Origin of the sequence: Aquimarina mytili (assembly GCF_016735115.1) — a bacterium.
Classification (GTDB): Bacteria; Bacteroidota; Bacteroidia; order Flavobacteriales; family Flavobacteriaceae; genus Aquimarina; species Aquimarina mytili.
This window is the reverse complement of sequence record NZ_JAERQJ010000006.1, coordinates 115,343-173,013: the sequence shown is the minus strand read 5'-3', so window position 1 is coordinate 173,013 and position 57,671 is coordinate 115,343. Positions and strand designations below refer to the sequence as shown.

At 33.9% G+C, this 57,671-nt stretch carries 51 protein-coding genes and 1 other RNA gene (2 of these 52 running past the window's edge); 22 read left to right on the top strand and 30 right to left on the bottom strand.

Annotated elements, in window-relative coordinates; translation table 11 throughout:
• Nucleotides 1-429, top strand: partial view of a hypothetical protein gene (locus tag JJQ60_RS15305; RefSeq protein WP_201922089.1) — the 3' portion only. The gene continues 42 nt to the left of window position 1, outside the view; only the last 429 of its 471 coding nucleotides appear in the window; the start codon falls outside the window, past its left edge; the stop codon is at nucleotides 427-429.
• Nucleotides 430-504: 75 nt separating this feature from the next.
• Here JJQ60_RS15305 and JJQ60_RS15300 read toward each other — a convergent pair whose 3' ends face one another.
• On the bottom strand, nucleotides 505-2,550 hold the full coding sequence (locus JJQ60_RS15300; RefSeq protein WP_201922086.1) for a dipeptidyl-peptidase 3 family protein: 2,046 nt from the start codon (nucleotides 2,548-2,550) through the stop codon (nucleotides 505-507).
• A 92-nt stretch (nucleotides 2,551-2,642) separates the two neighbouring features.
• Here JJQ60_RS15300 and JJQ60_RS15295 point away from each other — a divergent pair, with 92 nt between their 5' ends.
• The 4 genes from JJQ60_RS15295 to JJQ60_RS15280 all read left to right on the top strand — a co-directional run bounded on the left by JJQ60_RS15295 (nucleotide 2,643) and on the right by JJQ60_RS15280 (nucleotide 5,935).
• Nucleotides 2,643-3,677 carry an SRPBCC family protein gene (locus tag JJQ60_RS15295; protein ID WP_201922082.1) on the top strand — a complete coding sequence of 345 codons (1,035 nt, stop codon included), beginning with the start codon at nucleotides 2,643-2,645 and terminating at the stop codon, nucleotides 3,675-3,677.
• A 68-nt stretch (nucleotides 3,678-3,745) separates the two neighbouring features.
• A complete protein-coding gene (crcB, locus tag JJQ60_RS15290; RefSeq protein ID WP_201922079.1) occupies nucleotides 3,746-4,111 on the top strand; it encodes a fluoride efflux transporter CrcB in 366 nt (121 codons plus the stop codon).
• A 47-nt stretch (nucleotides 4,112-4,158) separates the two neighbouring features.
• A complete protein-coding gene (locus JJQ60_RS15285; RefSeq protein ID WP_201922076.1) occupies nucleotides 4,159-4,497 on the top strand; it encodes a P-II family nitrogen regulator in 339 nt (112 codons plus the stop codon).
• Between the two features lie 292 nt (nucleotides 4,498-4,789).
• Nucleotides 4,790-5,935 carry a porin gene (locus tag JJQ60_RS15280; RefSeq protein WP_201922073.1) on the top strand — a complete coding sequence of 382 codons (1,146 nt, stop codon included), beginning with the start codon at nucleotides 4,790-4,792 and terminating at the stop codon, nucleotides 5,933-5,935.
• Between the two features lie 53 nt (nucleotides 5,936-5,988).
• Here JJQ60_RS15280 and JJQ60_RS15275 read toward each other — a convergent pair whose 3' ends face one another.
• Entirely contained in the window at nucleotides 5,989-6,603 is a 615-nt protein-coding gene (locus JJQ60_RS15275; protein WP_201922070.1) for a DUF1684 domain-containing protein, read from the bottom strand.
• Nucleotides 6,604-6,734: 131 nt separating this feature from the next.
• Here JJQ60_RS15275 and JJQ60_RS15270 point away from each other — a divergent pair, with 131 nt between their 5' ends.
• Both JJQ60_RS15270 and JJQ60_RS15265 read left to right on the top strand, forming a co-directional pair.
• A complete protein-coding gene (locus JJQ60_RS15270) occupies nucleotides 6,735-7,970 on the top strand; it encodes an MFS transporter (RefSeq protein ID WP_201922067.1) in 1,236 nt (411 codons plus the stop codon).
• Entirely contained in the window at nucleotides 7,970-8,731 is a 762-nt protein-coding gene (locus tag JJQ60_RS15265) for a DJ-1/PfpI family protein (RefSeq protein ID WP_201922064.1), read from the top strand. Before JJQ60_RS15270 ends, JJQ60_RS15265 begins: the two co-directional genes overlap by 1 nt.
• Nucleotides 8,732-9,463: 732 nt before the next feature.
• On the opposite strand, the gene JJQ60_RS15260 is transcribed toward JJQ60_RS15265, so the two are convergent.
• Nucleotides 9,464-10,894 carry a hypothetical protein gene (locus tag JJQ60_RS15260; RefSeq protein ID WP_201922061.1) on the bottom strand — a complete coding sequence of 477 codons (1,431 nt, stop codon included), beginning with the start codon at nucleotides 10,892-10,894 and terminating at the stop codon, nucleotides 9,464-9,466.
• Nucleotides 10,895-11,076: 182 nt separating this feature from the next.
• Between JJQ60_RS15260 and JJQ60_RS15255 the strand changes: the two genes are divergently transcribed.
• A complete protein-coding gene (locus JJQ60_RS15255; RefSeq protein WP_236669142.1) occupies nucleotides 11,077-11,352 on the top strand; it encodes a hypothetical protein in 276 nt (91 codons plus the stop codon).
• Nucleotides 11,353-11,527: 175 nt separating this feature from the next.
• Here JJQ60_RS15255 and JJQ60_RS15250 read toward each other — a convergent pair whose 3' ends face one another.
• Nucleotides 11,528-11,977: an Lrp/AsnC family transcriptional regulator gene (locus JJQ60_RS15250; RefSeq protein ID WP_201922058.1), complete on the bottom strand. Its 450-nt coding sequence runs from the start codon at nucleotides 11,975-11,977 to the stop codon at nucleotides 11,528-11,530.
• 112 nt (nucleotides 11,978-12,089) lie between these two features.
• On the opposite strand from JJQ60_RS15250, the gene JJQ60_RS15245 reads away from it, so the two are divergent.
• Nucleotides 12,090-12,473: a hypothetical protein gene (locus JJQ60_RS15245; protein WP_201922055.1), complete on the top strand. Its 384-nt coding sequence runs from the start codon at nucleotides 12,090-12,092 to the stop codon at nucleotides 12,471-12,473.
• A gap of 20 nt (nucleotides 12,474-12,493) precedes the next feature.
• Here the strand turns inward: JJQ60_RS15245 and JJQ60_RS15240 are convergent, their stop codons facing one another.
• Nucleotides 12,494-13,822 (bottom strand): amidohydrolase family protein, encoded by a 1,329-nt coding sequence (locus JJQ60_RS15240; RefSeq protein ID WP_201922052.1) that lies wholly within the window; start codon nucleotides 13,820-13,822, stop codon nucleotides 12,494-12,496.
• 95 nt (nucleotides 13,823-13,917) lie between these two features.
• Complete coding sequence (locus tag JJQ60_RS15235; protein ID WP_201922036.1) at nucleotides 13,918-17,346, bottom strand: methylmalonyl-CoA mutase family protein; 3,429 nt, start codon at nucleotides 17,344-17,346, stop codon at nucleotides 13,918-13,920.
• Between the two features lie 281 nt (nucleotides 17,347-17,627).
• Between JJQ60_RS15235 and purU the strand changes: the two genes are divergently transcribed.
• The 3 genes from purU to JJQ60_RS22395 all read left to right on the top strand — a co-directional run bounded on the left by purU (nucleotide 17,628) and on the right by JJQ60_RS22395 (nucleotide 19,585).
• The gene (gene purU, locus JJQ60_RS15230; protein WP_201922033.1) at nucleotides 17,628-18,482 is read left to right on the top strand and encodes a formyltetrahydrofolate deformylase; all 855 of its coding nucleotides are present in this window, start codon (nucleotides 17,628-17,630) and stop codon (nucleotides 18,480-18,482) included.
• A 57-nt stretch (nucleotides 18,483-18,539) separates the two neighbouring features.
• Nucleotides 18,540-19,256, top strand: coding sequence for a DUF4197 domain-containing protein (locus JJQ60_RS15225; protein WP_201922030.1), 717 nt, complete (start codon nucleotides 18,540-18,542; stop codon nucleotides 19,254-19,256).
• A 146-nt stretch (nucleotides 19,257-19,402) separates the two neighbouring features.
• Complete coding sequence (locus tag JJQ60_RS22395) at nucleotides 19,403-19,585, top strand: Lacal_2735 family protein (RefSeq protein WP_201922028.1); 183 nt, start codon at nucleotides 19,403-19,405, stop codon at nucleotides 19,583-19,585.
• 14 nt (nucleotides 19,586-19,599) lie between these two features.
• Here the strand turns inward: JJQ60_RS22395 and JJQ60_RS15215 are convergent, their stop codons facing one another.
• From JJQ60_RS15215 to JJQ60_RS15200, 4 genes are all read right to left on the bottom strand, one after another.
• On the bottom strand, nucleotides 19,600-20,382 hold the full coding sequence (locus JJQ60_RS15215) for an alpha/beta fold hydrolase (RefSeq protein ID WP_201922025.1): 783 nt from the start codon (nucleotides 20,380-20,382) through the stop codon (nucleotides 19,600-19,602).
• Between the two features lie 67 nt (nucleotides 20,383-20,449).
• Nucleotides 20,450-21,247 carry an ABC transporter substrate-binding protein gene (locus JJQ60_RS15210; RefSeq protein ID WP_201922022.1) on the bottom strand — a complete coding sequence of 266 codons (798 nt, stop codon included), beginning with the start codon at nucleotides 21,245-21,247 and terminating at the stop codon, nucleotides 20,450-20,452.
• Nucleotides 21,248-21,565: 318 nt separating this feature from the next.
• Nucleotides 21,566-22,378, bottom strand: coding sequence for an orotidine-5'-phosphate decarboxylase (gene pyrF / locus JJQ60_RS15205; RefSeq protein ID WP_201922019.1), 813 nt, complete (start codon nucleotides 22,376-22,378; stop codon nucleotides 21,566-21,568).
• Nucleotides 22,379-22,398: 20 nt separating this feature from the next.
• Nucleotides 22,399-23,604 carry an NAD(P)-dependent oxidoreductase gene (locus JJQ60_RS15200; protein WP_201922585.1) on the bottom strand — a complete coding sequence of 402 codons (1,206 nt, stop codon included), beginning with the start codon at nucleotides 23,602-23,604 and terminating at the stop codon, nucleotides 22,399-22,401.
• Nucleotides 23,605-23,722: 118 nt separating this feature from the next.
• Here JJQ60_RS15200 and ssrA point away from each other — a divergent pair.
• Nucleotides 23,723-24,121: a transfer-messenger RNA gene (gene ssrA, locus JJQ60_RS15195) on the top strand.
• A 120-nt stretch (nucleotides 24,122-24,241) separates the two neighbouring features.
• On the opposite strand, the gene JJQ60_RS15190 is transcribed toward ssrA, so the two are convergent.
• The 17 genes from JJQ60_RS15190 to JJQ60_RS15110 all read right to left on the bottom strand — a co-directional run bounded on the left by JJQ60_RS15190 (nucleotide 24,242) and on the right by JJQ60_RS15110 (nucleotide 46,279).
• Nucleotides 24,242-24,418 carry a hypothetical protein gene (locus tag JJQ60_RS15190; RefSeq protein ID WP_201922015.1) on the bottom strand — a complete coding sequence of 59 codons (177 nt, stop codon included), beginning with the start codon at nucleotides 24,416-24,418 and terminating at the stop codon, nucleotides 24,242-24,244.
• Nucleotides 24,415-25,563 (bottom strand): protein kinase domain-containing protein, encoded by a 1,149-nt coding sequence (locus JJQ60_RS15185; RefSeq protein ID WP_201922012.1) that lies wholly within the window; start codon nucleotides 25,561-25,563, stop codon nucleotides 24,415-24,417. The genes JJQ60_RS15190 and JJQ60_RS15185 overlap by 4 nt, the downstream gene beginning before the upstream one ends.
• Nucleotides 25,560-26,069: a hypothetical protein gene (locus JJQ60_RS15180; protein WP_201922010.1), complete on the bottom strand. Its 510-nt coding sequence runs from the start codon at nucleotides 26,067-26,069 to the stop codon at nucleotides 25,560-25,562. Before JJQ60_RS15180 ends, JJQ60_RS15185 begins: the two co-directional genes overlap by 4 nt.
• Nucleotides 26,070-26,079: 10 nt before the next feature.
• Entirely contained in the window at nucleotides 26,080-27,675 is a 1,596-nt protein-coding gene (locus JJQ60_RS15175) for a hypothetical protein (protein ID WP_201922007.1), read from the bottom strand.
• A 336-nt stretch (nucleotides 27,676-28,011) separates the two neighbouring features.
• A complete protein-coding gene (locus tag JJQ60_RS15170; RefSeq protein ID WP_201922004.1) occupies nucleotides 28,012-30,027 on the bottom strand; it encodes an ATP-binding protein in 2,016 nt (671 codons plus the stop codon).
• 580 nt (nucleotides 30,028-30,607) lie between these two features.
• Nucleotides 30,608-31,315, bottom strand: a complete 708-nt coding sequence (locus JJQ60_RS15165) for a toxin-antitoxin system YwqK family antitoxin (RefSeq protein WP_201922001.1) — start codon at nucleotides 31,313-31,315, stop codon at nucleotides 30,608-30,610.
• Nucleotides 31,316-31,457: 142 nt separating this feature from the next.
• Nucleotides 31,458-31,805 carry a hypothetical protein gene (locus JJQ60_RS15160; RefSeq protein ID WP_201921998.1) on the bottom strand — a complete coding sequence of 116 codons (348 nt, stop codon included), beginning with the start codon at nucleotides 31,803-31,805 and terminating at the stop codon, nucleotides 31,458-31,460.
• A 28-nt stretch (nucleotides 31,806-31,833) separates the two neighbouring features.
• Complete coding sequence (locus JJQ60_RS15155) at nucleotides 31,834-35,952, bottom strand: DUF6443 domain-containing protein (RefSeq protein ID WP_201921995.1); 4,119 nt, start codon at nucleotides 35,950-35,952, stop codon at nucleotides 31,834-31,836.
• Between the two features lie 47 nt (nucleotides 35,953-35,999).
• Nucleotides 36,000-39,878, bottom strand: coding sequence for an RHS repeat domain-containing protein (locus JJQ60_RS15150; RefSeq protein ID WP_201921992.1), 3,879 nt, complete (start codon nucleotides 39,876-39,878; stop codon nucleotides 36,000-36,002).
• Nucleotides 39,879-40,164: 286 nt separating this feature from the next.
• Nucleotides 40,165-41,184, bottom strand: coding sequence for a protein rep (locus JJQ60_RS15145; RefSeq protein WP_201921989.1), 1,020 nt, complete (start codon nucleotides 41,182-41,184; stop codon nucleotides 40,165-40,167).
• A 43-nt stretch (nucleotides 41,185-41,227) separates the two neighbouring features.
• Nucleotides 41,228-41,503 carry a helix-turn-helix domain-containing protein gene (locus JJQ60_RS15140; protein WP_201921986.1) on the bottom strand — a complete coding sequence of 92 codons (276 nt, stop codon included), beginning with the start codon at nucleotides 41,501-41,503 and terminating at the stop codon, nucleotides 41,228-41,230.
• Nucleotides 41,504-41,591: 88 nt separating this feature from the next.
• Nucleotides 41,592-42,644, bottom strand: a complete 1,053-nt coding sequence (locus JJQ60_RS15135) for a hypothetical protein (RefSeq protein WP_201921984.1) — start codon at nucleotides 42,642-42,644, stop codon at nucleotides 41,592-41,594.
• A complete protein-coding gene (locus tag JJQ60_RS15130; RefSeq protein ID WP_201921982.1) occupies nucleotides 42,645-43,904 on the bottom strand; it encodes a tyrosine-type recombinase/integrase in 1,260 nt (419 codons plus the stop codon).
• Nucleotides 43,905-44,257: 353 nt separating this feature from the next.
• Nucleotides 44,258-44,653, bottom strand: coding sequence for a rhodanese-like domain-containing protein (locus JJQ60_RS15125; RefSeq protein WP_201921979.1), 396 nt, complete (start codon nucleotides 44,651-44,653; stop codon nucleotides 44,258-44,260).
• An 11-nt stretch (nucleotides 44,654-44,664) separates the two neighbouring features.
• Nucleotides 44,665-44,979, bottom strand: coding sequence for a rhodanese-like domain-containing protein (locus JJQ60_RS15120; RefSeq protein WP_201921976.1), 315 nt, complete (start codon nucleotides 44,977-44,979; stop codon nucleotides 44,665-44,667).
• Between the two features lie 120 nt (nucleotides 44,980-45,099).
• A complete protein-coding gene (locus tag JJQ60_RS15115; RefSeq protein WP_201921973.1) occupies nucleotides 45,100-45,726 on the bottom strand; it encodes a thioredoxin family protein in 627 nt (208 codons plus the stop codon).
• 31 nt (nucleotides 45,727-45,757) lie between these two features.
• Nucleotides 45,758-46,279 carry a TlpA family protein disulfide reductase gene (locus JJQ60_RS15110; RefSeq protein ID WP_201921971.1) on the bottom strand — a complete coding sequence of 174 codons (522 nt, stop codon included), beginning with the start codon at nucleotides 46,277-46,279 and terminating at the stop codon, nucleotides 45,758-45,760.
• A gap of 211 nt (nucleotides 46,280-46,490) precedes the next feature.
• Between JJQ60_RS15110 and JJQ60_RS15105 the strand changes: the two genes are divergently transcribed.
• From JJQ60_RS15105 to trpA, 9 genes are all read left to right on the top strand, one after another.
• Entirely contained in the window at nucleotides 46,491-46,970 is a 480-nt protein-coding gene (locus JJQ60_RS15105; protein WP_236669140.1) for a MarR family winged helix-turn-helix transcriptional regulator, read from the top strand.
• A gap of 26 nt (nucleotides 46,971-46,996) precedes the next feature.
• Complete coding sequence (locus JJQ60_RS15100; RefSeq protein WP_201921966.1) at nucleotides 46,997-47,557, top strand: YceI family protein; 561 nt, start codon at nucleotides 46,997-46,999, stop codon at nucleotides 47,555-47,557.
• A 227-nt stretch (nucleotides 47,558-47,784) separates the two neighbouring features.
• Nucleotides 47,785-49,182 (top strand): anthranilate synthase component I family protein, encoded by a 1,398-nt coding sequence (locus tag JJQ60_RS15095; RefSeq protein WP_201921963.1) that lies wholly within the window; start codon nucleotides 47,785-47,787, stop codon nucleotides 49,180-49,182.
• Nucleotides 49,183-49,193: 11 nt separating this feature from the next.
• Nucleotides 49,194-49,766 (top strand): anthranilate synthase component II, encoded by a 573-nt coding sequence (locus JJQ60_RS15090; RefSeq protein ID WP_201921959.1) that lies wholly within the window; start codon nucleotides 49,194-49,196, stop codon nucleotides 49,764-49,766.
• A 95-nt stretch (nucleotides 49,767-49,861) separates the two neighbouring features.
• Entirely contained in the window at nucleotides 49,862-50,860 is a 999-nt protein-coding gene (gene trpD / locus JJQ60_RS15085; RefSeq protein ID WP_201921956.1) for an anthranilate phosphoribosyltransferase, read from the top strand.
• A 60-nt stretch (nucleotides 50,861-50,920) separates the two neighbouring features.
• Nucleotides 50,921-51,706: an indole-3-glycerol phosphate synthase TrpC gene (trpC, locus tag JJQ60_RS15080; protein ID WP_201921953.1), complete on the top strand. Its 786-nt coding sequence runs from the start codon at nucleotides 50,921-50,923 to the stop codon at nucleotides 51,704-51,706.
• A 43-nt stretch (nucleotides 51,707-51,749) separates the two neighbouring features.
• Entirely contained in the window at nucleotides 51,750-52,388 is a 639-nt protein-coding gene (locus JJQ60_RS15075) for a phosphoribosylanthranilate isomerase (RefSeq protein ID WP_236669139.1), read from the top strand.
• Nucleotides 52,389-52,441: 53 nt separating this feature from the next.
• Nucleotides 52,442-53,623: a tryptophan synthase subunit beta gene (gene trpB, locus JJQ60_RS15070; protein ID WP_201921950.1), complete on the top strand. Its 1,182-nt coding sequence runs from the start codon at nucleotides 52,442-52,444 to the stop codon at nucleotides 53,621-53,623.
• A gap of 110 nt (nucleotides 53,624-53,733) precedes the next feature.
• The gene (trpA, locus tag JJQ60_RS15065; RefSeq protein WP_201921947.1) at nucleotides 53,734-54,495 is read left to right on the top strand and encodes a tryptophan synthase subunit alpha; all 762 of its coding nucleotides are present in this window, start codon (nucleotides 53,734-53,736) and stop codon (nucleotides 54,493-54,495) included.
• A 140-nt stretch (nucleotides 54,496-54,635) separates the two neighbouring features.
• On the opposite strand, the gene JJQ60_RS15060 is transcribed toward trpA, so the two are convergent.
• From JJQ60_RS15060 to JJQ60_RS15050, 3 genes are all read right to left on the bottom strand, one after another.
• Complete coding sequence (locus JJQ60_RS15060; protein WP_201921944.1) at nucleotides 54,636-54,899, bottom strand: hypothetical protein; 264 nt, start codon at nucleotides 54,897-54,899, stop codon at nucleotides 54,636-54,638.
• A 398-nt stretch (nucleotides 54,900-55,297) separates the two neighbouring features.
• A complete protein-coding gene (locus JJQ60_RS15055; RefSeq protein WP_201921941.1) occupies nucleotides 55,298-55,981 on the bottom strand; it encodes a uracil-DNA glycosylase family protein in 684 nt (227 codons plus the stop codon).
• A 639-nt stretch (nucleotides 55,982-56,620) separates the two neighbouring features.
• Nucleotides 56,621-57,671 carry the 3' portion of an MBOAT family O-acyltransferase gene (locus tag JJQ60_RS15050; RefSeq protein ID WP_201921938.1) on the bottom strand. 608 nt of this gene lie beyond the right edge of the window, so 1,051 of the gene's 1,659 nt are visible here — the last part of the coding sequence; the start codon falls outside the window, past its right edge; its stop codon occupies nucleotides 56,621-56,623.

Below are 57,671 nucleotides of genomic sequence, written 5' to 3'. Positions count from 1 at the left end.
TCTATTATTTCTTGTAGTAGTGATGATGACGATGGCAATACACCTGTACTTAGTGAAGAACAAGTTTCAGGATGTAATGATTCTAATGCATTAAACTTCAATTCAAACGCAGATGAGAATGATGGTTCTTGTACGTATTCTAAAATTACTTTTTATGCACGATTTAATTCCTTTAATGGAATCCCTATAACCAAAATTGAAATTCTGGTTAATGGTGAAATTATAGGTTCAATAAACAATGGCTTTATATGGACAAATGCACCAGGGAACTGTTCGGCTACAGGAACAGTTAGCTATAAATTTTCGGATGGCAATACTATAGACTGGAATACTAATATGTTTCTGGCAAATGGTCAATTGATTTCATCAAGCGGAACAAAATCACCAAACAAATCATCTGAGTGCATAAAAATAAATGTAACCCGTTAGTGTAATGAGAACTTCATAAAAAAACGTCCTTTCTTAATTAAAAAAGGACGTTTTTAAAATATAACTTTCGTCTGATTAATTCACCTCAGGTAAGAAATTATAGTTTTTACTATAGTCTAACATTTGAGTTGCAAAATCTTCTGGTTGTGTTACTTTTATTTTAGTAATCTCTCCATTTTCATCCATTTCCGGAACTAAAACCGGATTTACAAAACCACTATATGGTGCAGATGTAAATTGTTCATTACGTTTTAATACTTCAGCATGTATAGCTTGATCCACTTTTACACCATATCCTTCAACCAAAGCTTCGGCGGCTTTGTAGTCACCTTCAGATTTAATACGTTGTGTTTCGCGTAATAACTGGCCAAAAATATCACGTAGTTTTTTATAATCCTTAATATCATAATACGTTTTACCGTCTTTGGTTACTTTTTCGATCACACCATCTTTAGCTCCTTTTTCAAATGCCCAAGCGCTTACCCACTGTCTATTTCTCATATGAGCTTCTTCAACATCATCACCAAGGTTTAAACGAATTAATTGAGTCATTAACCCATTTCTAATATAGCCATCATATGCTGCTTTACCCGTTTTTTCCCAATCTTCAACCAAACCAAGTTCTTGTAATTTTGGATCCATTAAGTAGTATAATCCAACCAAATCGGCACGACCTTCTTCCATAGTAGAAGCATAGTTTTTAAGTGTTTCTTTGGTTTCACCAACTCCAGGATTTAATTGCCCTGATGCATGACCTACAACTTCATGCAAAGCAGTATGAAGCTTATCTGCTAACTGCCCGTATTTTTCTTCTAATTCAAATTCTTCATCATCATGAACAAATTCTTTTAAACGTCCAGAACCACCCGCATTATTGTATGCACTAATAATGTTACCAAGAGACACAGACTTAGACCCAACAGCTGCTCTAATCCAATTGGCATTAGGCAAGTTTACTCCAATAGGTGTACTTGGTGATGCATCTCCAGCTTCTCCAGCAACAGCTACTACTTTATATGTAACTCCGACTACGCTATCTTTTTTATGCTCTTCCATAAGAGGAGAGTTATCTTCAAACCATTGCGCATTTTCAGACAATACTTCCATTTTTTTAGACATGTCAAAATCTTTAATTTCAACAATGGTTTCATAAGAACCTCTATATCCTAATGGATCATTATACACTTCGATAAAACTATTGATATAATCTATATTTCCTTCTGTCGCAGCAGTCCAAGCTACATTATAATCATCCCAGGTCTGTAAGTTTCCTGTTTTATAGTATTCTATTAATAACCCTAAAGCATCACCTTGTGCTTCGTTTTCAGCTACTTCTTTAGCTTTTTCTAACCATTTGATAATTTCATCAATTGCAGAACCATATAATCCTCCTGATTTATAAACTCTTTCTTTTAGCGTTCCATTCTCTTTTACTAATTGAGAGTTTAAACCAAATGACAATGGTTTATCCGGATTAGGAGATTTCATTTTTCCGTAAAATGACTCTACATCTGCATTAGTAACCCCGGGCCCATAAAAATTAACAGCCGATAATGCTACATTATCCACTCCTTTTGCTTGATTTACTTTTTTAGCATCTTCGTCATTAAAAATAACTTCGTAAGCCTCTTTTGACACCTCTGTACTAGTTGCAGCAAGAAGGGAGCTAAAATAATCTCTACTAAACTCTGGCTTTATTTTGTCATTACTATAATGATGATGTATCCCATTTGAGAACCAAACACGTTTTACATAGGTCTCAAAAGCTTTCCAATCTTCAGAATTTTTATCTCCGTCATAAGAAGTGTAAATTCTTTCAAGAGCTTTTCTGATGGTTAGGTTATAACGATAATTCTGATCCCACATGATATCTCTTCCGCTCAAACCGGCTTGAATAAGATAATACACTAACTTTTGTTCTTTTAAAGTAAGATTATCCCATCCCGGGATTTGATATCTAAGGATTTTAAGGTCTGCAAACTGCTCTACAACATGATCAAATTTTTCTTCTACAGTTTCTTGTTCTTGTTGATCAATTTGATCCTGCACTTTAGGATCTTTTTTACACGCTATTAACAAACTAGTAATAGCAATAAAAAATAATATTCTATTGAGTTTCATTATTGAGTATTTATTGTTTTGACAAATGTAACAAAATAAAAGGATGCAAAAATTAGTTATATTAGCTAATCAAACAATCTAAACTAACTAACATGAAAATAATCAAGTATTTATTTTTTCTTTTATTATTAGTCATCATTGGTGGTGCCGTATATGTAGCTACTATTGATGGAGAATTTCAAGTTGAAGAAAGTCGAGTAATTGATGCACCTGATGAGCTATTATTTAATACCATAAACGAATATAAAACCTGGGAAAAATGGGGTCCTTGGATGGATGAATCTGATGATCTAATTATGGAATACCCAGAAAAAACTAGTGGCGAGGGAGCTTCTTATAGTTGGAAAAGCGAAACACAAGGAGACGGCAAAATGGAAACAATAAAGGCATCTCCTTTTACTAGTATTGATCAAAATATCACTTTCGTTACTCCAATGGGAGAAAGCAAAAGTGATGTGTATTGGAAATTTGAAAAAATTGAAGGTAATAAAACAAAAGTAACCTGGGGTATGAAAGGCACTCAATCCTTTATGGAAAAAGCTTTTTGGGCCACTCAAGACAGTACGGTTTCTCAAATGCTTAGACCCATGTACCAAAGAGGTTTAGAAAAACTAGACGCATATTCAAAAGAAATAATGAAAGAATATTCAATTAATGTTGATGGAGTAACAGAACATGAAGGTGGATTTTATATGTATATGGCTACAACGTCTTCTATTGCAGAAATGGCGGAAAAAATGGCACAAATGCTACCTGCGGTAAAGGCTTATATGACGCAAAACAATCTTCCACAAACGGGCATGCCGTTTACTTTATACAATGAGTTTAACCAAGAGCAAGGCACTACTATTTTTTCTTCAGCCATACCAACCAGAGATGAAGTAGTTACACCAAAAGAAAGTACTATCCTTTCTGATTTTCTACCCAAACAAAAAGTTGTAAAAACAACACTAAAAGGAGATTATGCTAACCTAAAAGAAGCTTGGGAAGCTACATACAAGTATATCACAGATAATAGCATAGAACCAAATGAAAACTCTCCCACTTTTGAAGTATATAAAACTGACCCAGGATTACAACCAAATCCTGCCGAATGGATTACAGAAATTTATGTTCCGATAAAATAGGAAATATTATAAAAAAACTGCATTTTATCCTTCGATGTTAAAATGCAGTTTTTTTTAATGATTAATTAATGAAACAACTACTTCTAGTATTTATTGGCGGAGGTTCAGGTAGCATAGCCAGATATCTTATTAGCAAATATCTTAATAGTGCAGAATCAGGTATACCATATGGTACTTTTACTGCTAACGTTTTAGGTAGCCTTTTAATCGGTATTATTTTAGGTCTTGCCCTTAAAAACAATATGTTGTCTCAAAATACTGTTACTTTTTTGGCAACAGGTTTTTGTGGTGGTTTTACTACGTTTTCTACATTTGCCTATGAAAATCACGTGCTCTTAAAATCAGGTGATTTTATAAACTTCTTTATCTATGCTATTGGATCATTTATAATCGGATTTCTTTTTGTATTTTTAGGAATGTACCTTGCTAAGTAATTAGCCATCCATTATTAATACACTAACTATAAATATCAATACTATCCATGAAAAAGATTGAAGCTATAATTCGTAAATCAAGATTCAATGATGTAAAGGATAATTTACATGATATTGAAGTTAATTTTTTTACGTATTGGGATGTTACCGGAGTTGGTAATGAAAAAAAAGGAAAGGTGTATCGAGGTATTAGTTACAGTACTTCAGATATACAGCGTAGATATATTTCTATAATTGTATCGGATGAATTTGAAGAGAAAACTATTAAAGCAATTATAGAAGCTGCAAAAACCGGAGAGGTTGGTGATGGGAAAATTTTTGTTTCAGATATTCAAAATACTTACCGAATCAGAACAGAAGAAAAAGGAGATCAAGCCTTAAATTAGTCAGGCACCATGTTCTCTTACATTTCTTTTGGGCTATAATCCCAACATACTATCAACGTTTTTTATTCTTCGTTTTCAGGAAAAAACGTTGAAAAAACTAAACTTGATTAAAAAACCTACTTTTAAATTCTTAAAATTTAATCAAATAAACATTAAACCTTAATTTTTTTAGGGTATAAAATCAAAAAAACATAAAAATGAACACATATACCCCTTTTTTTATTGGGGTAATATTCTTTTAACATAGTTTTACGGTTCCAATTAAAAATAATTACAATAATTAATGTTTATTATGAAAACAAAAACCGTAACAAATCTTTTTAAAAAAGTAAGTCTTGTCGCCTTAGCTTTTCTAAGCTTCACCACTATGGCACAAGAAGAAGTAAAAGAAGAAGAGAAAAAATGGTTCGACAACTTCTCTGTTAATGGATCTGTAGATGGATATTACAGATATAATATTGGGGCTCCTAATAAAGCTGAAGATTTTGATGCCGATCCTACAACAGACGACACATTTATAGCACCAGGAACATCTTTTGCAAATCAATCTGGTTTTTCATTAGGTATGGCTAATCTAATTTTAGGGTACGAAGGAGAAAAAGTAGGTTTTGTTGCTGATCTTGTATTTGGACCTAGAGGAGAAGACGCTGTATTCTTATCTGATGGTTCTGCACAAATTGTTAATCAGTTATATGCCTATTGGAATGTTTCTGAAAAAGTAAAATTAACATTAGGTAATTTTAATACTTTTCTTGGATATGAAGTAATTTCTCCTACTGGAAATTTTAATTACTCTACATCATATATGTTCTCGTATGGTCCTTTTTCTCATACGGGTTTAAAAGCAGATTTTGCACTTAACGACAAATGGTCTGCAATGTTAGCGGTAATGAATCCAACAGATTATACCGAAAGTAATCCTTTTGACACATACATCATTGGTGCTCAATTAGGATATGCTGCCGATAGCGGAAGTGCCTTTCTTAATTTTAGATATGGCAATGAAGGTGAACCAGGTGAAGTTGGACCTACATTTCAAGTAGATCTAACTACAGGTTGGGATGTTTCTGAAGAGTTCTATCTTGGAATAAACACTACATATTTATCTACAGAACCTCAAGAAGATGGAGATGCGTCAGGATTTTATGGAGTTGCTTTATATCCTCAATATAAAACATCAGAAAAATTTACTTTAGGATTAAGAGGAGAATATTTTTCAGTGTACAATGGTGGTTTAACGGGTGTTATTGGTCTTGATAACGAACTTGATGGTTCTGTTTTTGCAGCTACACTTACTGGTAGCTATGATATCGGTAACTTAACCCTTAAACCTGAGTTAAGACTAGACTCTGCATCAGAAGATTCATTCTTAGACAATGATCGTGAGCTTACAAAAAGCCTGTCTTCATTTGTACTAGGAGCTGTATATAAGTTCTAAACAAGGGACTACTATCCAATAAAAACGTGCTAGGATGATCTTAGCACGTTTTTTTATTCATTTTCGGGATGCTTTGCATATTTTTTAACCCCAGCCAAAATCTTTATCTCTAAATTATTCTCTTCTGGAGGAACCGGGCAAGAATACCGATCATTATAAGCACAGTACGGGTTATATGCAGTATTGAAATCAATCAAAATGGTATCTCCACCGGGTATTTTAAGATCTATAAAGCGCCCTCCATCATAAGTTGTCTGTCCATTGGTTACATCTGTAAAAGGAAGAAACAGGTAATCCTCATATTCTAATTGCGTAGTTAGACCCTGATTTTGATATATATTTAATACCCATTTTCTTTCCTGAAGAACAAAGTGGGCCTCTCCATATTTAACATACAATGGCTCACTTCCATTTGTAGTTTTCATAATAAAAGGAGTCTCATGCGGAGTTTGTATAAATTTTGCCTTAACACAAAATGTAGTATCAATTTTAAAGAAATCAAGGGATTTAAATTCTTTTAAATCTTTAGGGGTTAATGGCGATGTTTCTTCAGTAGCAAACTCTTTATTAAGCTGGTTCTGAAAAAATAGTATTCTCTTGATGTCCGAAGAATCCTGAGCTAAGACATTTCCGAAGAAAAATAATGATAAAATAAACAATCTGTACACTTCCCCTTTTTTTGCAAAAGTACAATTTACAATTAGTTAACTCATTAATTTGATCAAAATTGTACACAAATAGTAGATAAAAAACTACTTTTACCAACTATTTGATAAAATCAACACAAATCACCTCTCTTTTGAAAAGAATTTTACTTCGTTATATTGACTCTTTTTCTGGGCTATCCAAAGAAGTTTGGTGGTTAGCACTCATAACACTCATCAATAGAGCTGGAGCAATGGTAATCCCGTTTTTATCATTGTATCTAACCGATAACTTAGATTTTTCTTTGCAACAAGTTGGATGGGTAATGACCAGCTATGGATTGGGTTCTTTTTTTGGGGCATGGTTAGGCGGTAAATTAAGTGATAAAATAGGGTATTATAAAGTGATATTAGGTTCTTTATTTTTAACTGGAGTATCATTTATAATGATTCAATTTTTCACAAGTTTTTGGAGTATTTGTATAAGTTTCTTTATCCTTATAGCTATTGCAGATACCGCTCGTCCTGCTTTTTTTGTTGCCTTAAGTGCATATAGCAAACCAGAAAACAAAACCAGATCTCTTACTTTTATACGACTCGCCATTAATTTGGGGTTTTCCGCAGGACCAGCCTTAGGAGGATTAATCATTGCTTCAATAGGATATTATGGTTTATTCTGGGTAGATGGCATCACTTGTATTATTGCCGGAATCGTAATGATACAGACATTAAATCCGAAAAAAACCAAAGAGCTCGATAAAGAAGTGATCATTGACAACCCTATTCCTGCATATCGCGATAGTACTTATGTTATATTTCTAATTTCATTAGCATTATTTGGATTCATATTTGTGCAATATTTTTCGACAATACCACTGTATTATAAAGAAATCCATCAACTAACAGAAGAAAAAATAGGTTTGCTATTAGCACTTAATGGAGCGCTTATATTTCTTTTTGAAATGCCCTTAATAGCCTATTTGGAAAAAACCAGTATTTCGAAAACCGGAAATGTAATTAATGGTTTGATCCTTACGGGTATCAGTTTTTTACTTTTACTAGCAACACCATGGGCAGGTATTCTTGTTATAGGAATGATCATGGCTACTTTAGGCGAAATGATTGCATTTCCGTTTGGTAATGCATTTGCCTTAGATAGAGCAAAAAATGGAAGACAAGGTGCATATATGGGATTGTATAGCATGTCTTTTTCTGCCGCCCATATATTTGGACACAACTCTGGAATGCAGTTTATTGCCAACTTTGGGTATGATAATAGTTGGCTTATGATGGCATTAATAGCCGTTTTAGGAATATTTTTATTATATCTGGTAAAACACAGACTAATCAACGAAAAAAGAAGTATTAATAATCAACAAAGCCCGGCATAATGAAAAATTTGCTTTTTATTCTTATAATACTATTGGTATCTAGTTGTACTGAAACCAAAAAAGAAGAATCACAAGATCATAAGACGGAAGAAATCGTAATAAAGAAAAAAACGTTTCCAAAGTTAGAACCAAATCGTTATAATGTCGCTTTTCTTATCATGGATGGCACCTATAATACAGAATTTACAGCGCCTTACGACATTTTTCAACATACGCAGTATCGTAAAAACATTAGGCAAATGAATGTTTTTACAGTAGCGAATACAGATAACCCTATAACAACTTTTGAAGGTTTAAAAATCATTCCTGATTATAATTATATGCAGGATTCAATTCCCAAAATTGATATACTCGTGGTACCCAGCGCAGAACATCATCTAGATACCGATTTGAATGATAAAGCGATGATCGGTTTTATTCAAAAAGTAGATAAAACAGCAACATTTATGACTTCTCATTGTGATGGTGCCTTTGTATTAGCTAAAGCTGGCATACTGGATAATGTGGTTTCTACAACTTTTCCAAGTGATATCGATAAGATGCGCGCCATGTTTCCTAATTTAGATATTAGAAAAGAAGTACTGTTTGTTCATGATGGAAAATATATTACCTCTGCAGGTGGCGCAAAAAGCTTTGAAGCTGCATTATATTTATGTCAACATTTATATGGAGTTGAAATCGCTAAATCTTTGGCTGGAGGACTTGTTATCGACTGGAAACTTGAAGATGTTCCACATTTGATCGTAAATGATACTCCATAAAAAACGTCCCGAGAATTTTTTGGGACGTTTTTTTATTATTTCATTCGGGGCGGGAGAAATTAAGTACTATCTTCAGTTGTTAGATTTAGGGTCTTATAACCAATGTCCTCACACAAAATTTTTCCTCAATGCTTCAAAAACTCTCACTCTTCTAATTATCGTCATAATCGTCTGAACAATAATTTTAAAAGAAGCATCAGTATTTTTTAGTAACAGTACTAATATAAGAAATAAAAAAGATTAAATGCAAATAAAATCGATGAAATACACTATTTTTAACAAAAAAGCACTATTTGACTCAAAATCAGCGCTTTGGTTTCCTGAAAGAATACACTCCTATCCCCAAGTAAACTATGTTATTTTATTCTAAACTCATATTATTATTTAAGGATACAAAAGCAAGAGTAGAATATCTTTAGTACCATGTCAAATTTATACATAAAAAAAGCGTCTTTGTTAAGACGCTTGTGTTCTGGGGCAAATTACGTACTCTCTTTAGTTTCAAGATTCGGGGTCTTTAGACTAATGTCCTCACACCTAATTCATCCCTGACGTATTCCAAACTAATATTTTAAAATCGTATCGTCACACAATTTAAAATGTTAGTTATGGTCGATACATCAAGTATTTTATGTTGATGTAAATGTAATACAAAAAAAATGTAAAAACAAAAAAAATAACGACAAAAAACATATAAATTCGACGAAATACACAAAAATTTAAGATTTCAACTTATTCTGAAAAGAAGTATTTGGATTTCCCGAGGTGTTTTTTAATTAGTTTATTGTATTCTTTAGTAATTCTTAAGGCCAGTGTACCCTCTATAGTATACAGTTTATCAAAATCTTCATATCCATTTTGAAGCAATCTTTCTAAATAAAATAGTGCAGTTTCATAATCTTCGTCTATGGCACTCAAGGAAATTATGGTTCTATAGGACTCAAAATCTTTTTTATCAACTATTGTACTTAGTATATTCAAAAACATTACTTTCTCAAAGTTTTTACTTTTTTCTTCTAGTTGTGCAATTTTATATACATTAACAAGATGCTTTAAATACCCTTTCATTCTCAATCCCATGGCGGCGGCATATTTTTCCTTTTTTATCACCAAACTATCCAATTCTGCAATCTGGTACTGCCACCAACCTAGATTTTCATAGTTTTTTAATTCAATATCTTCATCCATTGAAAACACATAGGTCAACCTAAGAAAGTTTTCGCGATATAGATATTTAGTTTGTAAACGCTTCTCTTTTTTGTATTCTTTGTGTTTTTTAATTTCTCTCTGCTTATCCTTTAGATGATCTGTATCAAAAAACAATTTATACTTCTCGCGCATTCGTTTTACCTCATCAAAAGCCGTTAAAAATTCATTCTCCTTAAGATGTATTTCTATTTGTCTTAAATCTTTTTGATATAAATTTTGAACCCATGTAGAGTCTTTAGCCATTCTTCCCGAGGCCATTGCCAGCAATGTCAAATTGGAAAGAGCTTTAGATAAAAGATTTGAGTTGGGGAATTCAGATTTCCCTTCAAAAGGAAAAACATCTGCTTCTACAGCTCTTCTTTTTAAATACTCTTTATTCTTTAGAAAATCCTTATATCTAAAATTAGTAGTATGAATGATTCCTATATGAGAAAACTTATTTTTAATTTTTATACCAGAGTCATAATAGTAACTATCTCCTATCACAATAACACCAGAAATATCATTATTATAAAAGACAGGTAATAAACTCACTAATTTTGCACTTTCTTGTATCGCAGTACCATAAACTCTGTTCTTTTGGATTGGAAAAAGAGAAAAAATATGGTTCATAAACGCAGTAACAACATTATTTTTTTTCTCCTGATCCACATCTTCTGATAAATTACTTATTGCTATAATATAGCCTTGTTTTTCGGCAGCTACTTTATATAAACGGGTAATATCACTGGCTCTACCAGACAAATCAAACCCCAACAATAGCGGCCAGTTTTTGTTTGAATCGAAATCCGTTGGTAAATAGACACTAAAACTGTTGTTGGAGGATGGAATAGCCAAAGAGTCTATTACTATTCCTATCTTAAAATCAGAAAGCTGTTGCGCATTACACAAACTAATTGTGCAAAATATCAACCAGTTTAGGACCACATATTTTTTAAGGTAATTCAGTTTCATACACGAGGTTAGATGATCTACAAAATGTACTAAAAAAGTAAAGATTATATTCTTAAAAAAATCACTAAAATTATTAAAACTGGCTTCTTAAATCATTTTCAAACCCGGATTCCAATTTAAAACACTTGATTATTAGACAAATAAATGTATTTTTGTTCGAAATTTATAAAACCCAAAATATAATGAAAAAACTACTTATTATTACCTGCTTATTATTTGGAGTTATTGCTCAGGCAAACGTAAATCTTAGATATTACAATAAAGATTCTAAAACTCACAAATTTGAGGTAAAGATTGCAGGTTCTACGAAAACTGTCGAATTTGGAAGTAGCAGAACAGCATCGGTAACCATACAAGGAGGTAGTGAAAAAGCCGAAATTAAAACGGATTGTGGATGGATAACGGTTACAAACAATTCTAAAATTGAAATTAAAGATGGTTGTATTGTTATTAAGTAATGACAACACCAAGACATATAAAAAAGCCCGCATTTCTGCGGGCTTTTTTTATCTATTCCCTTGTACTCTCTTTAGTATAGTTTCCCTTACCAATGTCCTCACACAAGTTGTAGATGACTCCTTATTTTCTTTATAATTATAGTAACAAATCTCATGCCAAAAATTAAACAGATTACTATATACTGGTCGAAGCCGTAATAGGATTACCTTCTATAAGATTAGAAAGGATAATATGTGTTTTGACTTCACCATAAGGTATTAATCTATCTATAAATTCTTGCAGATGTATTTGATCCCGTAATACAACTTCCATAATTATATTTTCGTTACCGGTAATACGGTAACAATTGAGTACTTCTTGAAATTCGGACACCTTGAGTAAAAATGGTTTTAATCGACCCATAAATGCTCTAAGGGTAACAATAGCTTTTAACTGATAACCAATTTTAGCATACGAAACTTCAGCTTTATATCCTTTTAAGATACCGTAGTCCTCCATTTTTTTAATCCTTTCGGCTACAGCAGGAGAACTTAACCCAACTTTTCTTCCTATTTCGGCATTTGATAATCTTGCATTTTGTTGCAAGCATTGTAAAATCTCCTGGTTTGTGACATCAACTTTCATTTTAAACAAAAAATAGTATTTCTTATTAAATTTTAAAGCAAATTAATCAATTAACATTAAAATCAAAGTAAAAAATAATGAAAATAGCATTACTTTTGAAAAAGAAATTGTTATGAGATTACAGCCACGAAACAAAAGATTGTATAAAAAAGCCCTTGAAATATTTAAGCTTTCGCGAAGTATTTCAAATTACATGGTGTATGATATGGCTTTATTACAAGATAATGGCAACGAAGATCCTCATATTTATTTTACTGGAGATATTGTTAGGCAATCTGATGCTCTTGCTCCCAAAATAATTAATGCTGAAAACCAGATTTTTCAGGATGATCGTATAAAACAAGCCAACTCTCTGATACATATTACAAATCGACTTTATAAAAATTGCGAACGCCTTGAACAAGCCGAAAGTAACGGAAAAGAGTTTATACCTATCTTACGTAAAGAACTTCGCAAGTTTAAACATTTGCAACGTACTTGGATGATGACGTTATAAATATTCTACTCAATACCTTTTCATTTATATTGTTTCCCATGTTTGATAATGATATCTACGTTTTGTAAAAGACTAATATATCTTAAAACATCTCCCTTGACAGCTATAATATCTGCATATTTACCTTCTGTAACGGTTCCTACTTCGCTTGCTACTCCAGTCCATAAAGAAGGCCAATAGGTTGCCGCACGAATGGCATACATAGGATCAATACCGAATTCGTTGACCCAAACATCTAACTCGTTCCATGTAGATTGACTGTGAAATTTCATAGGAATACCACTATCTGTACCGATCATTAATACCACACCTGCATCCATCAATTGCTTTATTTTGGTTTCTAACGTTGGTTTTCTTAATGGGGTTAACTGAAAATAAGGTAAACGGTCCTTATGTTTGAAACTATTTTTAATATCGGCTACTATAGTATCATGCAAACCTCTATGCCATGAATCATTATCCAAATGTTCGCCATGATCTCTAACATACTCATAATTATACAATCCTTCTACAGTAGGGCACCAAAATAGAGGTCCCAAATTCATTTGTGCTGTTCTTTCTTTAATTGCTTCCATTACATCATCGGGATATCTAGGAGCCGAAGAAAGTCCTGTATGTTCAAAACAATCAGCTCCGGCTTTGAGGCCCATTCTTATTTCTTGAGGGCGATGTCCATGCGCCACAACCTTCAAATTATATTGGTGTGCAGTATCCACAACAGCTTGTAATTCATCTTTTGTCATTTGATCCTGATCAATTAGTTTTACGCAATCCACTCCAGCATCTGCAAGTTTTTTTATCTTCTTTTTTGCATCTTCGACACCGTTAATCCCCCAACGAAAAGCTTCGGTACCGGGATAAGGTTTCTTTTGAATAAATGGCCCTGAAACATATAGTGTGGCTCCAGGAATTTCTCCTCTATTGATTCGATCTCTTACCGCTATACTTTCTTTTAAAGGCGCTCCCAAATCACGTGCACTAGTTACTCCTGCCATTAATAATTGCTCTGCCGAAGCGGGCATAATTACCTCTTCTAAAAGAGGTGGATAGGTTTTATCCCAATATGAATAATCAGCATGTCCATTGATCATTGTATGCACATGCATATCCCAAAGTCCAGGTAGCACAGACATTCCTTCTGTAGAAATTATTTTTGCATTTTTTGGCACCACAAGCGTTTCGGTAGTGCCTACCGCTTTAATTTTATCGCCTTCAATAATAATTACACTGTTTTGTATGGGTTTACCCCCATAACCATCTATTAAAGTACCTCCTACCAGTGCCTTTATTTGGTTTTGTTGTGCAAATGAAAATGTAGTAATAAGTAATCCTAAGAGTAGTTTATACATGACGTTTGTGTTTTCTTAAAGATAAAGAAACTCCTAAACATGTAAAACCCCGTTTTTTTTGAAACGGGGGTTTTACACTGTTATTTATCTTATGCTTACATATTTCTGCGATACTGCCCTCCTACTTCGAACAAAGCTGCAGTGATTTGTCCTAAAGAGCACACTTTAGTAGCCTCCATTAATATTTCAAAAATATTTTGATTCTGGATGGCCGCTTCCTGTACTTTACTTAGAATCTCTGAAGCAACATCTTCTTTTGCTTTATGAAGATTATTTAACGTTGTAATTTGGTATTGTTTTTCCTCCTCGGTAGCGCGAATTACTTCTCCGGGAGTAACGGTAGGCGATCCTTTTGAACTTAAGAATGTATTTACACCTATGATTGGAAATTCACCAGTATGTTTTAAAGTCTCATAATACAAACTTTCTTCTTGTATCTTACTGCGTTGATACATTGTTTCCATTGCTCCGAGCACTCCTCCTCTCTCTGTAATTCGATCAAACTCGGTTAATACAGCTTCTTCAACAAGATCAGTTAGTTCTTCAATAATAAAAGATCCTTGAATTGGGTTTTCATTTTTAGCTAACCCTAGTTCTTTATTGATAATTAACTGAATAGCCATAGCTCTGCGTACAGACTCTTCTGTTGGTGTAGTAATCGCCTCGTCATAAGCATTAGTATGCAAAGAGTTACAATTATCATAGATCGCATAAAGTGCCTGTAAAGTGGTACGAATATCATTAAAGTCTATTTCTTGAGCATGTAACGAGCGACCCGAAGTTTGGATATGATACTTTAACATTTGTGCTCTTGGATTTGCTCCATATTTATGCTTTAAAGCTTTCGCCCATATTTTACGCGCTACACGTCCAATCACCGCATATTCTGGATCAATACCATTAGAGAAAAAGAAAGATAAGTTTGGTCCAAACTTATTAATATCCATCCCTCGACTTAGATAATACTCAACATACGTAAACCCATTAGCCAAGGTTAGTGCCAGTTGCGTAATTGGGTTTGCTCCGGCTTCAGCAATATGATATCCCGAGATGGATACCGAATAGAAATTGCGCACTTGTTTTTCAATAAAATACTCTTGTACATCTCCCATCAATCGTAATGCAAATTCTGTTGAAAATATACATGTATTTTGAGCCTGGTCTTCTTTAAGGATATCTGCTTGCACCGTACCTCTTACCGTACTCAATGTTTCAGTTTTAATTTTTGCATATACATCGGCTGGCAATACCTGATCTCCAGTAACTCCAAGTAACATTAATCCAAGTCCGTCATTTCCTTCTGGCAATTCTCCTTGATATTGTGGACGTTCTGTTCCCTTATATATTTTTTTAATTTTTGCTTCAACCTCAGCCTCCAGGTCATTTTCTTTGATGTATTTCTCACAATTTTGATCTATGGCTGCATTCATGAAGAACCCAAGTAACATAGGCGCAGGACCATTAATGGTCATACTCACCGATGTCATCGCATGAGAAAGATCAAATCCAGAATATAATTTTTTTGCATCATCAAGACAGCAGATAGATACCCCTGCATTACCAATTTTACCATAGATATCTGGTCGATGGTCAGGATCATTACCATATAATGTTACCGAATCAAATGCTGTAGAAAGACGTTTAGCTGGCATGCCTAAACTTACGTAATGGAAACGACGATTGGTTCTTTCGGGGCCTCCTTCTCCTGCAAACATGCGCGTAGGATCTTCCCCAGTACGTTTAAAGGGGTATAATCCTGAAGCATAAGGAAACTCGCCAGGAACATTTTCTTGCAAACACCAATTCAAAACATCTCCCCACGCTTCATATTTTGGCAAAGCCACTTTAGGAATTTGAGTATGAGAAAGTGATTCTGTATGGGTTTCTATTTTGATTTCTTTATCCCTAACTTTGAAAGAATACACCGGATCTTTATACTTTTTTACTTTGCCAGCCCAACCCGTAATAATCTCCCAGTTATAAGGATCCAGATTAAGCTTAACCCGATCAAACTCTGCCAAAAGTAATTTTAAGAAACCTGTATTATCTTCATTTTTATGATTCTGAAGAATTTCTTCGTCAATACCATTCTTAGATAAGCTTAAAGAATTAGCATCTGTTACGCTACAAATAGTTTTATAAATTCCATACAATTTTTGAGCTACCTCAACCTGAGTGTGTGCAGTTTTATCATATGCTCTATTATTCTCAGCAATTTCTGATAAATATCGAGTTCTACTTGGTGGTATTACAAATATCTTTTCAGACATTTCTTTAGAAATATGAAAGTCTGATTGTAAATCTGCCCCGGTTTTCTCTACAACTTTATCCATAATAGCTTTATAAAGCGTATTCATTCCGGGATCATTAAATTGTGAAGCTATAGTACCATACACAGGCAGATCATCCTGAGGGGTATCCCACAAATTATGGTTACGCATGTATTGTTTTTTTACATCTCGTAATGCATCCAGAGAACCCCGTTTATCAAATTTGTTAATGGCCACCAGATCTGCAAAATCCAGCATATCGATTTTTTCTAATTGTGTAGCCGCACCAAACTCTGGTGTCATTACATATAATGAAGTATCGCTATGCTCTAATATCTCTGTATCTGATTGTCCGATACCTGAAGTTTCAAGAATAATCAGATCAAACTCTGCTGCTTTTAATACTTCTATCGCTTCTGCTACATATTTAGACAATGCCAGATTAGATTGTCGGGTAGCCAATGATCGCATATATACCCTTGGAGAGTTTATAGCATTCATTCTTATTCTATCTCCTAGTAATGCTCCTCCAGTTTTACGCTTAGATGGGTCTACAGAGATAATCCCAAGTGTTTTATTTGGAAAATCAATTAAAAATCTACGTACTAATTCGTCTACCAAAGACGATTTACCGGCTCCTCCTGTTCCTGTAATTCCTAAAACCGGAGTTTTAGAAGTTTTATTTTTATCATGAATTTTATCTAAAGTATCTTTAGCTATTTCCGGAAAGTTTTCTGCCGCAGAAATTACTCTTGCTATGGCCCCAATTTTCTTTTTGGCCAAATGATCGGCTTCTCCATTTAATCCGTTTCCTATAGGAAAATCAGATTTTTCCACCAGATCATTAATCATCCCTTGAAGACCTAGTTCTCTACCGTCATCTGGAGAATAAATGCGGGTAATCCCATAGTCCATCAGCTCTTTAATTTCTTCAGGTAAGATTACTCCACCACCACCGCCGAATATCTTTATATGTTCTGCTCCTTTTTCTTTCAGCAAATCATACATGTACTTAAAATATTCATTATGCCCGCCTTGATACGAAGTCATGGCAATAGCATTTGCGTCTTCTTGTATTGCACAATTAACAACTTCTTCTACACTTCGATCATGACCAAGATGGATCACTTCTACTCCTGTAGATTGTATAATACGGCGCATAATATTAATTGCGGCATCATGTCCATCAAATAAGGATGCTGCAGTAACTATTCTTACTTTATTCTTGGGGGTATACGGTGCAATTTGTTCCATTGACAATAAATAGTAGTTTTAACGTTGCTAATTTACGAAATATGCATCAAAAAGGATTATTTTTTTAGAATTATATAATTTATTTAACCAAGTATTGCTCTTGATTGTTTATAGTTCAAATTTTATGTCATTTATCCAAACTTTTTTGAAAATAATGTAGTGAAATAAGGCATCCATTTCTAATCAATCAAAAACCCTGTAATACATACTTTATTTAAAAGGAATACTTGGAAAAATCATTTCATTAATAGTATGTTTATAACTGGAAAATATGATTTTTAATGAAAAAGACTACCCTATTAATCAACTGTCCCGACAAAAAAGGAATAATTGCAACTGTAACCAACTTTATTTTGGCGAAAAAAGGGAACATTACCTATATAGATCAATATGTAGATCGCGAACTCGGAGAGTTTTTTATGCGATCAGAATGTGAATTTGACAACGATGAAAAAAAGCTAATACAATTTAAGGAAGCTTTTAATGCCGAAATCGCCAAGAATTATAACATGCACTGGGAGATGTATGATACCGAAAAAAAGCCTAAAATGGCTCTTTTTGTATCTAAATATGATCATTGTCTTTATGATATCTTAGGAAGACATGCCTCAGGAGAGTTGCAGGTAGAAATTCCAATCATTATAAGTAACCATAATGACCTTAAACCCATTGCTGATGCTTTTAGCATTCCGTTTAAGCACATTCCTGTTACTAAACAGAACAAAATTGAAGCCGAATCTGAGCAATTACAGGCACTTGAAGAATGTAATATCGATTTTGTAGTATTAGCAAGATATATGCAGATACTCTCATCTGATTTTGTGGATCACTTTCCTAATAAAATAATCAATATCCACCATTCATTCTTACCTGCTTTTCCAGGGGCTAAACCTTATCATTCGGCATATGAACGTGGTGTTAAAATTATTGGGGCTACCAGTCATTATGTTACCTCTGATCTTGATGAAGGACCTATAATCGAACAGGAGGTTGTAAGAATTTCTCATATTCATAATGTACAGGATTTTATTCTTAAAGGCCGTGATCTAGAAAAAATCGTGCTTTCTCGAGCGATCAAACACCATATCGCCAGAAAAGTTTTGGTATATAATAATAAAACTGTGATTTTTTCATAGGTATTACTTAAATTAGTTTTTCAAAAGACTATTTAGAAACCCCATAATTTTATATCCATGAAAAAATTCGTACTCGTATTAACTATCATTTTCTTATCCAGTTGTGCAGAACTGCAGCAAGTAGTTAATAGTCTTCCGCAAACAACAAGCGGAGGTTTTGGAATAAGTAATATTGATATTGCTAATGGATTACGACAAGCATTGGATAATGGTATTGATAAACAAGTAACCAAACTAACACAAAAAGATGGGTTTTATAGAAATCAATTAGTGAAAATACTTCTTCCTCAAGAACTACAAAAAGTTGATAAGACCTTAAGAGATATAGGGTTAAGTAAATTGGCCGACGAAGGATTAAGAGCAATAAATCGAGCAGCCGAAGATGCTGTCAAAGAAGCTACTCCAATATTTGTTGGTGCCGTAAAACAAATTACGTTTGCAGATGCAAGGCAGATCTTGTTAGGAAATGATCGTGCAGCAACATCATATCTACAAAGCAAAACCAATAATGCTCTATACGCAAAATTTAATCCTGTGATTAATCGATCTTTTTCAAAAGTTGGTGCAGATAAAATCTGGTCTAATATAATCACAAAATATAATGCACTGCCGCTCACCAATAATGTGAATCCAGATTTAACGGACTATGTAACGCAAGAAGCTCTGAAAGGTGTTTATAAAATGATTGCTATTGAAGAAAAAGAAATAAGAACTAAACTTAGTTCTAGAACTACAGATTTGCTCCGAAGAGTGTTTGCCCTACAGGACAATTAAAAAAGCATATCCAATTTTTGCATAAACAATCGTTAAATCCAAACGGCATATTTACCACAACTTTATGCAATGTTAACTCAGTATTAAGAAACCTTCGGTAAATTATCGTTTAATTTTGTACTTATAATTGTAAGAAGGAAAAACTGATGTTTAGCTGGTTCAGAAACAAAAGTGAGCTGCAAAAACTGCAAAGCACATATTGTAAATTAATGAGAAGTGCATATAAAACTGCTATAAAGGACAAAAGCAGAAGCGATATGCTACACAAAAAAGCCAATGAAATTCTTATTCAAATAAAAAAAATTGAAGGCCAATCAACAGTATCATAGCATTACTATCTAGCCTATATTGATTCTCCAATAAATGCAATTGATTCTCTGTTAAAAACTTCGGGATACTCTACATTAACTACATGTCCAGAATTTTTAACAACAAAAAGCCTTGATAATTGATGAGTAGCAACAACTTTTTCTACTGAAGGCAAGAAAAGATAATCCTCTTCACCCATAACATACAACGTAGGGATTCTTATATCTGTAGCTCTAAAAAAACGTAATAAAGGATTAATTTCTGAAGTAAGTCTAAACCATCTTACAAACTCTTTTTGATATAGTTTTTTAGCTTCATTAACAAACAGTAATCTCGATTGTTTATGATTCTTTTTTGGCATAATAATAAATGCAAAAAACTTATATAAAAACATATAGGGTATTACCGACTTAAAAATGACTCCCAATCGCATTAAAACCTGAGATCTAAAATTTAATTTCATAATTGCGCCCCCCATAATCATACTTCTTACACGATCAGGATATTTCTCAGCTAGATTTCTAATCAGTATTGTTCCTAAAGATATCCCAATAAAATGAGATTTTTGGATATTCTCTTTATCAATAACTTCTACAATATCTTCTGTTATTGAATCAAAAGTATACTTAGAACTAAAAGCATCTTTCAATATAGGTTTAGAATTACCATGCCCTCTAAGGTCTAATAATAGTATATTGAAATGTTTTCTAAACTCTCGAACTTGTTTAAACCAAATTGAAGAACTGCCCCCCGCTCCATGAACAAAAGTTACCCATTCTTTACTTTTGGGGTGAGTATATACAGAATAATTTAGCAATGATTTTTGTTTAGTGGTTCAAAACTACGAACTTATTTGATATAAAAGATAGGCTTAATAGAAATGTTTATTCATTTATTGATTTATGAAGTGCTTTAAAGTACGAAAAAGCACCTTGCAATCGAGAGCCATACCACGAGAAATATTCTCCATCTACAAGAATTATTTTAGCCGTAGTGTTAATTTTCTTTATTTCTAAAATATGTTTTTCTGAAAACGGGAAAGGCTCTGAAGACAAAAGGATCAAATCTTGTTCTTTGAAGGATTTGATTTCTTCTTTAGAAATTTCTGGATAACGGTTTTTATTTCCATAAATATTCTCGAAGTTATTTAGCCTTAATACGTGATCAATAAATGTATTATTACCAACCACTACCCAGGGATCTTTCCAGATAAAATAAGCCACTTTCCTTTTCGGAGTATTTTTTACATACGCTTCAAAAGAATCTTGCTCGGCTTGTATCGCATCTATAATCTTGTTTGCCCGGTTTTCTTCTTGAAAAATTTCTCCATATTGCTTGATCATACGTACTGCATCTTCTATTGAAAAAATATCAGAAACATGAACGGTATACTCTTTTTCTAATGTCTCAACAATTTCTTTTGTGTTTTCTTCTTTATTGCATAAAACAATGTCTGGTTTTAGTGCTCTGATTTTTTCATAATCAACTTTTTTTGTCCCTCCGACTATAGTTTTTTCTTTTCGTATACTATTGGGATGCACGCAAAATTTTGTTATCCCTACAATAGTTTTTTGTAGTCCTAAATCTACCAAAAGTTCAGTTTGAGAAGGTACCAATGAAATAATACGTTTTGGAACACCCTCTATCATCAATGTTCTTCCTATTTGATCTACATACTTCATGCTATTAATTTACTATCAATCCAAAATCTTAAACAACTATTAAAAAACACATAAACCACTAATAACTAAATATTTAATATAGGATTTTTCGTAATTTTTTTTTATCTTAGGACTAGTTATTAATTAAAAACACGGGGCTATGGATTCAGGATTACTTAACTTTATCATTTATGGTATAATGGCATTTTTTGTAGTGTTCATTACTTACGGACTTTATGGATATGCAAAACAAGTATTTAACGCGAATAGACGTTAATTTTATTCTTTGTGAGGAATGAGAATCTTTAATAAGGGTGATTCTCATTCCTTTTCTTTTTTTTAGCTTAAAATTTGACTCATTTCTTTTTGAAGCTCTAGTGCCTTGTCTGCTGCAGCTTCAGCAAAATCAATAGCATCTGAAGCATAAATAATACCTCGTGATGAGTTTATCAATAACCCTACCTGATCATTAAGTCCATATTTACAAACATCCTTCAAGTTTCCACCTTGTGCTCCTACGCCAGGAACTAATAAAAAACTATGTGGTATTATTTTTCTAATATCAGATAAATACTCTGCCTTTGTAGCACCAACAACATACATCAAATTCTCTGAGTTCTGATACGATTTTGAAAGCTCTAAAACCTGTTCATATAGTTTCTTCCCCTCAATATCTTTAGTTTGAAAATCAAAAGCGCCTTGATTAGAAGTAAGTGCCAGCAGTATTGTATGTTTATTTTTAAATGCCAAGAAAGGTTCAATAGAATCTTTACCCATATATGGCGCCACAGTAACTGAGTCAAATTTTAAATCCTCGAAAAATGCCTTTGCATACATAGTACTGGTATTACCAATATCTCCTCTTTTTGCATCAGCAATAGTAAAAATCTCGGGATAATTAGCATTTAAATAATTTATAGTTTTCTCCAGAGATTTCCATCCTTTTATCCCGTATGCCTCATAAAAAGCTGTATTAGGTTTATACCCCACGGCTAAGTGGTGTGTTGCATCTATAATTGCCTTATTGAATTCAAAAATTGGATCTTCTGTTTCTAATAAGTGTTTTGGAATTTTATTAAGATCAACATCTAAACCAATACATAAAAATGATTTCTTTCTGCGTATTTGCTCTACTAACGCCTGGGTAGTCATACTTTTCTTTTTTTATACAATTATTCCTTACCATCAACATAATCCTGAAGGTAACTAAATCTTTCAGTTAAAGCACCATTTTGTGTCATTCTTGCTCTTGACAAGACACCATCTTTATCATTATTAAAAAAAGCTGGAATAACATGTTCCAAAAACATTTCTCCAAAACCCTCGCTTGCATCTTTGGGCAACTCACAGGGTAGATTATCCACAGCCATAACTACAATAGCTTTAGGGTCTTTAAAATCAACTTCAGCCTCTGTTATTGGATCATATCCATAGATAGGGTTTGCTATTGTAGAGGCTCTTAATGTTGTTGCAACGGGGCCATCAACATCGCAAGAAATATCTGCTACTACTTTAATATTAAAGTCTTCTTTTTTAACATCATCTCTTGTAAAAATAAATGGTGATCCACTACCAAAAAAATGCCCTGCAATATACATATCGCTTACTTTGGCAAATCGCATGAAGTCACCTTCATATTCCTTTGGATTAGTATAAAAGTCGTTCTTATCTATTGTTTGACCATCTTTACGCTTATTATAATCTAGAACATCTATTTGTACATAAACAGGCTCATCAAAAACAGAATTAAGATACTCATTTACAGACACTTCCTTAATTTTCATAGCATCAAGAATCTCTTTGGCTCCACCACCTACTTTGCCTCTACCAGTAAGAACAATTTTTATATTAGGAAGCTTGATTTCAGTTAATTCTGATTCTAATTCTTTCTGATCTGATAATGTTTCGGCTTTTGGCAATACAAAGGTATCATGCTTGAGTCCCCAGGCCCTAAACCCATTATATGTACCAACAATTCCTGCATACCGTCCAAATCCGATTAATCGAAATCCTCTTTGTCCCACAATAACCTCATGATCATAAAGCTCAATATTTTTATCTAATATTGCTCTAAGTAAATCTCTATTATAGGGTTGTTTTTTAATAGTATGTGAAAAGAAAAAGTATTTTTTGTTTGGTTGTAGTGCTGCAACAGGGACTTCTTTTACTCCCAATAACACATCACAATCAGATAAATCATCGACAACTTTGAATCCCATCTCCTCATAGGCAGAATCTTTAAAAACTCTAATATCAGAACTTTCGACGGTAAATGAAGCATCCAGAAACTTAGATTTTACTTTTTTTAAGCCATTAGGAGAAAAAACAACACGACGATCTGGCGGGTTTTTACGTTCTTTAATGATACCGAACTTGATCATATGGTTTTGGTATGTATTTTGTTGATTTAAAATTGGCGCTAAAGATATGACAATTATAGTTATATTTGCCAACCATAATTCTGAATTCAGAATTCTTAATTTCTAATTAAAAACTGGGGTCGACTGGTTTTGACAGCGAGATTAATAGAATGGTAAGCACGTCGAGCGCTGGGATATAGCTCGTAAATATCATATTTCACTTTTTTAAACGGCGAGAATAACTACGCCCTAGCTGCATAATCCGAATTATAGTAGGATAATGCCTCGGCTCACAAGGTGAGCAAGCAGGAAGTCTCCCAATAGCCTTGGTTTGCGGCGATTGATTTTGAGACTTCGTAAAAGTAAACCTAGAAATTGTAGGATCTTGATATGATTTTGAAACTTAATCGAGAATAAGCGATACGTTGGCGGTTTTTGGTCTTTCATATCGTCGAAAACTAAACAAAAACTAAACGTGTAGAAAGCTATTTTGTTACTTGTTTGGACGAGGGTTCGAATCCCTCCGACTCCACAAAAAACTCCCAAATCACTAATGATTATGGGAGTTCTTATTTTTAGTCGACAAATTGGTCGACAATTATTTATTTTTAGTCTTGATAATTTTAGTTTCAAATAAAGAAACCAAAAGAGAATATTAATCTATTTGAACCGAAATACCGTTGTACGTAAATACAAGGTTATCCTCTTCTTTTTTTAAACCAGAAGCTTTAACACGGTCATCAAAACAAACATTACAGTAGCTATTCGACTTATATGCCAAACTACTAACATTCATTTCTCTATCACAATATTTACAATTATGTTTACTCATAAGCTATCTGCTAATTTAAGAATTTCTTTTCTAAGTGTTCTATCTGTGACTTTTTCTTTAATTTTTCGAGTAACCTCCTGGATATTTTTTCTTGGCACTAAACGATATTTTTTTGAATCTTCATTTTTCTCATAATTAATAATACAATCAACATCATCCTTTTTAAAAACAATAGAATTTTGACCAATTTCTTCGCTATATGATGAAACACCTGAAGGGAAGACAAGTTCATTTAAATCGCTTTGAACTTCATAAAAATTATTATACCTATTCTCAACTTTATGTGCAACACATCTTTCTATAATAGCAATTATCTTACCAGGAATATAATTATAATAATTACTACCATCTGCATATAGACCTTCTTTAACATCCTGCTTATATCTTTTGAGATTTGCTCCAAATTTTTTAATAGCATCCTTATCTTTCTCTTCAGGATTGCCAAATAAACCTTTTAACACCTCAACATCAATTTCATAATCATCTTCTAAAAAGTTTCTGTAGTAGTCATAGCAACACATACTATAAAAAAGGATTCCGAATTGATATATATCAGCGGTTTTATCTACAACACCTTTTTTAGTAAATTCGTCTGGAATTAATGCCGGGTATAAATTTTCAGCATCAACAGTTAAACCATCTACTAAAAAACGTGACTGGCCAAAATCACCTACAACTAATTTACCATCATTACCAATAAATATATTAGATGCTTTTAAATCCAAATGTAAAATATCTAAAGAATGAAGATGTATTAAACTTTGAATAATATCGTGAGCATATCTGATAATAGTATCTAACGGAAATGTATAACCAGTATTATAATGCGATTTAAGAACACTACTAAGAGTACCGTTCTTCATATATTTTGTTACTACTCTTGGTATTACATTTTCATTATCTTCAGTATCACAAAAACCTACAAAATAAATGGGTAGAATACGTGGATGTTCAGAGCGTGAAAGTTTTAACGCTTCGTGAAAAAACTGTTCTATTTCTTCATCTTTTACCTTTCCATTTACGTTAATATCTTTTACTGCTACTTCTCTTTCGAGTCGAGTATCCATAGCCAGATACGTAGAACTAAAAAATCCTTGTTCATCAAAATCTTTTATTTTCTCAATTTCTACAGTTGTTAATATCATAATTCTAAATAATTTTTATAAGCAAGTACTGCTAAAAATGATTCTTTTATTGGTGGAATATTTAATCTTGTAGGCTGTATGTCTAATTTAAGGTTATAATCTTTTTGCAATTGCTCTAAGTCAAGGTCGTAAATATCATTGTTATTAAGAAGTGATTTTATTGAAGCCTTTTCTAAATGTCTATTTTTCATATTATAGCTACCAGCTAAAGAAAGCATAACTCCTTCAAGATATAGCTTAAAAAAATCTGAATTTTTTGGTCTACTGTTAAAAGAATTACGTTCAGTTTTTTTTACCACAATTGCATCTATATTGTATAGGTTTATGAGTGAAATTATATTGTCTTTATGCCAATTAAGAATTTCTCCAATATTTATTTTAAATGAAAATACTGATGGGCTTCTAAATACATTAGTTATAATTTCATCCTCTTCTGTAAGTATTACTACTGCTAATTTCCCATAACCCTTGAGTACTGAGCAGTGTAATCCTAAAATATTTGCCATATTATATTATTTAATAAAATTTCTCAATTATACTTTTCAAATTTTTAAAGTCATTTTCAATTAGAAAATCAAACAGTTTTTGCCTATTGTAATATATATCTAATCTCTTTGGCTTTAAACTACCCCCTTTTAATTTATCTAAGTCTTCAATAGCCTCTTTGGTGTATTCACTTGATGATATATAACAACCTTTAAAAACGTAGCCTTCACCAATATCTTTTTTGAACTTTTCTTTAATAAATGGAAGTGTCTTTCTAAAAAACCAACTAATTGTATTTTTTGTTTTGTAATCACCTAATGGTATTGCATAAGTTGATTTGTAACCCTTTAACTCAACGACAATAATCTCTTTAGGATTAGAAGACTTAATCACATAATCATATTCATAACCCTCAGTTGTAATGGTATTATCTTTTTTATTGGTAATATTTTTAGAGAAATAGAAATTAGGTTTTATCTCCGCATTTGGATATTGATGTTTTAATACTTGATACATAATAACTTCAAAGAGTGTCCCTTTAATAGCTTTCAATTGATCGCCTTGTCCAGAAACATCAATTGTTGTGAGCGTATCTTCAATAATCTTTTCAAAATCATCTTCTTCTAATAACTTTTTATTGATTTGAAGTTTAGATATGTTCTCTAAAACACTAAATATATTTGACCCATATATTGAACCAATATCATAACTTAAAAAGCCTAACTTTTTAATCTTGTTTAAAATTAAACCCGAACAATTCTTATATACAATTATTGGTACAACTTTACGCTTTCCTTTAGAAACCGAATTAAGATTAATTTGTATGCGATTTAAAAAGCCATCTAAATCTATTTGCTCATAATCTCTACTTATTAACACGTCAAATACAACTAAAGTTTGTTTCTCTGGGATATTAGAATCTTTGGCAAGAGAAGGATTTATACCTGTAGTCTTTGTATAACCAAAAGCATCCCAAACTAAATTGTTATGTTTAGCACCTTTTGAAGGATTGTTTTTATTTCTATAAATAATATTCTTATTGTCAATCAAATTAGATTTAACTATCCAATCAATAATATCCTTTATAAATGCTGTGTCTGTGGACATTTTAGCATAATGGATGTGCATTAGACTCTCTTCGTCTTTCTGTTTTCTTTTTAAAATAATATACTTAACTAAATTTTTATCAACCTTTTGATATACAATCTCAAATTTCGATAATAACGTAATTAAATCATCCAGATAATCAACTTTTGAAATACCCTTTATCAGTGGTGAAGCTGTGATTTTTAATGCTTCATAATAAGACAAAATACCATCGCTTATATCTAAAGCAACAAGCAAACGATACAATGTTGGTCTATGTTTTTTACAAATTATCTTTATTCTATCTTTTGTAAAACTGGTATTAGGCTGGCAGTAAGCATATTGCCCTTTACCAAAAGTTAAAGGTGTTGAAGATTTAATTACACCTTTTTGAGTTGCACGTTGTATTATTTTACGAGCATTATTGTTTGTTATTTTAAAAGAGTCTTCAAGAAGCTGACATAATTCATTACTTACCTTTACATTTTTATCTTCAAGAGACTTTAGAATAAAAGATTCATATTTATTTAAATTAATCATAGTAAATGTCACACTGCACTTATATTATTTAATTATAATATTAATAAGGCTCATTTCATTTTTAACCACTATATAATAATTCATTTTAAATATCTGATTTTCAGATATATAAATAATTTTTAGATTTCCTATTTTTAACAGAATAGAAACAAATAAACATATTTTTTGTCACAAGCATATTAATTAATTTGTCTTCCAACCATCTAATCCATTAACAAAAACATCTGCAAAATTCATTATTTTCCTTTCAGGTAAAATCATACCGGTAATGCTTTATGATTTCATATATCTATTCTGCTAAATCTAGCATATAACAGTTAAAATCGTTTATTTTATTTAACTTGCTTGATCACTACTAATTTGCATCGTTAACACATTAGATGCCTCTTTATCTAGTGAAATACCTTTCTCTTTAAGTTCTTCGAGTACTGTATCCTTAAACTCTAGTTTATCAATTAAATGTCTATTTTTAAGATGGTAATTGGTGAATATATCATCCCAAGTCATTGCATAAATTTCAAAATTCCTTATTGACTGTACTAGAAATTTTTTGCTCTTATTTTTCTGATTCTCATACAAATCTATAATGTAGCTATCTACTTTTTTACCAATAAGAAGGAATTTCCATTTCCTGTTTTGACTATTAAATTGTTCTTCCTCCACTATATACCTCAAATAACCTTCAATCTGTCTAAACTGCTTATCTCCAATTACTACTGAAGGTCTTTTTAATTCCACAATAATATTTTCCTCAATAGTATCTTCCTTTGAATTTGGATCTGGGGTATACACTTTTCTACATATAAATATATCAGGTCTTTTAAGTTTATTTTTTCTATTAAGCTTCTTAACAACTGGTTTTTCGCCTTTATCCTTAATAAACTGCAAATAGTTATTAAGCAATATTTCGAAATTTTTATCTGCGGAAACAATATGATATTGCTCTCCAAATAACCAATAGTTTGCTTCAATTACCTTCTGGATATGATCCCTTTCATTAGTAAATTTTTCAAGATCATAAACAAGTGTCTTTAATACTTTTACCACGTAATGACGATGCTCCAAAAACTTTACTAAAGTTATAATACGTTGAAGTTGTGTATTTTCTAAAACCTCAGCTAATTCTGTTCTTTCCTCTTCACTTAATTTTATAATGTTTTCTAAAATTAATAATATATTATCCCTTTCTTCAGTATCAAGCAAAAGATTTAAAAAACCTACCAATGTTTTACTTTGAGTAGTATTAAGGTTTTGAAATATTTTAGGTTCCGCACAATATATTTCCTTAACCACATTTTCTAAATCTTGCTGCCTTAATTTTTCATAAGCATTTGCTTTAAATTTAGGAAAAATACCTTTTTTGTAATAACTAGTTATCAGTTCATCAGCCTTATTTTCTTTAATAAACTGTTTTTCTTTATTACTTAGAAATAAGTTTAATTGACTTATTAGAGATTTAAATGTGCCATCAGTTTGATTAATCTGAAAACTCAAAGTAGGCATATCGACTTTGGTCTCCTTAAAAGAATCAAAGTAATTGGATTGGATATACAAGGAATGATGAAAGTCAATTCCTCTATTATTAAATGAAGTATGCTTTCTTCCTTTTTCCAACTTATCATTATCCAAAAAGTAATAATAATATTTATCACCAATATTCTTAGACCATCTGATATAACTTATTCTAAAATCATATTCACCAACATCTAAATCAAAAGTATCAGTATCCGCAATGATTGAGCTATAATCAATTTCAACCCCATTCAGGGTGAGGCTATAATTTTTATCTTTGTTTAAAAATAAGAACCATCCAAATTCACGAGCAAGAAACTCAATAAAATCTTCAGATTCTAGTAAATCACTGGTAAGACCAAAAAAGCCATCAAAAACAACTTTAGTACCTGTCCCAGAGGTTTGAATCTTTTTTTCTTCTGACACCGTGTAATTAACGCTATCTGTTTTCTCAATCTCAATTGTATAGTTCAAAAACTTTTCCTTATTTTCAAAAGTAGTATCCCATTTTACCTTATTGCAGAAAGAAGCAAATGAATATCTACCTTTTCCTTTTTTACCTTTTACAAATCCTGTAGTTGAAAAAGAGTTTGCTTTTTGAGAATCTAAAAAATTACCAAATGTATCTTCTAACGTTGAAATGTCAATACCAGAACCATTATCGCTAATTGAAAAATGATTGATATAAGTTACCTCATTCGCATCAAAATTAATATCAACTTTAGAAGCATTCGCATCAAAACCATTCCAAATATACTCTGCTATAGCTATTTTATAATCATTAGGAAGCCCACTTTGCTCAATACTTTTTGAGGTTATTTTGGCTGTATGTTTTTTCATTATTTTGGGTTATTTCGCAGAAACACCTGTTCCTCCTTCAGGGTTTTACACTGAAATTACAATAAAGACAAATTCTTTAAATACTATGTTTTTTAATACAATTTAGATATAAATGATTTCATACCTGAACCAAACTGTACTATCGTGGGGTAATTTATGAATGACTAAAAATATTAATCTTTGAAATATTAGACAAACTATTGAGAAGATATATTAATATTGTTTTCCAGAAAAGCCTGCAAACAAGATGGCATTTCGTACCTAGTTAACAGCTCACTTGTTGTAAGATTCTCCCAATCACAAGTTTTTGCATTGTACTCTCATCCATTATAATTACTAAGGGACTTTGTTGAGAATTTTTGTTTTGTTGAGATCAGAACCTTCTCCATTAACAACAATGTCGTTCTGTCCTGCTTTCTTCTTATATAAAATGTTGTGGTTCTTTCTTGCCAATATACAATAGCATAAACTATGACCGGGGGAGGATAAAATAAATCTATATATAGATTTAGGCTCTCATCTTTAACTGAATCACTAATATTTCTTACGAATTCTTCTGGTTTCAGAATATGAAAAAATATTACTTATATTTCCCTGTAGAAATAACAATCCCATTGGTGTCAAAATACTCCCAAGTACCTGTTTTATTATCTAATTCATACCTTCCCTTTTCAGAAATATTTCCATTTGGGTAGTACTTTTCATAATTGCCATGCCATAAATCAGTCTGGCAATGGTATATTTCTTTAATTAAACCATTTTCATAATATTCTTTCCATTCTCCATCCCTCATCCCATTATGATAATGTCCTGTAACAGATAAATCCCCACTAGGATAATATTCTTTATGATCTCCATGCCATTTTCCATTTTGAACAGGAGTAAGTATTTTAGGAGTACCATCAGCATAATAATATGCAAATATACCGATTGGAATCCCCATATTGAATTCCTCCTTAGAATGTACATTACCATCATCATGATAAGATTCCCAAACCCCATGTTTTTTACCATTAACATAGTTCCCTTTACCTGATAATCTAGTTCCTCTAAAAAGACTGTATGTTTTAGCTATCCCATTTTTTACTCCATCTTCATAAGGTATTGAATCAACGGAAAACCCTTTGTCATCGTAAAATGCCCATACCCCAATTCTTTTTCCACTTTTTATATTACCCACAAACATAACTTTACCATTTTTATGATACTTTATTCTTTCACCATTATCTAAAAAAGAACAACTTGTAAGAATTAATGATATTAATACTAATTTTAATTTAGATTTCATTATTTGAAAAGGTTTAATAGAATTACCATATGAAAGTAATTCTGTTATAAATTCTATAGCAAAAACCACAACCGTTATAAAATAAGTTGTGGTTCGTTCTGTTAAACTTGTTCTGCAACAAGCTTTTTATTGAGTATAAAGATTATTCTCTACTTTCTTCATCTATCTCCAAAAAGATATCTTGCAAATCATTATTTAGTTTTTTACCATCATATGTTAATTCAAAATCACTTGATTGCCCTTCTAAATATAACCGTCCATCCAATATCCCAAGAATATTTGAAATAGAATCAACTTGAGTTTGGCGTATTATTTTAAATAATACCTCTTTCTGAAAACTATCTAATTCATTGTACAGACCAAGAGCTTCTTTCCAATACTCATCACTTACAGTGTCTATAGCAGTCGTTTCAAATAAATCTTTGTAAACATTCAGATTCTCATTTATAACTGAATCACTAATATTTCTTACAAATTTTTCTGGTTTCATAATACAATTTTAATATTACACTGTAAAATTATGGTTTTTTGGCAAATGCACTACCATACATTGCTTTATTCATTTTGATTACGGATTGCAATGCCTCGTTAGGTATATCAGGATATACCCTCCTAAGTTCAAAAATGTCACGAGCCAATACTTGACGGGGACTTGTTAAACCTTTAGTACTTCTTGATACAATTCCATTAACCCCTCTAATTGTATGTCCAACCTTAGGCACTAGAATTGAAGGAGCAGTTCTTCTATTATAATTAGGAATTAGTCTTTCCATCAAAGCAGCTTGACCGACATGATGAGCATCTAAACCTTTTTCTAACCCTCTAATTGCATTGTATTTTCCAACTTTCCACAGGTTTGAGGCGGTATTCGTTGTTAATGATCCAAGTCTACCTACGGGAACTACGCCTATCGCATTTAAGTTAGCTTCTGCAGGAGTCATTGCATTACCTCTTCTATCTTCACCCGTAGCAGAATAACTCGCAGTATCCCAGAGAATAGCTATAGGATTAATTTTATCTGTCTCATAAACAAAACGATTTATATTATCCATAAAACTACCACTACCATCACCTCCATAATTTCGTTTATACCATTTGGTAGAATAAATATTGGCTTCAGTCTGAAGAGCAGCTCCTGCATAGGTAGGGTTAAAACCTCTGTGGTCAGAAACCATAACTTCAGAAAGAGCAGTTCTATCACCTTTTGCAACCCAACTTGATGTTTCAAAAATCTCTAATGCCTCATCATGGCTGAAATTCCATGAGTGCCCGGCACCATTGTTAGCATCATTGTTGAACCAAATGGAACCTCCGCCATCAGGAGTATTATTCAAATTAATAGTGATAGTATTTCCGCTTATGGATATAGCATTTGCATTACTATCTTTATTGTCATCTCTATTATCTCTATTTCTAGCTTCACCATCTTTCGTACTATTTCCACCACTAGGATCCGCATAATAGATCGGGTTATTATCAAAAGCATTATAGGTTGATAAGCCATGATGTATTACGGGGTCTTGTCTATTCCACCTTGCAGTAGTTGGATCGTAACTACGTAAAGGCATCTCATACCAGTTTAGTCCAAGACCTTCTTCTAGTTCTGTATTATTGTACTTATAGTTATGTTTTTTACCTCTAATGGCAGTATTATACCCTCGATGTGCAAGTCCAAAGGGATAGTAATTATTTTCTTCTACAATCTCCTCTTGGGTAATGCTACCATCATCATTCTTGTCTGAATATGATAATCTGATGTTACCTAGGTGATCAACAAACTGGTAGACATAAATGAATCCATTATTTGAGGGTTCTACATATCCTTCGGGTTGCCCCATAAACTCAAGATCCCCGTTTTTGTATTGAGCACCACCGGCATATTCCGTTGTGATAGTATTAGTACCATCAGTAAGGATCTTTTTTAGCTTGCTCCCTGTAGCATCATAGACATATTCAATGGTTTTGTTGGTATTATTCTCAAAGGTAATCTTAACGGGTAAATCCAGATGGTTATACTCGATATTAGTAATTCCTTTGTTTTTATCTACGGTGATACTCCCATTTTGGTCATACTCATAATCATTACCTACGGTATTACCATCTTTAAACCCAAAAGTGGTATGGCCAGCATCAGTTACACTTAATAACTTATGCCCTGTAGCTTCATAGGTATAGGATAGTTTATCCATCCCCCCAAAAGTCGTGGCATTAGCATCTAGGTGTCCTTTTCTATCCAGAGATTGGATATTCCCCATGTTGTCATAAGTGATGCTACTAAGATCATACTTACCATCATTACTAATCGCTTGGGTTAATCGATCCAACGCATCATATTTATACCCATACGCCCTCTGGGTATGGTCGTTGGCGGTTTTCCAGGTGATCTCGCTGATATTACCGTTATACAGGGCTTTTGCCCCAAGATTTTCGGTAGGTTTGTTATAATGGATCGCATAGCCAAACAGATCCCCATTAGCGGTATCGCCATCATTAATCGCCGTTAACCAACCGCGTATGTTTGTTTTGTAATCTACATGCTGCAGGCCGCCCCCAACATTTTTGGCCACCAATTGCCCAAGATTGTCATACTCGTTACTGGCAATTACTTCTTCGGTCTGATCATTGATCTTTTGCGTTTGCGTAAGTACTCTACCTATATGATCATAGGTAAACCTATCGATGGTTACAATCGGTGCATTACTGCCTTTTGTATGGGTGGTGGTACTTTGAATCACTTTACCTGTAAAATCTAATTCGGTCGCTATTGTTTCTATAGTATTTAGATACTCATCTTTACTTACTACATATACAGGTCGTGCCTTGTTATCATAATAGGTTACTGAAGTGGTCCAATCATTGGTTTCTAGAACCCTTACTTTACCTACCGTAGGAAGGGTTTTGGTATTATTAGTTATAGGCACGTTATAGACTGTGCCAGGATTAGCAAGCTCTATAGGAAGATTCACATTATAATCATCATAATAGCTAATGGTGTATAGCTCAATACCAGTTGTTGGGAAAGCCATATTGCTATAATGCACCGTAGTCCCCCCTATATCGGTTACCGCTCCTCGTTGCTCCCAAAGAGTAGTGAGGGCATTAACCTCTAGCTGAATTGCTGCCCGATCTCGGGTATCGATATACATCCCACTATAGGAGAATCTACCCAAACCATCGTATTTGGTAAAGAGCCATTGGCCCTTTGCATTCATGATTTCATCCTGGGTCAATACGGGTTGATCAAGTTCGTTATATACGATATACTCCCACCCTTTGCCTGGGTCTTTCCTTTCTATCAATCGGTTAAGTTCATCGTATTTATATTGATATATCAGTTCATTGAGTTCTTCGGTAGAAATTCCATCACTTGTCACCACCTTTGGTGGTATCACGTACGTAAGATTACCATAATCATCATAGACATTATACGTATCTATTGTTTGCCCATTATTGTACGATCGGCTTAAAAGTGTACGCCCATTTTTATCGGTAAAACTCTCTGCCGTTTTGTTCTTGCCATCGGCTGGGGTCCAGTTTTCGTTTTTAACGATACTCTTGCTTAGCTGTCCTGCTGCATAGCTACCATTGGGTACTAGTGTAGGAACACCCCCCGTCATCACCACATCAAAACGCAATACTTCTGATGCTTTATTAAGGCCATATGCTGATTTTACGGTATGCTCGTTGGTCACATACTTGTGATACTCTTTAATGTATTGGATAGGACTAAGATCGTAGGTGCTTCTTATCTTTACTCCGTTGGTTAAAGGCCTTGGATTACCACCTATTGGAGTAATCACAAGGTAGTTATTTTCAATGCTGGCTTTATAATCGATTGGGGTATCGTTTACATCGGTCAACTGCCCTAAATCTGCAAATTCGATTTCAGGGTAAACATCGATTTTTCGAAGTTCTCCTGTAGACAATACCTCGATGCCCAATTCTGGCCTTGCCCATATCCATAGTTTAAGCTCTGCATTGTTAATCGTTATAGCAACGACATTATCCAAATCAATAGAAGTATATGCAGGTGCATAGGGGTCCAAAACGTCGGATGCAGTCCAGTTCTTTACATAGTTTAAATCGGCTGGAAAACTGGCATATACCGGATCTTTATGACGCGTATACTTCCAGGTTGCTCCCGGAGCCGCTTGTTCTTGTGCCCGATTAAGCGGGGAAGCCTCCAGAATGGTCTCGCTATAGGCATTGACTTCTTCTACAGGTACTCCTGCAAAATCATCGGGATATTTGTTTTGGTAATAGGCATTGATATCCTGGTGGATATTCACTTCTCTGTAACTCCCAGGTACGCCTGTGGCTTCAAAAGGCAGATATTGTTTGGTTTGTCTACCCAAGCCGTCATACTCGATATGAGAAATAATATCTTTATTGCCCGTCGAGGCATTGATGGCATTTTGCTGTATGGGTCTACCCAATCCATCATAATAGGTGATGGTTTGGACTTTTTGATCTTCGGGTGCCGTCTCTAAGGCATTGGCAGAAGTAAAAGGCTGTAGTGCCTGTACTGCCATGACATAGTTTTGATCTTCAGACGGGACTAATCCCTGGGCATAGGTAGTGCTTATGGTAAGCAGTAGTCCTATGATATATAGTGTGTTTTTGATTATAGTATTCATCAACGTATATGTTTTATGTCTTTGTTTCATCTTGTGGTAGGCTTAGGTTATTGGTTGTTATCAGGTTGTGAAATCCCGATTCCGCCTCCGCCGCCACCGCCGCCAGAGCTACTACATTCTGAGTCTCCTATGCTAAAGGTTCGGGTCGTAGATGGTGTCTTACCTGTTATATTATCGGTGATAATACATTGTACGGTTTCTGATCTTGGACCGCTACATCTTAGGGTAATATTTAAACTAGATGAGCTTCCTTTATAGCTTCCGTTGACATACCATTTGTAGCTATAGCTACCAGAGCCTGCTGCTGCTTTGGCCAATAGTTCTAATTTTTTAGTCCCTGTAGGCGAACTATGGCGTATCGTGGCTATAGAAGCTGACCATAGGCCATCGTATACGTTCATGGTTGTTGTTAGTGTTTTAGCGTCTCCGGTCTTGGTATCGCGTACCACACATTGTATGTTTACATTGCCATAATAGTTATAATTCATATAGAGACCGAACGATTTTTGGCTGCTGGTATAGGTAGCCGCACGCCCGCTAATAGTCCAGTTATAGGTATAGCTTCCTGATCCCCCGTTTGGAGTTACATTAAACGAAGCCGTAGTGTTTATAGCATGATTTGCAGGTCTTATGATTTGACCAGCCGATCCCGAAAGCGGGGGATAAATACTAATCGACTTGTTCACCACCTTGGTTTTACTGGTAATGATATCGGTGATCGTAAGTTTTACAGTAGCCATACCCTCAGCACCTCCTGCTTGCAGACTAATGTCTTTGGTTGTAAAATACTGAGTAGCACTACCAGGTTTAGTGACCTCCCATTGATACGAATATCGCTCTGATCCTCCACTCACTGTAGATCGAATCTGTAAGGTGGTATTGGTATCCATCCAGTTCTTATCTGATGTAATACTAGCCACTATAGGATCGTACTGTATCCCACTATCGTTATAGTAGTATTTATTAATGATATTATGCTCAGCATCTCGGGTATGCAGTAAACGATACAAGCCATCATACTCATAATAGATAGTATATCCTCTTGGATCGGTCGTACTGGTGAGTCCAATCAGCGGATCATAGGTATAGGTGGTTACAATGGCATTAGGCAAGGCATCGCGTAGGGCATCCAGCCCTTGTCGCAGGGCACCTTCGGCACCGGTATACTCTAACGTACGATCGATATCGGCATTCGATTTGGCTTTAAGATCGTTAACAAAACCAGCTACTTGATTATAAGTTGCATTACCGATCTTAGCGATGGGGTATAGATCGTTATATCCCCAGATATAGACCGTATGTGGGCCTTTACCTTGGGAGACTTCTAAAGCATTTCCTTTGGCATCATAGCGGTGATAGATCGTTTGATCTTGCATCGGAGCGCCTTCTTTGGCCCCTTGTATCACAGAGGGCAGGTAATATCCTGTGGCTGTGGTATTAAAATTTACTACCGCAGTGGCTTGTTTTTTAGGCCCGATAAAGGTTTCTGTCTTTACCGGTGAGGCCATACGATGCGCATTGATAAGGGTTGTATTATTAATATCAGGATGATACGGGTAGTAATAGTTCGATTGCTGTTTCTCCCCTTTAGAATTGGTTTGCGTCTGCCCTATCATTTGGTGATAAGCATCATAGAGATATTCTGTGATGTTTTCGGTATACTGCGTAGGGTCTGTATCCGAATAGGTTCTGCTTACCACTCGTTTTTGAAGCGGTTGGATGTTCGTTTCTTTATACGTTTCTATTTCATATTTCTTCATCCAAGCAGCAGCATCTTCATCACCCACGGCCAGGATATATTTTGCAAATGAAAACCCTTGTACCAGATCAACTTTATTCATCGCTTGTGTTGCCCAATGTTCATAGGCTACCTGCGTACCTTCTTCATACACCTCACGAAATCCAGGAATCAACTGATGCAAGTACGGAAGAAGTCCGCTACCGTTCCTTTCTAATTCTCTACGGATGAATTCTCTCAAATTCAATTCTTGTTTTACCCCTTTGTTAGAACGCACTTTAAGCCCATAGGGATAATTAGGATCTAAGGAGTTTCCGAAGGCATCCCTATTCATCTGCACAGGGATATATTCGTAATGTTGTTCGGTCAGCAATTGTTCGGTGGGTTGTGGAGTACCATCGATATGCTTATAGGTACGTATCGATTTGATTCGGATATCGCCCTCTACCTCTCCACGAGGAGCAAGATTATGAACTAGTGAATCGCTAAAGTTTCCTATATTTTCAAACACCTCAGGATCTTCAAAGGTATAGACTGTTCGTCCGTTATGGATCTCTTCGTTGGGATCCGAAGATACCACTCGTTCACTCACCTGTGCATAATAAATAGGTTCGGCAGGGCCTACATAATTTGCACTGTTTGTGTTATGAACTACAGAGTTAATTTGGGCACTAGAGCCTAACTCTTCTTTGCTATAGTCATATTCCTTTTTTGTACATGCTGTGGTAGTTCCTCCGCAACTCTCGATGCTTTTTACTCGAACCCCGCCATACGCTTTAGCGTATGAATTCAATTCATATTCGATCTTAGTTTGTCCGCCGCTTTTACCGGTTATGGTTTTTAAGGCGCCTTGCACGGTTCCTTTAAAATCGGGATACTCTCGTATAACAGGATCTGTTTCACTCGACGATAATTGCCTTCCGGCATAATACCCCCATCTATCCATCCCCAGGGTCGCTTCTTCTGTATCAAATTCATAATCAGGAATCGCACGAGGATCCTCCTGATGATAATACTCGAATCGAACCTCTAACTGATCATTCTTTTTGATCTCGGTAAGCAAACGTCGAGATCGCTGGGTAAACAAATCGTATTTGTTAATCGTATTGTTATGAAAATCGGTAAGGGCAATACGATTATACTGTTGATAGGTCCCTGAAGTACCTGGTTTAACAGTAAAATTTAAAGACCCTTCAGCAAAGTTGATTTTGGTGAGTACCGGGGTGGTCACATCCACATCCATACGCACATGGGGATAGATATACGGATCTGTCTTGGGATCATCTCCTTCAAAATCCTGATCGAATAAAAACTCTGAGGATAATGATTTTAGTGAATACACCTTAGGTACAAAAGCCTTCTTTCTATCGGTTTGGTGTTGATACTCAAAAGTAATTTGCTGGGTGGTATTGGGCGGTTGTATACTGCTAAGATACCAACTACGAGCATAAGTATAATAATCTCCTTCTGCCAAAGGAAGAAAACCCAAATCAGGCTCATAGGGATCAAAGATTTCTTTGGCCCCAAAAAAGTATTTCACTCCTTCAGCATCGATTACTTCGATTTGGTCCCAACCAAAGTTAACCACTACATTATGATGAGATAACAGTACCGGTTGGCCATTGTTCCCGATCTTAAAGGAAAAACTTAAGGCGCCTGCATTCACTTTAAATAAATCCGGCTCGCCATCGACCATACCATTAGCCAGTAGATACGCATGATGTTCTTTCATCACTTGCTTACCGGCAGTACCCGGGCTGTTATTCGGATCAAAATGATAATAGGGATCCAAGATGCTATCTTTTAATCGTTCTGCTCCATGATATCCTTTAGGATGATCATCGGGCAAACCTCTAACTTCTCTAGAGATCATCCCGGTAGCAACAAGACCCCAACCCAGTCCAATGGGTGAGGGTTCTTCCATCACCTGTAGCCCGGTATAGCGGTATTGCAAACCTACCGGCCAACTTACTCCGTTTTGTTTGATCGTATAGATCGGTACAGACTGTTGTACGGTCCCAGTGGTGAGATCTACACTAGCACCACTGGCTTTGGTCGCTTTGGCAGCTGTAGGTGCAGCCTTTATAGCAGTACCATAGCCCCCGTAAAAACCCGATTGGGCGATTGTATTTTGAATGAATAGAAAGCTAAGTACTAGATATACATAGCGTAATACTGAATGGTTCATATATGTGATTTATTTTGAGGTTTCTTTAAACAAAGCGACAAAACTAGTGCTAATTTTTAAAACGCATGGGGGGAAAAACCCCCTGTGTTTTCAACTTTTCGATAGGATGTCTTAAATAATAGTTGAACAACACAAAAAAGTGATGTTTTTTCTCAAATGTTACGGTTTTCCTCATAGTTTGCATGATGTTTTTCTGTTTTCTGATGCAATACTAGAACATCCTAGTTTCATTTTTCGATACTGGGAAAAATAATTTTTACATTCGATTTACCTTATAAAGAAAGAACTACTCTAGACTAGTATTTATATTATTTTCTAAAAGAGCCTGCAAGTGCGAGGGTATCTCATATCCACTTAACAGTTCACCTGTAGCAACATTCTCCCAATCAGCTGTTTTTGAGTTATATTCCCATTCGTTATAATTACTAAGCAACTTTGCCGAGAATTTTTGTTTTGTTGTTTTCTTTGGTGAGTTAAAACCAAATCGATCAAAAATACGCTTACCTTTCATTGCCGTTAGTATTGTATCTAAAGCTTTGATATAGATTTGTGCTGTACTTGATTCTTTTTCTCTTTTTCTTAAATCTGGTTCGGTAAATATTTTACTTCCGTATTTTATAATTTCAACTAATCCATTCTCTAAATCAGTTACTCGTTGAAGATTTTGAGCTTTTCTATTAACAAATTTTGGTGTCCATAATTGCAACCATTCAGCCAATAAAACCTCAGCAGTATATTTATCCTTAGTAATTATATGCAAATGTGGGTTGTATGTTTTCTTCTTAGGGTTAAAATTACACTCTAGTGAACGCACCCCAATGAGCATTTTCCCTCTGCCTCTTTGGTATCTTTTACGGTGCTTTTCTGTTATTCTTTGTATGCCTTGTGTAAACTTTTTAATGTATTTGGGTAAGTTATATGCGTTGCAGGATTTCACAGTAAGAGTAAGAAAATAGGGATCTTCCCATTCTTTCATCACTGGAAAATATTTATTAATCATCTCTGCTTTGCGAATACTACAACACAAAGTACAAAAGCGGTTTTTACAATACTTCCCATATAATCGCCCGTCGGCTGTAACAATATTCTGTTGGCAGTAATAAGTATTCCAATAGGATTTTTCCAATTCTGGTTCTCCATTTTCTTGTGCTACCTCTATTAATCGAAGCATCATTATTTGTGTGATGGTTTTTCGTTTTGCTCTACCTTTTAACGCCTCTTTTTTGTTGAGGTCAGAACCTTCTCCATTGACAATAATGTGATTCTGTCCTGTTTTGTTTGTCCCACTTTCTGCTAATGTATACATACTACCTGATTTTAGAAATTGTAATACCCAATAAACAAAGAGGTTAAGCCCTTTTGTATTTAAGTGACTTAACCTCTGTTAATGCGTTATCTAAATCAGTTCTTTTGATAAGTAATATTCTACCCACTTTTTGAGCTGACAGCGTACCTCGCTTTATGTAATTATGCACTGATTGCTCAGAAACTTTTAGAAGTTTTGCTGTTTCTTTTACGGTAAGGTTTTCGGGTTTTTTTTCTTCTATTGGTTTGTGTTTAATATCTAATAGAAGTGTTTCAATATTAGCTAGTCGCTTATTGAGAATTTCGAATGGATTATTCATTGTACCAGTATTTTAATTTTACTGGTGTAAAGGTCATTAGAGAATAAGATTATTACCTCTCATGTATGGTAATTGAATGGTTGTTACCTTAATAATAAGAATGATAATTACTCTTAAACGTAGATATTATCGCTTCTAAATCATTTACTGCTTTCTTATCTTTCATACTACTTAACAACCTCTTGGCTTCTTCTAAATCCTTGAGATGTTTTGAATCGGCTGTTTTATTCTCACTCAATCTTGTTAATTCATTTGGTTTATTAATTCTTTTTTGAAGAATTTTTTCACTTTTAGTACTGGAGTGTTTTCTTAATATTTCCAAATAATTATCAGAAGTAATCACAATTCCTTTAATAAAATATGCTATTGCTATTTGTTTCTGGCTGAAATTCTTGTTTTTTGGTTGCTTTGTTTTCTTGACCTTTTCACTTATTTGATTAAGATTACTTTTCTCTTTTTCTATGAGTAGCTTTTTTTCATAAACTTCTTGCTTCTTCTCAAAAAACTCTTTCTGAAGTTCTATATAGTTCTCATCTTCTTTCTGAAGCACCTTGTTTTCTATTTCTTGATCACCCAGAGAGTTTAAAGAATTATTTATTATCTCCAAACTTTTCAAAATCCTGGAGTCCCTAAAAACTTGAGATAATGATTTGAAATTAGCGTCTAAAGCATAACGAGATAACTTCTCTAAATCAACAAACATTATCCCTCTACCTTTAACAAAATTCAAACAATTGAAAAAATTGATTGTCAACCTTTGCAATTCATACTTGTTATCATAAATATGTTTATGACTCAAAACTATGTTTACAAACTCTTCTGCTGCCATAGAAAAAGTTGCTTTCATTTGGAGATAATATTTTGTACAAGCCTTATAACCTTCATCCTTGGTCTCTCCTTTACAATGTTTGCAATTCTCTTTTATATCCTTTGGCAAGGCATCTTCCATACACTGCATAACAGCCTTATCCACTTTTTCAAAATTCTCTTCCTCAACTAAAAACTCTTTAAGATAATCTACATAAGTTTTCTCGCCTGATATTTCATTTAAATACTTTGCAGTTTCATCGCTTAACTGAATAGTACCTATTTTTGACCCTTCTTCTAGTTTTATTTCTAAACCAAACCCCTTTCTCTTCATTTAATTCACTCTCTTTAATAGACCAATATCCATGTTAAAAACTTCATTTACGGCTTCCACTTTGGAAGCATCATCTACCTGATAATACTGATTTAACGTTTTCATATCCCTATGTCCTGTTATCGATGCTATTAATTTATCAGATAACCCTTCTTTTTTCATCATCGTAATAAACGTTCTACGTGCTGTATGCGTACTAATACGTTCATAATATGGCATCGTCACTCGTATATTCTCTTTTCCTTTTGTAGTCGTCTTTACTACCTCATCGGTATACCCTGCTTTCTTAAAAACTTCTTTGATATATTCGTTCTGTTTTTGATTAGCTATCAATGGTAATTGATAATCATACTTACGCAGAATGTGTAGTGATATTTCGTTTAATGGTATGGCACGAGATTCTTTCTCTGTATCTTTTTCCTCTTTTAAAACAATAGAATTATTTACTATGTCTTCTTTTTCAAATAATTGCAATTCTCCAAACCTCATTCCTGTAACACAAGAGAATACAAATACATCTCTAACTTTCTTTAATCGTTCATTTTTAAAATCATAATGCATTAGATTCTGTAAATCAATTTTAGTCAAAGCTATCTGTTTAGTCACAACTCTCTTTTTCTTCTCAAAGCTTAGAAATATATTATTGTAAGTATATCCCTTTTTTAAAGCCCAAAACATAAACGTCTTGAACAGTCCAAGGTTTCTGGAATACGTATTATTAATATGACCACGAATATTCATACAATAATCTGTAAAGTCTGCGTGAAAAACTTCATTTATATTGCTAAACGTTAGGTTATAGCTCGTTTGCTTCTCAAAATCTTGTAATATGTTTTTGATATTCTTATACCGCTTAATTGTAGAAGGTGACCATTCTTGCATTTTAATCTTATAGTCCATAAACTCATCAAATGCATCATAAAACGTATTCTTTCCTGTTGGTGCTTTCTTGAAAATGGTATCAAACTCCCTTTTTAAGATTTGTGAAGTAAAATCTTCTCCCATTGCTTTACATCTATTTTGTATTAACTCAAAAGCATCTGGGTATCGGTTCAGTTGTAGTTTGATAATGCTACTACTTGCAGTCTTATGTTTACCTTTTAGAATAGGTTGTTTATTCTGTTGATCCCAATTTATTGGTTTTATCTTCTCGCCTGTAGAATACAAAAACTTCTTTCCTTCGCTTTTAAAGTAACACGAAAAAATAATTAATGTTTCCTTTTCAGATTTCGGACGTTTTAAAAAGAATGTTGAGGTCATTAATTGAATATTATAGTCGACAACCTAGTCGACAATTATGTTATATTTAGATACTATTCTAAACTATAACAAAAATAAACAATTACCTTATTTAGATGTCTAACAGCTTGATATATTTATAAACTGTTATTAACAAGACACTAATAGTTCAATAGCCTCCGACTCCACTTCAATCCTGCCAAATGGCAGGATTTTGTGCTTTCGGGGGATTCCGCAGGCACATCAGCTGGCGCTTGCGCTAAATTGATCCACCGGATCAATTCTTAACACTTCAGCCTTCTCCGACTCCACATCAAACAAAAAAGTGCTTCTTGATCAAGAAGCACTTTTTTGTTTTTATTCGTATCAATATATTATCTAATCACTTTTTTACCTTTAAATTTCCATTCGGTTATCCCGCCGTCGAGATCATAAATCTTCGTAAATCCAGCTTTTTTCATAAATGCCGAACATTTACCACTTCTACCACCACGGCCACAATACACGGCTACCGGCTTTGATTTGTCAACTTTAGCGATAAGAGCTTCAAAATTTTCATCCCTAAAATCAATATTAACAGCTCCTTCTATATGTCCTTCAGCATATTCTTTGGGCGTTCTAACATCAATTAATTGTACTTTGCTTATCTCTAACAACGAATCCATCTCTTCTACAGTGATGAGTTCGATAGCACTATCTTTGTTTGTTTCTTTACAACTATATGTGGTTAAGAAAAAAAAGGATAATAATAAAAAGGGTGTTACTTTCATATGACACTAAATTATTCTGCTGTTTCGCCATCCCATTCCATAAAACCTCCTATCAAATTATAGGTAGTCTCAAATCCCATCTGCCCCATTAGAGTACAGGCTTGCGCACTACGCGCTCCAGATCGGCAATACACATAGTAGTTTTTACTTTTATCAAGTTTATCAACCTCATCCAAGAATCCCTGACCTTTGCGAATATCTATATTAAGCATATTTGGGATAAAACCATCCTCTACTTCTTCTTCTGTTCTTACATCTAAAATTATTGCATTATCATCATTAGCAATACGCTCTTGCCATTCTTCTTGTGTGATATCTTCTGCCATTTATAAAATATTTTGTATTAAAATTGGACTGCTTTTGTTTATTTATATCACAAATATAGGAGTCCTATACGAAATGTATAAAATTATACCTTCATTTATTTTATATAAAAAATCAAAAAACTATGCTTTTATGCTACAACCAATCGCTTTGGTTATTTCTACAGGAACTTTTTCTCCTTTTAGTAATGCATGTACTGCATCTTGCACATATTTCTTATTTGCAGCAGAAGCGTCTTTATAATTATTATCTATTGCGCCAATATATTTAACAACATTTCCATTTTGAGTTTTTTCCAACACATACACATGTGGTGTTTTGGTAGCACCATATTGAGGATATATGTGTTGCCCATCATCAAATAAATAAGGAAAAGTAAATCCTTTTTCTTTTGCTCTTATCTTCATATTTTCAAAACTATCATCTGGATATGCTTTTGGATTATTTGGATTAATAGCGATCACCGGATATCCTTTAGATTTAAACATATTATCCAATTCAATAATCCTATCCTCATAAGCCACCGAATACGGACAATGATTACAAGTAAAAATTACAATAAACCCTTTAGCATCTTTATAATCTGATAATGAAACCATAGTATCATCAACATTCCTTAGTTCAAAATCAGTTGCAAAATCTCCTATTGCATATCCATCATCTGTTTCAGAAACAGAAACTTTATCTATTGCAAAAGCACTTATCGCAATTACAAAAGCTACTCCGACCAATATCTTTAAAGTTCTCATAGTTATGGTGTATTGTACTTAATCCATTTTTTTAAAGCATTTTTTTCAATTCTTTCTCTAACTCATTATATGTAAAAGATCGTTCAAAAAACTTGCTTGTATTTCCATTATATATTATCGTCGCCGGTATAGAACCTGACCATTCTTTACTTACTTTAGGAATCCAACTATTAGCATCTGGATCATCTAATAAAATTACTTTGCTTTCAATTTTTTGTTTTTTCACAAAAGGAATAAGCTTACCTTCAATATGCCCTGGTAAATCTAAACTAACTAATATAACCTCAACCTCATTATAAGGATATCTACTATTTATCAATTCAAAATAAGGCAATTCAGCAACACATGGTTTACACCACGTGGCCCAAAAATTAATCACCCTTGTTTTTCCGTCATTGATCTTTAATAAAGGCTCAAAGCTTTTAAAATCATATATAGGTATCTCTACACCTTTGCTCTTAAAAACATCAGTAGCCTCAAGTGCAACTTGTTGCTCTCCTTTACAGTTAATAAAGAACAATACGATCCCAATACATACAACCCATTTTGACATATACACTAATTTATTAAAACCATTAAACAAGAAAAAGAAAATTAACAAGGTTTCCGCACATTACTTTAATATTTTAGGTTTTTTTTACAAATACCATATCAACAGTTATATATTTTGCTTAGCAATAATACTATTTAACCTAACCCAAAAATTAACTTTAACAAAGAATTAATATCAATTTATAATTTCTAAAACAGAAAATCACATACATTTGTATATACAAATATTGTACTTACAATTGAATATAGAAGACATCATAAAAACAGAAGTTAAGCTCCCTTTATCCAGAAGAGCCATTGTAAATTTATTATATACAGAAAACTGGGTAATGGATAAAATCAACATTGAGCTTAAAGCCTATGATATATCCCTACAACAGTTTAATGTACTCCGCATTCTGCAAGGTCAAAAAGACAAGCCTGCAAATCTTAGCACCATACAGGAAAGAATGGTTAGCAAAATGAGTAATACCACTCGACTTGTTGACAAACTAATAAATAAAGGATACGCAAAAAGAATTACTTGTAAGTCTAACAGAAGAAAAGTAGAAATTTCTATTACAGAAGAAGGCAAGAATTTTCTTAAAAAAGTTAGTCCAATTATGGCTGATTTTGAAAATAGGATTACTAAAAACTTATCTAAAGAAGATTTAAACCTTCTAAATAAATTATTAAATAAACTAAGAACATAAATTATTAACTATTTAATTTTAAAATCATGAAAACTAAACTTAAATCACTAATCTTAGCTATTGCCATTATTGCTACAACCTCTGTTTTGGCACAGAAAAAAGAAATTAAAGAAGGTACCATTAACTGGACAGGTAAAAAAGTTACTGGGCAACATACCGGAACATTAAAACTATCCGAAGGATTCCTGGTTTTTGAAGGTGAAAGTATTACCAGTGGAGAATTTACAGTAGATATGACTTCACTTACTGTAACAGATTTGGAAGCCGGAAAAGGAAAAGAAAAATTAGAAGGACATCTGAGCTCTGACGATTTTTTTAGTATTGATAAGCATAAAACAGCAAAACTTGTAGTTACAAAAGCAAAGAAAGTAGACAAAGGATATAAAATTGCTGGAGATCTAACTATAAAAGGAAAAACAAATCCTATTCAGTTTGATTTGGCAATAAAAGGAGATGCTGCTTCAACTACATTAAAAGTAGATAGAACAAAGTATGATATTAAATACGGATCTGGAAGTTTCTTTGATAATCTTGGAGATAAAGCGATTAGCGATGAGTTCGAATTAGCGGTAGACTTAAAAATGTAATTTTTGTTGTTTAGAATTATAATTAATTTATATATTTGAATCAATAATAAGAAACATGAACATAATCTTAACAAATATTTGGTGGTGGTCTTCTCAGAACGAAAGCGTCGTGAGATAGATCCTATATTGTGTTAAGTAAACATACCAAGGCTTGTCAAATCACGACAAGCCTTTTTTTTGTTACTGATTTAAAAGGGGTGATATAATCAAAATTAAAGAATATATAAATGAAGTATAAACTAACCACACACTATAAACAAATACTGGCAGACACAATTACCCCAGTAAGTGTTTATCTAAAAATTAGAGATCGCTACCCTAATAGCCTTCTATTAGAAAGTAGTGATTATAGGGGCAATGAAAATAGTTTTTCATATATCTGCTGCAATCCCATTGCCCATATTAAGGTTGAGAACGAAACTATTTACCGATCTTTTCCTGATAAAACCACTGATAAAATTTCAATTACTCCAGAAACTAATATTCCAGAGATTATTGAACACTTTGGTCAACAATTTGAAACCTCTAAAAGTGATTTCAAATTCATTAACAATGGGCTTTTTGGTTATATTTCTTACGATGCAGTTCGCTATTTCGAAAATATTAGCATCACCAAAAAAGAAGGTACTTTAGACATTCCCGATATGCAATATGCGGTATATCAAAACATCATTGCTATCAACCACTTTAACAATGAAGCCTATATTTTTGCACATTGCTATGATTCTGATAGCAATATTGCAGAAATTGAATCGCTGCTAAATGTTAAAAACTTTGCCTCCTATAATTTCTCTACCCTTGGTGATACTACCTCTAACCTTAACGATGAGCAATATAAAGAACATGTTGCGCTAGCAAAAAAACACTGTCAACGAGGAGATGTGTTTCAGCTTGTACTCTCCAAGAGGTTCTCACAAAAATTTAAAGGAGATGAGTTTAACGTGTATAGGGCTTTACGAAGTATTAATCCATCACCATATTTGTTTTATTTTGATTATGGAGATTTTAAAATTTTTGGAAGTTCTCCCGAAGCTCAATTGATTGTTAAAGATCAAATTGCCGAAATTCACCCCATTGCAGGAACATTTAAGCGTACAGGTAACGATGAACAAGACGCAGAACTTGCCAAAAAATTATCTGTCGACGAAAAAGAAAATGCAGAGCATGTAATGTTGGTTGATTTAGCTCGCAATGACCTAAGTCGTAATGGAAGCAACGTAACCGTAGAAACATATCGTGAGATTCAATTTTACTCTCATGTAATTCACCTGGTAAGCAAAGTAACTGGTAAAAAACACGCAGATACAACAACAATGCAAGTCGTTGCAGACACCTTCCCTGCAGGAACCTTGAGTGGTGCACCAAAACATATGGCCATGCAACTAATAGAAAAATACGAAACCATAAATCGTGATTTCTATGGTGGTGCTATTGGTTTTATGGATTTCTCAGGTAATTTCAATCACGCCATTATGATTCGTACATTCTTAAGCAAAAACCATCAACTACATTGGCAAGCCGGTGCTGGATTAGTAAATGAATCTAATGAAGAAAACGAATTACAAGAAGTATACAACAAACTTGGCGCATTGACAAAAGCCTTGAAGTTAGCCGAAGAAATTTAAAAAAATTGAAAATGGGAAAAAAAATATTAGTAATAGATAACTATGACTCATTTGTATACAACCTAGTTCATTATTTAGAGGATCTAGGCTGCGAAGTTATAGTAAGACGAAACGATCAATTACGATTGGAGGATATTGAGCAGTACCAAAAAATATTACTCTCTCCAGGACCAGGAATTCCAGACGAAGCAGGATTGCTAAAAGACATCATCAAATCCTATGCAACTACCAAAAGTATTTTTGGCGTTTGTTTAGGACAACAGGCCATAGGAGAAGTTTTTGGAGGAAGTCTTATCAATCTAGATGAAGTATATCATGGCGTAGCTACCAATATCACTCTATCTGTAAACAACGAACCTCTTTTTGATGGCCTGGATAACAACTTTGATGTTGGAAGATATCACTCCTGGGTAGTTGCTGAAAAAGACCTTCCAGAATGTTTAGAAGTAACATCATATGACAAAAATGGACAAATCATGTCTTTACGACATAGAGAATTAGATGTACGCGGAGTACAATTCCATCCAGAATCGGTACTAACCCCAGATGGAAAAAAAATGTTAGAAAATTGGATTAACAATTAACATTAAAACAAAAGTGACGCTAAGTAATAATTTAAAAAAAAAATCTAATATAGATTCGCTTCTTATTTTAAGAAAAGGATCGGGATCAGGGGCCTATGAAAAATTTACTCAATCGATTAATCAATCACGAAACAATCTCTAAAGAAGAAGCCAAAAACGTTTTGGTTAATATATCTAAAGGAGAATACAACCAAAGTCAAATCGCATCTTTTCTAACCGTGTATATGATGCGGAGCATTACCATTGAAGAACTTGAAGGTTTTAGAGATGCCTTGTTAGAACTATGCGTTGCTGTAGATCTAAGCGAATACAATCCTATTGACCTTTGTGGAACAGGTGGGGACGGAAAAGACACATTCAACATATCTACATTATCATCTTTTGTATCGGCCGGTGCCGGAATTAAAGTTACCAAACATGGTAATTATGGTGTATCATCAAAATGTGGTAGTTCTAACGTCATGGAACATCTCGGAATCAAATTTAGCAATGATAAAGACTTCTTAAAACGAAGTATTGATGAAGCAGGTATTTGTGTGTTGCATGCACCATTATTTCACCCGGCAATGAAAAATGTAGCTCCAATTCGAAGAGAACTTGGTGTCAAAACCTTTTTCAATATGCTGGGCCCTATGGTGAATCCAGCTTTTCCAAAAAATCAAATCGTAGGAGTTTTTAATCTTGAACTCGCCAGAATGTATGGATATTTATATCAAAATACAGATAAAAATTTCACTATCATTCATGCATTAGATGGGTATGATGAAATCTCGCTTACAGGAAACACTAAAACCATTTCTAACACTACAGAAGGTATGCTAAGTCCTAAAGATTTTGGTGTTTCTATTCTGAAACAAGAAGAAATCGAAGGTGGAGATTCTATTTCAGCCTCTGCTGATATTTTTATGAATATTCTTAGTGGTAAAGGTACCGAAGCACAAAATAATGTAGTCTGTGCCAACGCCGGAATGGCAATTGCAACTGTAGAAGGGCTACAGCCAAAGCAAGGATTCGAAAAAGCCAAAGAATCATTATTATCAGGAAAAGGATTAGAGGCTTTGAAAAAAGTACAAGAACTAAGTAAAGCTAGTTAATTGTTATACAACGTGAAACACAAAAAACCATCAACCATAAACGATTAACCAACAACTACAATGAATATACTCGATAAAATAGTCGCCGACAAGTACAAAGAGGTAGCCCTTAAAAAAGGATTGATCCCAGTTAAGCAACTAGAGTCCTCTGTGCTATTTGATCGTAATACAAACTCTTTGGCAAATGCTTTACGCAATAGTAATACAGGTATCATTGCCGAACACAAACGTAGATCCCCCTCAAAAGCTGTAATTAATCAAAAAGTAAGTGTACAAGACGTTGCTTTAGAGTATCAAACTGCCGGAGCTTGTGGCATGTCTGTATTAACCGACGGTAAATATTTTGGCGGATCTCTGGATGATCTTTTACTAGCCAGAGCAACAGTACAAATGCCTTTACTACGTAAAGAATTTATTATTGACGAGTATCAATTACTAGAAGCTAAAGCCTATGGAGCTGATGTTATTCTTTTAATTGCAGCAGTGCTAAGCCGAGATCAAATCAAATCCTTATCAGAATTTGCAAAGAGTTTATCTCTGGATGTCTTACTCGAGGTACATAACCAAGAGGAGTTAGAAAAGTCAATCATGCCATCTTTGGATATGCTTGGTGTTAATAACCGAAGTCTAAAAACTTTCGAAGTAAGTACGGAAATTAGTAAATCATTAAGCACACAAATTCCGGATGATTTTGTAAAAGTTTCAGAAAGTGGGATTAGCAGTATTGAAGCTATACAAGATTTAAAAGAATATGGCTATAAAGGCTTTCTTATTGGTGAAAACTTTATGAAAACCGAAAACCCTGGTACCAGTGCAGTCGAATTCATTAAAATCCTAAATCAATAATTCAGCATTCACAAGTAGGCTGGAATCAAAAAAATATTAGATCATGAAATTGAAGGTTTGCGGAATGAAATATCAAGAAAATATTGAAGCAGTAGCAGCACTACAACCAGATTATCTTGGCTTTATTTTCTATGAGAAATCTCCTAGAAATTTTGATGCCCAAATTCCTAAATTACCTTCAACCATAAAAAAAACAGGGGTTTTTGTGGATGCCTCCATTGATTTTATCGTAGATAAAGTAAAACAGTATAATTTTAGAGCTGTTCAATTACACGGAAATGAAACTATAGAATATTGTAAGGATTTGAAATTACATCTAGAGCTATACACTAAGTCTATCGAAGTATGGAAAGTATTCTCAATCAAAGACACTTTTGATTTTGAAGTCTTAACACCTTATGAAAATATTGTAGATTATTTCCTTTTCGATACCAAAGGAAAAGAAAAAGGAGGCAACGGATATACTTTTGACTGGAGTGCATTAAACAATTATAATTCCACTACACCATTCATTTTAAGTGGTGGTATCGGTTTAGATGAAATTAATAAAGTAAAAGCAATAGTAGACACTGGTTTGCCCATTTATGGTATTGATGTGAATAGTAAATTTGAAATCGAACCGGGATTAAAAAATAGTGAAGACATACAAACATTTAAAAAATCGTTGCCTTTTGATAGTTGATGATTTCCTTGTGAAGTTATCAACTAGAAACCAACAACTATAAACTAAAAAATATGAGTTACCAAGTAAATGAAAAAGGATATTATGGAGATTTCGGAGGAGCATACATCCCCGAAATGCTATATCCTAATGTTGAAGAATTACGTACAACGTATCTCGAAATTATGAACGAACCTTCTTTTAAAGAAGAGTTTAATCAATTACTTAGAGATTATGTAGGACGACCGTCTCCGTTATATTATGCCAAACGTCTTTCTGAAAAACATAATACCAAAGTATACCTAAAACGCGAGGATCTTAATCATACCGGCGCACACAAAGTAAACAATACCATAGGACAAATACTTGTCGCCAAACGTTTGGGTAAAAACAGGATCATTGCAGAAACAGGTGCTGGACAGCACGGTGTGGCTACGGCCACTGTATGTGCCTTGATGGGTATACAGTGTGTTGTATATATGGGTGAAATTGATATCAAGCGGCAGGCACCCAATGTAGCAAGAATGAAGATGCTGGGAGCCGAAGTAAGACCTGCTAAATCTGGTAGCAAAACCCTTAAAGATGCAACCAACGAGGCTATACGTGATTGGATCAACAACCCCGTTGACACACATTATATTATTGGTTCGGCAATTGGTCCTCACCCCTATCCAGACATGGTAACACGTTTTCAATCTATCATTTCTGAAGAGATTAAATGGCAACTCAAAGAAAAAGAAGGGCGAGAAAACCCCGATTATGTAGTCGCTTGTATTGGTGGTGGTAGTAATGCTGCGGGTACATATTATCATTTTTTAGATGAACCTGATGTAGGTATTATTGCTGTAGAAGCAGCAGGAAAAGGTGTCAATTCAGGAGAAAGTGCTGCGACTTCTCAACTAGGGAAAGAAGGGATTATTCATGGTTGTAAAACTTTATTGATGCAAACACCAGATGGTCAAATTACAGAACCTTACTCTATCTCAGCAGGACTAGATTATCCTGGAGTTGGGCCATTACATTCACACTTGTATAAAACAGGTAGAGGAGAATTTTACTCGGTAACCGATGATGATGCTATGGCAGCAGGATTAGAATTATCACAACTCGAAGGTATTATACCTGCTATAGAAACCTCACATGCCCTGGCCATATTTAATGACAAAAAATTCAAACCTGACGATGTTGTAGTAATTAGTCTCTCGGGACGTGGAGACAAAGATCTAAACACATATATCGATTATTTTAAATTATAAAAACTTAGTTAATCATTGGTACAAAGTATTAAGTACTTAGAATTTAGATTAATATCTTTTTCATTTCACTAACTACTCAATACTCTATACTAAGTACTCAATACTCTATTATGAATAGAATAAATACAACACTAGAACAAAATAAAAAACTACTATCCATATACTTCACTGCGGGTTATCCTGCACTAAACGACACTGCAAAAGTGATACAGGACCTTGAAAAGAATGGTGTAGATATGATCGAGATCGGATTACCGTTTAGTGATCCTTTGGCAGATGGCTCGACCATACAAGAAAGCTCTACCGTGGCGCTCAAAAATGGTATGACTACAAAGCTGCTGTTTGAGCAATTAAAAGATATTCGAAACACAGTGAACATCCCTCTGATCATTATGGGATACTTTAACCCAATGATGCAATACGGGATCGAAGCTTTTTGCGCCAAATGCCAGGAGATTGGTATTGACGGACTCATTATACCTGATCTTCCGGTAGCTGAATATCATGAACACTACCAAGAAACGTTTGAAAAATATGGGTTGATCAATGTATTTTTGATCACTCCACAAACCTCTGATGAGCGTATTCGATTTATCGATAGAGTATCTAATGGATTTATCTATATGGTAAGTTCTGCAAGTACTACCGGCGCAAAAAACACCTTTGGAGATACCCAGCAACACTACTTTGAGCGTATTGAAGCATTGGGTCTAAAAAATCCGCAAATCGTTGGTTTTGGGATTAGTAATAATGAAACTTTTATGCAGGCAACCAAAACAGCCAAAGGTGCCATTATTGGATCTGCCTTCATTAAACATCTAACTCATAATGGAGTAGATACTATTGGAGATTTTGTAAAAGAAATTAGATAATACACCCAAAACATTTACATCATAATAGATAAAAAAAACAGCCATAGTATTTTACTTATGGCTGTTTTCATAATAATATCATTATATAGTATAACCAAGCAACAGCAGATAGATTTTCAGAACACTATTCATCAGAAGTTTTATTCTTTTTCAATTCTAACCACTCTCCATCGTAAACTATCTGGCTCTTTTATTAAATATGCAGTAGCTCTTTTGTACTTTTTATCTCCCTTTAATATAATATTTAGAGTGGCATTTCCATAATTACCTGAGGAGTCAGATCTTGAACTATATGATGAAATTGGTAATACACATATATCCTCAATATTTCCTAGTTCAGCTTTGAAATCTACGTTTTTAGAAACATACTTATCCAGGGCATTATATGCTTTTGATGATTTCATCCCAAATACAATTCCATATTTTAAAATTACAGTTAAACAAAGTGATAATACAATAATATTAAAAACGGTTATTACAAAACTATTGGATAATTTACTGGAAATTGAGTGAAATAGAGAGGCTATCCCTAGTATAAAAAAAGTCCAACAAACGAATGAACTTTCCCAGAAATAATACAAGTTAAAAGATCTTACAATCTTTGAATAAATGAATAACATTATCCATATACTGAAAAGTACTTTTGTCAAATTATTTGGTCGAATCATATAATATTTTTAATACTTGTGTCGTTGGGGGCAAAATATTACCCTAATTTTTAATTTACCTATGTGTTAATTATTAAACTTCTTCTTTTGAATAAACACAATGTCGTCATAAATATACATGGAAAACACATACACTAAAAAAACTCCTGATACTGCATCACCCTAAAATCAATCGTATTGAATTTAGGGTTTTTGTTTTTTAGGTCTTTGTACAACTGCATGCTCCCAATAGCTCGATTTGCTGACCCCGATGGAGCGGTTAGAGATACTGTTTTTATAGTTCTGGGTTTCAATTTCCCTTCGACAGGCACAGGATGATACATTGTGAATTGATGTACCCTGGGAACATCATCTGAAACTACTTCCAACTTCATATTATATGTTTTAAGATGCTTTCTGAAGAAATACTCAGGTCCGTTTTTACTATTACCCCCTGTAAAAATTAAAGTATGGATTTTTGGATATTCTCTGAGATACCCCACCAGGTCTCTAAGCTTAATATTTTGCATCCCTAAGTCTGAAGCATCAATCTTATCACGCTCACAACTGTGCACTATATCACAAACACCAATCCCACGAGAGGTTAAAAACTCTTTACGCTGATCAGCTGCCTCCTGGGTAGTTTCATATTTTAGGTTGAGTCTAAAAATACGGTCTAAAACGGGCCAAAGTAATCCATTACTACTACCATAACAAAAATCTACATCTCTATCATTAAGTACTCTAGTCGTAAATCGCGGTGGTGGCAATGTCCCCACAATAAGCCTTGTAGCTCCTTCAGGAAAAAAGGGTTCGTATGGATGGGTATGTAAAAACATAGTTTTGATTTACGATTTACAATTTACAATTTATGAAGGTAATTGTATTATTTAAAAGTTGAAATAAGAAGTAGTTCTTGTCTTTTATCTTCATCTTATAGAAGCGGGAAAAGTTCTTACAAGGTACAAGAGATTTTTGCATATCATACAAATAGCTCTCGTCATTGGCAGGAGATCGTTATATACTATACGAATAACTCTCGTCACTGGCAGGAGATCGTTGTATACTATACAAATAACTCTCGTCACTGGCAGGAGATCGTTGTATACTATACAAATAACTCTCGTCACTGGCAGGAGATCGTTGTATACTATACAAATAACTCTCGTCACTGGCAGGAGATCGTTATATATTATACAAATAGCATATACAGATTTGCTATGGATGTTTTTTTGAAATAATAATTTTGCGTGCGGGATAGCACCCTTCGAGAACCTCAGGGTACCTATTATAACTTTTATTGTCACTTCGAGTGCCACACCTGAGTGTGGTATATCGAGAAGCGGCGATAAAAAGATATAGCAGATAGCCCGACCCGCAGGGACACGCCATAATAGTTAATATCATGTTTCTGATCAAAGATCACTATTCTCGATACAATCTCAATTAAAATTAAAGCCACTAGAATTGACATAATCTTAAAACTGGAAGTAAATAAATGGCTGGAAATCGGCTGCATAGGTTTGATAACAAATAATAGCCACCACAATCACAACAAGTGCCTTGATCACCATATTACTCTTTATAAACTGATCTAAAGCCCAATCTTTTGTTTTATAGGGTAACCAATGCGTAATATACCCTATTAGCATTACGATAAACACCACACGATACTCCCAAAGTACAGCCAGTGCATTTTGCCAATCCATGTTGGTTATTACCTGCTGATAAAAGCGATCGATATGATCCATGCTATTGCCTCTAAAATAAATACGGGTGAATGTAATAAACACAAAAGTTAAGGCAATACGCCATAGTATAGCATACCATGCTTTTGAATTTTCATACGGACTGATTAAACGCCAGTACTTATAGGTAACAATCCCAATACCATTAAGCCCTCCCCAGATAACAAATTTCCAGGAGGCACCATGCCACAACCCACCCACTAACATGGTGATCATGATATTTACGTTGCGATTAAAGTGCCATGCCAGTTTTGATGAAAACAAGGTGATAATTAACAAAAAACCTACAGAGGCTGCAGCTATCAATGCAATCCCATAGTCTGATACCGCAAAAACACCCAAAAACGTAAATACTAAGATAAATGTATATGAGAAAATACTTCCGTTACGATTACCCCCTATGGGTATATATAGATAATCTTTTAACCAACTTGATAATGAGATATGCCAGCGCCGCCAAAAATCACCGCAATGGATTGCCTTATAAGGCGAATTGAAATTAACCGGCAACCTATATCCCATAAGCAATGCCAGCCCAATAGCTATATCGGTATACCCTGAAAAATCACCGTAAATCTGCAACGAATATCCAAACATGGCCATAATATTGGTAAACCCAGAGAACATTTCGGGTACATCAAAGACGCGATCCATAAAATTGGCTGCAATATAATCTGCAAACAGCATCTTTTTGATTAATCCTTTTAGAATCATAAAAGTGGCTCTACCAAAATCGTCTTTGGTGATATTAATTTCTTTTCGGATCTGGGGCACAAAATCT

What these genes read in the sequence shown, in the direction of transcription:
- JJQ60_RS15300 (WP_201922086.1), bottom strand. Translation starts at nt 2,550, where the DNA reads ATGAAACTCAATAGAATATTATTTTTTATTGCTATTACTAGTTTGTTA.
- JJQ60_RS15295 (WP_201922082.1), top strand. Translation starts at nt 2,643, where the DNA reads ATGAAAATAATCAAGTATTTATTTTTTCTTTTATTATTAGTCATCATT.
- crcB (WP_201922079.1), top strand. Translation starts at nt 3,746, where the DNA reads ATGAAACAACTACTTCTAGTATTTATTGGCGGAGGTTCAGGTAGCATA.
- JJQ60_RS15285 (WP_201922076.1), top strand. Translation starts at nt 4,159, where the DNA reads ATGAAAAAGATTGAAGCTATAATTCGTAAATCAAGATTCAATGATGTA.
- JJQ60_RS15280 (WP_201922073.1), top strand. Translation starts at nt 4,790, where the DNA reads ATGAAAACAAAAACCGTAACAAATCTTTTTAAAAAAGTAAGTCTTGTC.
- JJQ60_RS15265 (WP_201922064.1), top strand. Translation starts at nt 7,970, where the DNA reads ATGAAAAATTTGCTTTTTATTCTTATAATACTATTGGTATCTAGTTGT.
- JJQ60_RS15260 (WP_201922061.1), bottom strand. Translation starts at nt 10,894, where the DNA reads ATGAAACTGAATTACCTTAAAAAATATGTGGTCCTAAACTGGTTGATA.
- JJQ60_RS15255 (WP_236669142.1), top strand. Translation starts at nt 11,077, where the DNA reads ATGAAAAAACTACTTATTATTACCTGCTTATTATTTGGAGTTATTGCT.
- JJQ60_RS15250 (WP_201922058.1), bottom strand. Translation starts at nt 11,977, where the DNA reads ATGAAAGTTGATGTCACAAACCAGGAGATTTTACAATGCTTGCAACAA.
- JJQ60_RS15245 (WP_201922055.1), top strand. Translation starts at nt 12,090, where the DNA reads ATGAGATTACAGCCACGAAACAAAAGATTGTATAAAAAAGCCCTTGAA.
- JJQ60_RS15240 (WP_201922052.1), bottom strand. Translation starts at nt 13,822, where the DNA reads ATGTATAAACTACTCTTAGGATTACTTATTACTACATTTTCATTTGCA.
- JJQ60_RS15235 (WP_201922036.1), bottom strand. Translation starts at nt 17,346, where the DNA reads ATGGAACAAATTGCACCGTATACCCCCAAGAATAAAGTAAGAATAGTT.
- purU (WP_201922033.1), top strand. Translation starts at nt 17,628, where the DNA reads ATGAAAAAGACTACCCTATTAATCAACTGTCCCGACAAAAAAGGAATA.
- JJQ60_RS15225 (WP_201922030.1), top strand. Translation starts at nt 18,540, where the DNA reads ATGAAAAAATTCGTACTCGTATTAACTATCATTTTCTTATCCAGTTGT.
- JJQ60_RS22395 (WP_201922028.1), top strand. Translation starts at nt 19,403, where the DNA reads ATGTTTAGCTGGTTCAGAAACAAAAGTGAGCTGCAAAAACTGCAAAGC.
- JJQ60_RS15210 (WP_201922022.1), bottom strand. Translation starts at nt 21,247, where the DNA reads ATGAAGTATGTAGATCAAATAGGAAGAACATTGATGATAGAGGGTGTT.
- pyrF (WP_201922019.1), bottom strand. Translation starts at nt 22,378, where the DNA reads ATGACTACCCAGGCGTTAGTAGAGCAAATACGCAGAAAGAAATCATTT.
- JJQ60_RS15190 (WP_201922015.1), bottom strand. Translation starts at nt 24,418, where the DNA reads ATGAGTAAACATAATTGTAAATATTGTGATAGAGAAATGAATGTTAGT.
- JJQ60_RS15185 (WP_201922012.1), bottom strand. Translation starts at nt 25,563, where the DNA reads ATGATATTAACAACTGTAGAAATTGAGAAAATAAAAGATTTTGATGAA.
- JJQ60_RS15180 (WP_201922010.1), bottom strand. Translation starts at nt 26,069, where the DNA reads ATGGCAAATATTTTAGGATTACACTGCTCAGTACTCAAGGGTTATGGG.
- JJQ60_RS15175 (WP_201922007.1), bottom strand. Translation starts at nt 27,675, where the DNA reads ATGATTAATTTAAATAAATATGAATCTTTTATTCTAAAGTCTCTTGAA.
- JJQ60_RS15170 (WP_201922004.1), bottom strand. Translation starts at nt 30,027, where the DNA reads ATGAAAAAACATACAGCCAAAATAACCTCAAAAAGTATTGAGCAAAGT.
- JJQ60_RS15165 (WP_201922001.1), bottom strand. Translation starts at nt 31,315, where the DNA reads ATGAAATCTAAATTAAAATTAGTATTAATATCATTAATTCTTACAAGT.
- JJQ60_RS15160 (WP_201921998.1), bottom strand. Translation starts at nt 31,805, where the DNA reads ATGAAACCAGAAAAATTTGTAAGAAATATTAGTGATTCAGTTATAAAT.
- JJQ60_RS15155 (WP_201921995.1), bottom strand. Translation starts at nt 35,952, where the DNA reads ATGAATACTATAATCAAAAACACACTATATATCATAGGACTACTGCTT.
- JJQ60_RS15150 (WP_201921992.1), bottom strand. Translation starts at nt 39,878, where the DNA reads ATGAACCATTCAGTATTACGCTATGTATATCTAGTACTTAGCTTTCTA.
- JJQ60_RS15145 (WP_201921989.1), bottom strand. Translation starts at nt 41,184, where the DNA reads ATGTATACATTAGCAGAAAGTGGGACAAACAAAACAGGACAGAATCAC.
- JJQ60_RS15140 (WP_201921986.1), bottom strand. Translation starts at nt 41,503, where the DNA reads ATGAATAATCCATTCGAAATTCTCAATAAGCGACTAGCTAATATTGAA.
- JJQ60_RS15135 (WP_201921984.1), bottom strand. Translation starts at nt 42,644, where the DNA reads ATGAAGAGAAAGGGGTTTGGTTTAGAAATAAAACTAGAAGAAGGGTCA.
- JJQ60_RS15130 (WP_201921982.1), bottom strand. Translation starts at nt 43,904, where the DNA reads ATGACCTCAACATTCTTTTTAAAACGTCCGAAATCTGAAAAGGAAACA.
- JJQ60_RS15125 (WP_201921979.1), bottom strand. Translation starts at nt 44,653, where the DNA reads ATGAAAGTAACACCCTTTTTATTATTATCCTTTTTTTTCTTAACCACA.
- JJQ60_RS15120 (WP_201921976.1), bottom strand. Translation starts at nt 44,979, where the DNA reads ATGGCAGAAGATATCACACAAGAAGAATGGCAAGAGCGTATTGCTAAT.
- JJQ60_RS15115 (WP_201921973.1), bottom strand. Translation starts at nt 45,726, where the DNA reads ATGAGAACTTTAAAGATATTGGTCGGAGTAGCTTTTGTAATTGCGATA.
- JJQ60_RS15110 (WP_201921971.1), bottom strand. Translation starts at nt 46,279, where the DNA reads ATGTCAAAATGGGTTGTATGTATTGGGATCGTATTGTTCTTTATTAAC.
- JJQ60_RS15100 (WP_201921966.1), top strand. Translation starts at nt 46,997, where the DNA reads ATGAAAACTAAACTTAAATCACTAATCTTAGCTATTGCCATTATTGCT.
- JJQ60_RS15095 (WP_201921963.1), top strand. Translation starts at nt 47,785, where the DNA reads ATGAAGTATAAACTAACCACACACTATAAACAAATACTGGCAGACACA.
- JJQ60_RS15090 (WP_201921959.1), top strand. Translation starts at nt 49,194, where the DNA reads ATGGGAAAAAAAATATTAGTAATAGATAACTATGACTCATTTGTATAC.
- trpD (WP_201921956.1), top strand. Translation starts at nt 49,862, where the DNA reads ATGAAAAATTTACTCAATCGATTAATCAATCACGAAACAATCTCTAAA.
- trpC (WP_201921953.1), top strand. Translation starts at nt 50,921, where the DNA reads ATGAATATACTCGATAAAATAGTCGCCGACAAGTACAAAGAGGTAGCC.
- JJQ60_RS15075 (WP_236669139.1), top strand. Translation starts at nt 51,750, where the DNA reads ATGAAATTGAAGGTTTGCGGAATGAAATATCAAGAAAATATTGAAGCA.
- trpB (WP_201921950.1), top strand. Translation starts at nt 52,442, where the DNA reads ATGAGTTACCAAGTAAATGAAAAAGGATATTATGGAGATTTCGGAGGA.
- trpA (WP_201921947.1), top strand. Translation starts at nt 53,734, where the DNA reads ATGAATAGAATAAATACAACACTAGAACAAAATAAAAAACTACTATCC.
- JJQ60_RS15060 (WP_201921944.1), bottom strand. Translation starts at nt 54,899, where the DNA reads ATGAAATCATCAAAAGCATATAATGCCCTGGATAAGTATGTTTCTAAA.
- JJQ60_RS15055 (WP_201921941.1), bottom strand. Translation starts at nt 55,981, where the DNA reads ATGTTTTTACATACCCATCCATACGAACCCTTTTTTCCTGAAGGAGCT.